Source organism: Streptomyces sp. SX-6 (assembly GCF_059089585.1).
Window position 1 is genome coordinate 1 of the sequence record NZ_JBTHHU010000015.1, and the last position, 57,340, is coordinate 57,340.

53 protein-coding genes (1 of these 53 cut by a window edge) are annotated in these 57,340 nt (G+C 70.7%); 35 read left to right on the forward strand and 18 right to left on the reverse strand.

Features of this window, described 5'->3' with window-relative positions:
* Positions 1–108: 108 nt before the first annotated feature.
* From ACV530_RS19430 to ACV530_RS19450, 5 genes are all read right to left on the reverse strand, one after another.
* Entirely contained in the window at positions 109–2,106 is a 1,998-nt protein-coding gene (locus tag ACV530_RS19430; RefSeq protein ID WP_494333804.1) for a TPM domain-containing protein, read from the reverse strand.
* Between the two features lie 54 nt (positions 2,107–2,160).
* On the reverse strand, positions 2,161–2,940 hold the full coding sequence (locus ACV530_RS19435; RefSeq protein WP_494333805.1) for a succinate dehydrogenase/fumarate reductase iron-sulfur subunit: 780 nt from the start codon (positions 2,938–2,940) through the stop codon (positions 2,161–2,163).
* A complete protein-coding gene (locus tag ACV530_RS19440; RefSeq protein WP_494333806.1) occupies positions 2,937–4,877 on the reverse strand; it encodes a fumarate reductase/succinate dehydrogenase flavoprotein subunit in 1,941 nt (646 codons plus the stop codon). Before ACV530_RS19440 ends, ACV530_RS19435 begins: the two co-directional genes overlap by 4 nt.
* The gene (gene sdhC, locus ACV530_RS19445) at positions 4,877–5,719 is read right to left on the reverse strand and encodes a succinate dehydrogenase subunit SdhC (RefSeq protein WP_494333807.1); all 843 of its coding nucleotides are present in this window, start codon (positions 5,717–5,719) and stop codon (positions 4,877–4,879) included. The genes ACV530_RS19440 and sdhC overlap by 1 nt, the downstream gene beginning before the upstream one ends.
* A gap of 62 nt (positions 5,720–5,781) precedes the next feature.
* Complete coding sequence (locus ACV530_RS19450) at positions 5,782–6,066, reverse strand: Rv0250c family protein (RefSeq protein WP_494333808.1); 285 nt, start codon at positions 6,064–6,066, stop codon at positions 5,782–5,784.
* A gap of 293 nt (positions 6,067–6,359) precedes the next feature.
* Between ACV530_RS19450 and ACV530_RS19455 the strand changes: the two genes are divergently transcribed.
* The 15 genes from ACV530_RS19455 (at position 6,360) to ACV530_RS19525 (ending at position 24,679) form a co-directional block, all read left to right on the forward strand.
* Positions 6,360–8,297, forward strand: a complete 1,938-nt coding sequence (locus ACV530_RS19455) for an ABC transporter family substrate-binding protein (RefSeq protein ID WP_494333809.1) — start codon at positions 6,360–6,362, stop codon at positions 8,295–8,297.
* A gap of 152 nt (positions 8,298–8,449) precedes the next feature.
* A complete protein-coding gene (gene typA / locus ACV530_RS19460) occupies positions 8,450–10,357 on the forward strand; it encodes a translational GTPase TypA (RefSeq protein WP_494333810.1) in 1,908 nt (635 codons plus the stop codon).
* A 391-nt stretch (positions 10,358–10,748) separates the two neighbouring features.
* Complete coding sequence (locus ACV530_RS19465; protein ID WP_494333811.1) at positions 10,749–12,374, forward strand: peptide ABC transporter substrate-binding protein; 1,626 nt, start codon at positions 10,749–10,751, stop codon at positions 12,372–12,374.
* 86 nt (positions 12,375–12,460) lie between these two features.
* Complete coding sequence (locus tag ACV530_RS19470; protein ID WP_494333812.1) at positions 12,461–13,387, forward strand: ABC transporter permease; 927 nt, start codon at positions 12,461–12,463, stop codon at positions 13,385–13,387.
* Positions 13,380–14,387, forward strand: a complete 1,008-nt coding sequence (locus tag ACV530_RS19475; RefSeq protein WP_494333813.1) for an ABC transporter permease — start codon at positions 13,380–13,382, stop codon at positions 14,385–14,387. Before ACV530_RS19470 ends, ACV530_RS19475 begins: the two co-directional genes overlap by 8 nt.
* Positions 14,388–14,398: 11 nt before the next feature.
* On the forward strand, positions 14,399–15,451 hold the full coding sequence (locus ACV530_RS19480; RefSeq protein ID WP_494333814.1) for an ABC transporter ATP-binding protein: 1,053 nt from the start codon (positions 14,399–14,401) through the stop codon (positions 15,449–15,451).
* Positions 15,444–16,577, forward strand: a complete 1,134-nt coding sequence (locus ACV530_RS19485) for an ABC transporter ATP-binding protein (protein ID WP_494333815.1) — start codon at positions 15,444–15,446, stop codon at positions 16,575–16,577. Before ACV530_RS19480 ends, ACV530_RS19485 begins: the two co-directional genes overlap by 8 nt.
* Positions 16,578–16,764: 187 nt before the next feature.
* A complete protein-coding gene (locus tag ACV530_RS19490; RefSeq protein WP_494333816.1) occupies positions 16,765–18,384 on the forward strand; it encodes a peptide ABC transporter substrate-binding protein in 1,620 nt (539 codons plus the stop codon).
* Positions 18,381–19,304 carry an ABC transporter permease gene (locus ACV530_RS19495; RefSeq protein ID WP_494333817.1) on the forward strand — a complete coding sequence of 308 codons (924 nt, stop codon included), beginning with the start codon at positions 18,381–18,383 and terminating at the stop codon, positions 19,302–19,304. The genes ACV530_RS19490 and ACV530_RS19495 overlap by 4 nt, the downstream gene beginning before the upstream one ends.
* On the forward strand, positions 19,297–20,280 hold the full coding sequence (locus ACV530_RS19500; RefSeq protein ID WP_494333818.1) for an ABC transporter permease: 984 nt from the start codon (positions 19,297–19,299) through the stop codon (positions 20,278–20,280). Before ACV530_RS19495 ends, ACV530_RS19500 begins: the two co-directional genes overlap by 8 nt.
* A gap of 11 nt (positions 20,281–20,291) precedes the next feature.
* Complete coding sequence (locus ACV530_RS19505) at positions 20,292–21,293, forward strand: ABC transporter ATP-binding protein (protein WP_494333819.1); 1,002 nt, start codon at positions 20,292–20,294, stop codon at positions 21,291–21,293.
* Positions 21,283–22,320 (forward strand): ABC transporter ATP-binding protein, encoded by a 1,038-nt coding sequence (locus ACV530_RS19510; protein WP_494333820.1) that lies wholly within the window; start codon positions 21,283–21,285, stop codon positions 22,318–22,320. Before ACV530_RS19505 ends, ACV530_RS19510 begins: the two co-directional genes overlap by 11 nt.
* Before the next feature lie 99 nt (positions 22,321–22,419).
* Complete coding sequence (locus ACV530_RS19515; protein ID WP_494333821.1) at positions 22,420–22,977, forward strand: RNA polymerase sigma factor; 558 nt, start codon at positions 22,420–22,422, stop codon at positions 22,975–22,977.
* Positions 22,974–24,005: a hypothetical protein gene (locus ACV530_RS19520; protein ID WP_494333822.1), complete on the forward strand. Its 1,032-nt coding sequence runs from the start codon at positions 22,974–22,976 to the stop codon at positions 24,003–24,005. The genes ACV530_RS19515 and ACV530_RS19520 overlap by 4 nt, the downstream gene beginning before the upstream one ends.
* 74 nt (positions 24,006–24,079) lie before the next feature.
* Positions 24,080–24,679, forward strand: a complete 600-nt coding sequence (locus ACV530_RS19525; protein ID WP_494333823.1) for a hypothetical protein — start codon at positions 24,080–24,082, stop codon at positions 24,677–24,679.
* A gap of 445 nt (positions 24,680–25,124) precedes the next feature.
* On the opposite strand, the gene ACV530_RS19530 is transcribed toward ACV530_RS19525, so the two are convergent.
* From ACV530_RS19530 to ACV530_RS19555, 6 genes are all read right to left on the reverse strand, one after another.
* A complete protein-coding gene (locus ACV530_RS19530; protein WP_494333824.1) occupies positions 25,125–26,165 on the reverse strand; it encodes an ABC transporter ATP-binding protein in 1,041 nt (346 codons plus the stop codon).
* Positions 26,162–27,196: an ABC transporter ATP-binding protein gene (locus tag ACV530_RS19535; RefSeq protein WP_494333825.1), complete on the reverse strand. Its 1,035-nt coding sequence runs from the start codon at positions 27,194–27,196 to the stop codon at positions 26,162–26,164. Before ACV530_RS19535 ends, ACV530_RS19530 begins: the two co-directional genes overlap by 4 nt.
* Positions 27,197–27,208: 12 nt before the next feature.
* Positions 27,209–28,186, reverse strand: a complete 978-nt coding sequence (locus ACV530_RS19540; protein WP_494333826.1) for an ABC transporter permease — start codon at positions 28,184–28,186, stop codon at positions 27,209–27,211.
* Positions 28,187–28,255: 69 nt separating this feature from the next.
* Positions 28,256–30,052, reverse strand: a complete 1,797-nt coding sequence (locus ACV530_RS19545; RefSeq protein WP_494333827.1) for an ABC transporter substrate-binding protein — start codon at positions 30,050–30,052, stop codon at positions 28,256–28,258.
* A gap of 67 nt (positions 30,053–30,119) precedes the next feature.
* A complete protein-coding gene (locus ACV530_RS19550) occupies positions 30,120–31,124 on the reverse strand; it encodes an ABC transporter permease (RefSeq protein ID WP_494333828.1) in 1,005 nt (334 codons plus the stop codon).
* A gap of 216 nt (positions 31,125–31,340) precedes the next feature.
* Positions 31,341–33,461, reverse strand: coding sequence for a S9 family peptidase (locus ACV530_RS19555; RefSeq protein ID WP_494333829.1), 2,121 nt, complete (start codon positions 33,459–33,461; stop codon positions 31,341–31,343).
* A 239-nt stretch (positions 33,462–33,700) separates the two neighbouring features.
* Between ACV530_RS19555 and ACV530_RS19560 the strand changes: the two genes are divergently transcribed.
* From ACV530_RS19560 to ACV530_RS19595, 8 genes are all read left to right on the forward strand, one after another.
* Positions 33,701–33,895 (forward strand): hypothetical protein, encoded by a 195-nt coding sequence (locus ACV530_RS19560; protein WP_494333830.1) that lies wholly within the window; start codon positions 33,701–33,703, stop codon positions 33,893–33,895.
* Positions 33,896–33,923: 28 nt separating this feature from the next.
* A complete protein-coding gene (mshB, locus tag ACV530_RS19565) occupies positions 33,924–34,817 on the forward strand; it encodes an N-acetyl-1-D-myo-inositol-2-amino-2-deoxy-alpha-D-glucopyranoside deacetylase (protein WP_494333831.1) in 894 nt (297 codons plus the stop codon).
* Entirely contained in the window at positions 34,814–35,203 is a 390-nt protein-coding gene (locus tag ACV530_RS19570) for a DUF6113 family protein (RefSeq protein ID WP_494333832.1), read from the forward strand. The genes mshB and ACV530_RS19570 overlap by 4 nt, the downstream gene beginning before the upstream one ends.
* 218 nt (positions 35,204–35,421) lie before the next feature.
* Positions 35,422–37,776, forward strand: coding sequence for a hypothetical protein (locus tag ACV530_RS19575; protein ID WP_494333833.1), 2,355 nt, complete (start codon positions 35,422–35,424; stop codon positions 37,774–37,776).
* Positions 37,777–37,870: 94 nt separating this feature from the next.
* On the forward strand, positions 37,871–38,827 hold the full coding sequence (locus ACV530_RS19580; RefSeq protein ID WP_494333834.1) for an ABC transporter ATP-binding protein: 957 nt from the start codon (positions 37,871–37,873) through the stop codon (positions 38,825–38,827).
* Complete coding sequence (locus ACV530_RS19585; protein WP_494333835.1) at positions 38,824–39,561, forward strand: ABC transporter permease; 738 nt, start codon at positions 38,824–38,826, stop codon at positions 39,559–39,561. Before ACV530_RS19580 ends, ACV530_RS19585 begins: the two co-directional genes overlap by 4 nt.
* Positions 39,562–39,589: 28 nt before the next feature.
* Complete coding sequence (locus tag ACV530_RS19590; protein ID WP_494333836.1) at positions 39,590–40,795, forward strand: sensor histidine kinase; 1,206 nt, start codon at positions 39,590–39,592, stop codon at positions 40,793–40,795.
* Between the two features lie 17 nt (positions 40,796–40,812).
* Positions 40,813–41,454, forward strand: coding sequence for a response regulator transcription factor (locus tag ACV530_RS19595; RefSeq protein WP_494333837.1), 642 nt, complete (start codon positions 40,813–40,815; stop codon positions 41,452–41,454).
* 156 nt (positions 41,455–41,610) lie between these two features.
* Here the strand turns inward: ACV530_RS19595 and ACV530_RS19600 are convergent, their stop codons facing one another.
* Together ACV530_RS19600 and ACV530_RS19605 are read right to left on the reverse strand one after the other, a co-directional pair.
* Positions 41,611–42,444, reverse strand: a complete 834-nt coding sequence (locus ACV530_RS19600; RefSeq protein ID WP_494333838.1) for a transglutaminase-like and tetratricopeptide repeat-containing protein — start codon at positions 42,442–42,444, stop codon at positions 41,611–41,613.
* A complete protein-coding gene (locus ACV530_RS19605; RefSeq protein WP_494333839.1) occupies positions 42,441–43,451 on the reverse strand; it encodes a GNAT family N-acetyltransferase in 1,011 nt (336 codons plus the stop codon). Before ACV530_RS19605 ends, ACV530_RS19600 begins: the two co-directional genes overlap by 4 nt.
* Before the next feature lie 115 nt (positions 43,452–43,566).
* Between ACV530_RS19605 and fdxA the strand changes: the two genes are divergently transcribed.
* Positions 43,567–43,887, forward strand: a complete 321-nt coding sequence (gene fdxA / locus ACV530_RS19610) for a ferredoxin (protein WP_494333840.1) — start codon at positions 43,567–43,569, stop codon at positions 43,885–43,887.
* Between the two features lie 93 nt (positions 43,888–43,980).
* Positions 43,981–45,102 carry a succinyldiaminopimelate transaminase gene (gene dapC / locus ACV530_RS19615; protein ID WP_494333841.1) on the forward strand — a complete coding sequence of 374 codons (1,122 nt, stop codon included), beginning with the start codon at positions 43,981–43,983 and terminating at the stop codon, positions 45,100–45,102.
* 102 nt (positions 45,103–45,204) lie between these two features.
* On the opposite strand, the gene ACV530_RS19620 is transcribed toward dapC, so the two are convergent.
* Both ACV530_RS19620 and ACV530_RS19625 read right to left on the reverse strand, forming a co-directional pair.
* The gene (locus ACV530_RS19620) at positions 45,205–45,633 is read right to left on the reverse strand and encodes an ATP-binding protein (protein WP_494333842.1); all 429 of its coding nucleotides are present in this window, start codon (positions 45,631–45,633) and stop codon (positions 45,205–45,207) included.
* Between the two features lie 300 nt (positions 45,634–45,933).
* Complete coding sequence (locus tag ACV530_RS19625; protein WP_494333843.1) at positions 45,934–46,857, reverse strand: VldE C-terminal domain-containing protein; 924 nt, start codon at positions 46,855–46,857, stop codon at positions 45,934–45,936.
* 79 nt (positions 46,858–46,936) lie between these two features.
* On the opposite strand from ACV530_RS19625, the gene dapE reads away from it, so the two are divergent.
* Both dapE and ACV530_RS19635 read left to right on the forward strand, forming a co-directional pair.
* Positions 46,937–48,040 (forward strand): succinyl-diaminopimelate desuccinylase, encoded by a 1,104-nt coding sequence (gene dapE / locus ACV530_RS19630; RefSeq protein ID WP_494333844.1) that lies wholly within the window; start codon positions 46,937–46,939, stop codon positions 48,038–48,040.
* Positions 48,041–48,101: 61 nt separating this feature from the next.
* The gene (locus tag ACV530_RS19635) at positions 48,102–48,857 is read left to right on the forward strand and encodes an LOG family protein (RefSeq protein WP_494333845.1); all 756 of its coding nucleotides are present in this window, start codon (positions 48,102–48,104) and stop codon (positions 48,855–48,857) included.
* A 128-nt stretch (positions 48,858–48,985) separates the two neighbouring features.
* On the opposite strand, the gene folP is transcribed toward ACV530_RS19635, so the two are convergent.
* Complete coding sequence (folP, locus tag ACV530_RS19640; protein ID WP_494333951.1) at positions 48,986–49,846, reverse strand: dihydropteroate synthase; 861 nt, start codon at positions 49,844–49,846, stop codon at positions 48,986–48,988.
* Between the two features lie 119 nt (positions 49,847–49,965).
* On the opposite strand from folP, the gene ACV530_RS19645 reads away from it, so the two are divergent.
* Complete coding sequence (locus ACV530_RS19645; RefSeq protein ID WP_494333846.1) at positions 49,966–50,325, forward strand: hypothetical protein; 360 nt, start codon at positions 49,966–49,968, stop codon at positions 50,323–50,325.
* Positions 50,322–50,918, forward strand: coding sequence for a DNA-3-methyladenine glycosylase I (locus ACV530_RS19650; protein ID WP_494333847.1), 597 nt, complete (start codon positions 50,322–50,324; stop codon positions 50,916–50,918). Before ACV530_RS19645 ends, ACV530_RS19650 begins: the two co-directional genes overlap by 4 nt.
* On the opposite strand, the gene chcB is transcribed toward ACV530_RS19650, so the two are convergent.
* Positions 50,905–51,693, reverse strand: coding sequence for a 2-cyclohexenylcarbonyl CoA isomerase (gene chcB / locus ACV530_RS19655; protein WP_494333848.1), 789 nt, complete (start codon positions 51,691–51,693; stop codon positions 50,905–50,907). The genes ACV530_RS19650 and chcB overlap by 14 nt on opposite strands.
* A gap of 307 nt (positions 51,694–52,000) precedes the next feature.
* Between chcB and ACV530_RS19660 the strand changes: the two genes are divergently transcribed.
* Positions 52,001–52,168 carry a DUF3117 domain-containing protein gene (locus tag ACV530_RS19660; RefSeq protein ID WP_424211953.1) on the forward strand — a complete coding sequence of 56 codons (168 nt, stop codon included), beginning with the start codon at positions 52,001–52,003 and terminating at the stop codon, positions 52,166–52,168.
* A gap of 86 nt (positions 52,169–52,254) precedes the next feature.
* On the opposite strand, the gene ACV530_RS19665 is transcribed toward ACV530_RS19660, so the two are convergent.
* A complete protein-coding gene (locus tag ACV530_RS19665) occupies positions 52,255–52,899 on the reverse strand; it encodes an O-methyltransferase (protein WP_494333952.1) in 645 nt (214 codons plus the stop codon).
* 171 nt (positions 52,900–53,070) lie between these two features.
* On the opposite strand from ACV530_RS19665, the gene sigE reads away from it, so the two are divergent.
* From sigE to ACV530_RS19690, 5 genes are all read left to right on the forward strand, one after another.
* Entirely contained in the window at positions 53,071–53,844 is a 774-nt protein-coding gene (gene sigE / locus ACV530_RS19670) for an RNA polymerase sigma factor SigE (protein ID WP_494333849.1), read from the forward strand.
* On the forward strand, positions 53,841–54,533 hold the full coding sequence (locus ACV530_RS19675; protein WP_494333850.1) for a zf-HC2 domain-containing protein: 693 nt from the start codon (positions 53,841–53,843) through the stop codon (positions 54,531–54,533). The genes sigE and ACV530_RS19675 overlap by 4 nt, the downstream gene beginning before the upstream one ends.
* Positions 54,534–54,621: 88 nt before the next feature.
* Complete coding sequence (locus ACV530_RS19680; RefSeq protein WP_494333851.1) at positions 54,622–56,562, forward strand: S1C family serine protease; 1,941 nt, start codon at positions 54,622–54,624, stop codon at positions 56,560–56,562.
* Positions 56,563–56,679: 117 nt separating this feature from the next.
* Positions 56,680–57,141 (forward strand): sec-independent translocase, encoded by a 462-nt coding sequence (locus ACV530_RS19685; protein ID WP_494333852.1) that lies wholly within the window; start codon positions 56,680–56,682, stop codon positions 57,139–57,141.
* A 114-nt stretch (positions 57,142–57,255) separates the two neighbouring features.
* Positions 57,256–57,340: the start of a hypothetical protein gene (locus ACV530_RS19690; protein WP_494333853.1), read on the forward strand. The gene runs 593 nt beyond the window's last position; 85 of the gene's 678 nt are visible here — the first part of the coding sequence; its start codon is at positions 57,256–57,258; the stop codon falls past the right edge of the window.

Here is a 57,340-nt window from a genome sequence, read left to right on the forward strand (position 1 = left end):
CCCCTCCCCCCCCCCCCCTCCCCCCCCCCCCCCCCCCCCCCCCCCCCCCCCCGGGCCCCCGAAACCGCGCTTCGCGCGGTTGTCCTCAAACGCCGGACGGGCTGAGTTCTACAACCCCGCCAGCCGCCCGCGTGTCGCCCCGCCGCCGAACGTTGCCGGTAGCAGCCCCGCCAGGATGATGCCGCCCAGCAGCGCACCGCCCAGCGCGGGCGGTGCGGAACCCGGCGCGGCGGGGGTGCCGTCCGCGAAGGCCGATACGTCGTGCTCGGCCAGTGCTCTCGCCTGCCGGGCCAGCGAGTCCGCCTGGCCGATCGAGGACGAGGCCACGCCCGGCGAGTCCGCGCCGGCCAGGGAGCGGCCGAGGGCCAGGTGCCGCTCGGCCTCGGCCAGCCGGGTGCGGGCCCGGCTGCCGATCGCCCCGCGGTGCGTGGCGATGTAGTCCCGCGCCCCGGCCACCTCGCCGCGGGCGGCGAGCAGCTCCCGCGAGACCCGGGCGCGGGCCCGGGCCTCGTCGGTCCCGCCGGGGGCCGCGCGGTCGAACGCGGCGGCCGCCGCGTCGACGCGGCGCAGCACCGCCAGGGGGTCGTACGGCTCGTCCGCCGCCTCCTTGCGCGCGGTGGCGAGAGCCTCCGAGCTCCCCGCCGGCGCGTCGGGGCAGGCCGCCTCCGCGGCCTCGGCGTCGGCCAGCGCGGCCCGCAACGCGCCTTCCGCGCCGGCGAGTTCGCGGGCCCGCCGCAGCACCGAGGCGGTGAGCGTGCGGGCCTGCGACAGCGCGGCCTCGGCGGCCCGCAGCGAGGCCAGCGCGCGCGCCACCTCGGCGCCGCGCGGCCGGTCCAGGGCGCGGCGCGCCTCCGCGAGCGCGGCCCGCGCGAAGCCGAGCCGGTCACGGGCCTCGCCCGGGTACGGGGCGACGGGCTCGAGCGCCGCGGGCGCGCAGCCGACGGCGAGCGACGCCAGCGCGGCCTCGGCCGCGCCGACGCGCGGTTCTATCGCGCGCATGGTGTCCAGGGCGGTGCCGAGGGCGGCGTCGGTGCCGGTGTCCAGCCCGCGCAGCCGGTCGAACGCCGCGGACTCGGCGTCCAGCCGCCTGTTCGCGCTGGTGCAGCGGGAGCAGATCTCGTCGAGGGTGTGCCGCCGGATCTCGTCGTCCTCGTACGGGGTGTCGTCGAGCTGCTGCCCCAGGCGGAAGGCGTCGGCGAGCTCGCCCTTGGCGTAGGCGACGGCCTCGGCGAAGGGCAGCGTCGCCTCCTCGCTCAACTGGGCCACGGCGAAGCCGAGTTCCTCGGCGCTGGTGCGGACGGCGTCGTCCGTGTCGACGAGGTTCCGGGCGGCCTCCGCGGCCAGCTCGGGCAGGGGGGTGAGCGGCCGGGCCATGCGGGCGAGGCCGGGCGGGGTGGTCGTGCCGACGACCGGGCGTCCCTGCTCCTCGCGCCGCAGACGGCCGGCGCGCCGGGAGCCGAGGTACAGGCCGAACACGCACACCGCGGCCCCGCCGGCCACCGGCAGCCACAGCCGGCGGTCGCCCGGCACCAGTCCGCTGCTGCCGGGGTCGGGATTGCCGGGGAAGATGGCGGGCGCCCGCACGGGCTGCCCCAGGAGCAGGGCGCGGTAGCCGTCGGCGGCGCCGATGGCGGCGCCCGCCCAGTCGTGCTGTTCGAGGGCGGGCGCGATGGCCAGCGCGGCGACCTGCTGGATCTGGTCGGGGCGGAAGCCGGAGTCCGGGGCGACGGAGACGGCGAACCGGCTCTGGGAGGTGGCGATGGCGAGCAGTACGTCGTGGGGGCCGAGGCCGTTGCGGTCGGCGGTGGCGTCGGCCCAGTCGTTCGCGGCACGGCCGGAGAAGTCCCGGACGTAGGTGACGTACAGCTGGAGGCGGTGGGTGGAGTGCAGCCGGTTGATCGCCGTCTCGACCTGGAACCGGCGCCGCCCGAGCGCGCCGACCGTGTCGGTGATCCGGCCGGTGGCGTCGAGGTCGAGGGGGGCGTCGAGCGGCGTGTCGGCGCGGGCGGGCGTGGCCGGGAGCAACAGGGCGACCAGCGCGAAGAGGGCGCTGATCAAGGACAGGCCGACTGCTCCCGGCCCGTACCGCCTCGAAAGCCGCGTCACACTTTGGAGCCTATGACCGGATTGTCGAAGCCGCTACTGGGAGCGTGTGTGGTATTACGCTCCGTGCTCGCGCCCCCGGCGCCGGATTGTGCGACCGAGCCAGACCAGTGGGTCGTACGCGCGGTCCACCACCCGTTCCTTGAGAGGAATCAGGGCATTGTCGGTGATCTTGATGTGTTCGGGGCAGACCTCGGTGCAGCACTTGGTGATGTTGCAGTAGCCGAGCCCGTGGTCCTCGCGCGCGGCGCGCTTGCGGTCGGTGCCGGACTCGGCGGCGGCGTCCAGCGGGTGCATGTCGAGTTCGGCGACGCGCATCAGGAAACGGGGGCCCGCGAACGCGGGCTTGTTCTCCTCGTGATCACGGACCACATGACAGGTGTCCTGGCACAGGAAGCACTCGATGCACTTGCGGAACTCCTGGACGCGGTCGACGTCCTCCTGCCGCATCCGGTACTCGCCGGGCCCCAGACCGGGCGGCGGGACGAACGCGGCCACCTCGCGTGCCTTGGCGTAGTTGTAGCCGACGTCCGTCACCAGGTCCCGTACGACGGGGAAGGCGCGCAGCGGCGTGACGGTCACCGTCTCCCCGGGGTCGAAGACCGACATGCGCGTCATGCACATCAGCCGGGGCCGGCCGTTGATCTCCGCACTGCACGAACCGCACTTGCCCGCCTTGCAGTTCCAGCGGACCGCCAGGTCCGGTGCGTCGGTGGCCTGGATCCGGTGGATGATGTCGAGGACGACCTCACCCTCGTTGACGGTGACCTCGTGATCGGCGAGGCCGCCGCCGTCCGCGTCACCCCGCCACACCTTGAAGTGGGCCTGATGGCTCATGAAGTGAGCTCCTCGTCGGTCAGGTACTTCTGGAGCTCTTCCTTCTCGAAGAGGTCCAGCAGATCGCTCCGCATCGGCACCGCGCCGCGCCGCTCCAGCCGGATGCGGCCCAACGCCGGGTCCTCCGCGGCGGGTTCGGTGCTGTCCTCGGCCAGCCGGCACACCAACCCGATCCGCCGCCACTGCCGGTCCATCGCCGGGTGATCGTCCCGGGTGTGCCCGCCCCGGCTCTCCTCGCGCTCCAGGGCGGCGCGGGCCACGCACTCGCTGACGAGCAGCATGTTGCGCAGGTCCAGGGCCAGGTGCCAGCCGGGGTTGAACTGCCGGTGGCCCTCGACCCCGGCCCGCCGGGCCCGGGTCCGCAGGCCGGCCAGCCGGCGCAGCGCCTCCTCCATCTCGGGCGCCCTGCGGATGATGCCCACCAGGTCGTTCATCGACTGCTGGAGCTCCTGGTGCAGGGTGTACGGGTTCTCCATGGAACCCTCCGGCGCGTCCTCCCTCGCCTCCTCCGCGCCGAACGGGCGCAGCGCCTCCGCCTCCGCCACGGCGATGTCCGCGTCGGAGACGACGGGCCGGGCGGAGCCGAGCTCCGTCACGTACCGCGCCGCGTACAGCCCGGCGCGCCGGCCGAACACCAGCAGGTCGGAAAGGGAGTTGCCGCCCAGCCGGTTGGAGCCGTGCAGCCCGCCCGCGACCTCGCCGGCGGCGAACAGGCCCGGCACCCCGGCCGCGGCGGCCGTGTCCGGCTCGACCTCGATGCCGCCCATCACATAGTGGCAGGTGGGGCCGACCTCCATGGGCTCGGCGGTGATGTCCACATCGGCCAGTTCCTTGAACTGGTGGTGCATGGACGGCAGTTTGCGCTTGATCGCCTCGGCGGGCATCCGGGTGGAGACGTCCAGGAAGACACCGCCGTGCGGGGAGCCGCGCCCGGCCTTGACCTCGGCGTTGATGGCACGGGCGACCTCGTCGCGGGGGAGCAGCTCGGGCGGGCGGCGGTTGTTGTCGGGGTCGGTGTACCAGCGGTCGCCCTCGGCCTCGGACTCGGCGTACTTCTCCCGGAAGACGTCCGGGATGTAGTCGAACATGAACCGCTTGCCGTCGCTGTTGCGCAGCACCCCGCCGTCGCCGCGCACGGACTCGGTGACGAGGATGCCCTTGACGGACGGCGGCCAGACCATGCCCGTCGGATGGAACTGGACGAACTCCATGTTGACCAGCCGGGCCCCGGCGAGCAGCGCGAGGGCGTGCCCGTCGCCGGTGTACTCCCAGGAGTTCGAGGTGACCTTGAAGGACTTGCCGATGCCGCCGGTGGCCAGCACCACGGCCGGGGCCTCGAGGACGAAGAACCGTCCGGACTCGCGCTCATAGCCGAAGACGCCCGAGACCCGGCCGTCCTCCCGCAGCACCCGGGTGACGGTGCACTCCTGGAAGACCTTCAACCGGGCCTCGTAGTCCCCGAGTTCACGGTGGTCCTCCTGCTGGAGGGAGACGATCTTCTGCTGGAGCGTACGGATCAGCTCCAGGCCCGTACGGTCGCCGACATGTGCCAGGCGCGGGTACTCGTGCCCGCCGAAGTTGCGCTGGGAGATCTTCCCGTCGGGCGTACGGTCGAAGACCGCGCCCCAGGTCTCCAGCTCCCAGACCCGGTCCGGGGCCTCCTGGGCGTGCAGCTCGGCCATCCGCCAGCTGTTGAGGAACTTGCCGCCGCGCATCGTGTCGCGGAAGTGCACCTGCCAGTTGTCGTGCGCGTTGACGTTGCCCATGCAGGCGGCGATGCCGCCCTCCGCCATGACCGTATGGGCCTTGCCGAACAGCGACTTGCACACCACCGCGCAGCGCAGCCCCTGCTCGCGCGCCTCGATGGCGGCGCGCAGCCCCGCGCCGCCGGCGCCGACCACGACCACGTCCCAGGGCTGCCGGTCCACCCTCGTCATCAGAAGAACCTCGGATCGTCGAAGACGCCACTGGCGACCAGGTAGACGTAGAAGTCGGCCGCCGCCACGCTCACCAGGGAGGCCCAGGCGAGTTGCATGTGACGGGCGTTGAGCTTGCTGACCATGCCCCACATGCGGTAGCGCACCGGGTGCTTGGAGAAGGTGCGCAGCCGCCCGCCGACGATGTGCCGGCACGAGTGGCAGGAGAGCGTGTACGCCCAGATCAGCGCGATGTTGGCGAGGAGGACGAGCGTACCGAGGCCCATGTGGCCCCAGTTGCCCTTCTCGTCACGGAAGCCGAGAGCGGTGTCGTAGGTGAGGATGCCCGCGACGATCAGCGCGAAGTAGAAGAAGTAGCGGTGCACGTTCTGCAGGATCAGCGGGAAGCGGGTCTCGCCGGTGTACTTCGCGTGCGGCTCGGCGACCGCGCAGGCCGGTGGCGAGGCCCAGAAGCCCCGGTAGTAGGCCTTGCGGTAGTAGTAGCAGGTCAGCCGGAAGCCCAGCGGGAAGATCAGGATCAGCAGCGCGGGCGACAGGCTCCACCAGGAGCCGACGATGTTCCAGTCGGCGCCGCCCTTCATCGGCACGCAGTTGTCCGCGACGCAGGGGGAGTAGAAGGGCGAGACGTAGGGGGCCGCGTAGTAGTCGCCGTTCGCGAAGGCGCGCCAGGTGGAGTAGACGACGAACGCGAGCAGTCCGGCCGCCGTGCCGGCGGGCGCCAGCCACCAGCGGTCGCTCCGCAGATGACGGGCCGGGATCGCCGCGCGCGAGGAGTGGTGGACGCCGCCGCTCGCGGGAGCGGGAACGGGAGCGGCGGCCTGGGGATCGGTGCCAGTGGCCAAGGGGGACTCCGGGAGGAGCGGGATCGTAGGGGGACGGCTGGCTGCTCGGTGCCCGGGGAGAGCTAAGGAGCGTGCCGGTCGCGGTGCCCGAGGCCCTCGTCGTCGACGTCCTTCCAGAGCGAGGAGTCGTACGGGGTGTCGGGGACCGGCACCACCGGGGTGCGCTGCCGTTCGGGCGGCGCGCCGTTCCGCAGCCGGGAGACGCTTTCGCGCAGATGACCGGTGTCGGAGCGCATCCGCTGCAACTCCACGTCGTCGCGGCTCAGATCCTTCTCGAGCCGGCCGAGCGAGCGGTCCAGGTTGTCCAGACAGCGCTGAACTTCCGTCAAGTCGTCTTTCAGGGACACGAATTGCCCTCACTTCCGCGGATCGGCGGTTGCGGGTGGCGACGGTGATGCAACAGAGAGTGTCGCGCGTCACACCCCTTCAGGGGAAGATAGCCGTCGCGATCGCGCCTCAGCCGACCCATTCACCCGCTTGCCGCACACCCGCGGAAACCTTCGTCCACGTGGGTGGCGTGCGCGGCGGCGGCGCCGTGTCGGCGCCCCCTTCGCACGGACGTCGCTTTCAGTGGGCGGCAGGAGAAATGCGATCAGCGGCGGAATACGCCGACTGGGAACGTCCGGCGGAGGTATCGTCCATGTCCAGCCGCACGCGGATCCGTACGCGCCGCACCGCCGCTCTGCTCGCCGCGGGTGCGCTGCTCCCGTTGCCCGTCCTGGCGGGCTGCGGGGCCGACGGCCGGGACGATGCCGCGGGCGCCCCCCAGGACATCGCGGCGGCCCCGCGGGCGAAGATCGCCGACAAGGGCACGCTGACCTGGGCGGTGGACGACCTGCCCGCCACCTTCAACACCTTCCAGGCCGACGCGGACAGGGTGACCCAGCAGGTGGCCGGTGCGGTGCTGCCCACCCTGTTCACCCTGGACGCGCGCGGCCGCCCGCAGCGTGACGCCGACTACCTCGCCTCCGCCGAGGTCGTCCGGCACGAGTCGGGGCAGGTGGTGGTCTACAAGCTCAACCCCCGTGCCGTGTGGAGCGACGGCAGTCCGCTCACCGCCGCGGACTTCGAGGCGCAGTGGAAGGCGCTGCGGGGCAAGGACAGCGCGTACTGGACGGCCCGCAACGCCGGTTACGAGCGGATCGAGCAGGTCGAGCGGGGCGCGGACGCCCACGAGGTCAAGGTCACGTTCGCCAGGCCGTACGCGGACTGGCGCGCGCTCTTCACCCCTCTGTACCCGAAGGCCGTCATGGGCAGCGGGAACTCCTTCAACGACTCCGCGCGCAAGGAACTCGAGCTCGCGGCCGGGCCGTTCAAGGTCGGCGAGCGCGACAACGACAAGGGCACGCTCGCGCTGGAGCGCAATCCCCGGTGGTGGGGCGAGAGGGCCAAGCTCGACCGGCTCGTCCTGCGGGTCGTGCCGCGCGACCGGGTGGCCGACGAACTGGCGGCCGGGCGGGCCGACCTCGCCGAGGTCGGCCCGGCGGTGGCCGACCGGATCACGCGGGCGAACCCGCCGGTGCGGGGGGAGAAGGCCGACGACGCGAACAAGCCCGTCCAGGCCCCGTCCCTGAACGGTGTGACCGTCCGCAAATCCCTCGAGCCCGACTGCACCCAGCTCGCGCTCAACGGCGCCTCCGGGCCGCTCGCCGACGAGCGGGTGCGCCGCGCGATCGCGCGGGCCGTCGACCGCAAGGCGCTCGCCTCGTACGTCCTCAAGCCCCTCGGCCTGCCCGACGCCCCGCTCGGCAGCCATGTCCTGGTGGCCGGGCAGGAGGGGTACGAGGACAACAGCGACGCCATCGGCTCCCCCGACCCCCAGGCCGCCCGGGCCATGCTCACCGACGCGGGCTGGAAGGAGGTGAGCGGGCAGGAGGCCCCCGCGCACGGTCCGCAGGGGACGGGTCCGCAGGGGACGGCGCACCGGCCCGACGACAAGGCGGGCGGCGCCGGACGGAACGCGCCGATGGACTCCGTCTTCGCGGGGGACGGTGCGGGCGGGCCCGACGACAAGGCGGGCGACGGCTCCTCCTCTTCCTCCCCGCCTCGGTTCAAGAACAACAAGAAGCTGGTCCTCCGGTTCGTGCTGCCGAAGGAGGCGGAGGCGGAACCGCTGCGGGGAGTCGGCGAGCAGATCGCCCGGCAGCTGAACGCGATCGGCGTCCGGACGGAGGTCACCAGGGTCGACAACGCCGGGTACTTCAAGGACCACATCGCGGCCGGTGACTTCGACCTCGCTCTGTACTCCTGGCCCGCCGGTGCCTTCCCGGCGACGGACGCGCGGCCGGTGTACGCCAAGCCGCGGCCCGCCGCAGACGGCTCGCTCCAGGTGGAGCAGAACTACACACGGGTCGGTACGGACCAGATCGACCAGCTCTTCGACCAGGCCTCGAGCGAGCTGGACGCGGACGCGGCGCGCGATCTCGTGGTGCGGGCGGACGCGCGGATCTGGGCGGTGGCCGGTTCCATCCCCCTGTACCAGCGGCCGCAGCTGGTGGCGGTGCGGCGGGGGGTGGCGAACGCCGGGGCGTTCGGGCTGGCGACCCCCCGCTACCAGGATGTGGGCTTCTTGCAGTAACCGCAGGTCAGAGGGGGTTCGAGCGGCCTGGGGCGGCCGAATGCGGCGCGGCCCCGTACCATGGAGTGAGGCCGTGGCGTGATGTGCCCGGCAGGCACGCGTACCGGACCGTACGCGCCGCCATCCACGATTCCGGGAGAAGCGCCGCAAGTATGCCCACGCGCCATGACATTCGTAACGTCGCCATCGTCGCCCACGTCGACCACGGCAAGACGACCATCGTCGACGCCATGCTCAAGCAGGCCGGCGCCTTCGCCGCTCACCAGCTCGAGTCCGTTGACGACCGCGTCATGGACTCCAACGACCTGGAGCGTGAGAAGGGCATCACGATCCTCGCCAAGAACACGGCGGTGAAGTATCACCCCAAGGACGGCGGGGCCCCGATCACCATCAACATCATCGACACCCCCGGCCACGCCGACTTCGGTGGCGAGGTCGAGCGCGGTCTGTCGATGGTGGACGCGGTTGTGCTGCTGGTGGACGCCTCCGAGGGCCCGCTGCCGCAGACCCGCTTCGTGCTCCGCAAGGCTCTCCAGCAGCGGAAGCCGGTCATCCTCTGCATCAACAAGACGGACCGCCCGGACTCCCGGATCGACGAGGTCGTCAACGAGACGTACGACCTGTTCCTGGACCTGGACGCGGACGAGGACCAGATCGAGTTCCCGATCGTCTACGCCTGCGGCCGCGACGGCATCGCCTCGCTGACCAAGCCGGAGGACGGCACCGTCCCGGCGGACAGCACCAACCTGGAGCCGTTCTTCTCCACCATCCTGGCGCACGTCCCGGCCCCGACGTTCGAGGACGACGCGCCGCTCCAGGCCCACGTCACCAACCTCGACGCCGACAACTTCCTCGGCCGTATCGCGCTGCTCCGCGTCGAGCAGGGCGAGCTGCGCAAGGGCCAGACCGTGGCCTGGATCAAGCGCGACGGCTCGGTCTCCAACGTCCGCATCACCGAGCTGATGATGACCGAGGCCCTCACCCGCAAGCCCGCCGAGGTGGCCGGCCCGGGTGACATCTGCGCCGTCGCCGGTATCCCCGACATCATGATCGGCGAGACCCTGGCCGACCCGGAGAACCCGGTCGCGCTGCCGCTGATCACGGTCGACGAGCCCGCGATCTCCATGACCATCGGTACCAACACCTCGCCGCTGGTCGGCCGTGGCGGCACCGGCAAGGGCGCGGACGCCAAGGCCGCGGTCAAGGACCGCAAGGTCACCGCCCGCCAGGTCAAGGACCGTCTGGACCGTGAGCTGGTCGGTAACGTCTCGCTCCGCGTCCTGGACACCGAGCGCCCCGACGCCTGGGAGGTCCAGGGCCGTGGCGAGCTGGCGCTGGCCATCCTGGTCGAGCAGATGCGCCGCGAGGGCTTCGAGATGACCATCGGCAAGCCGCAGGTCGTCACCAAGGACGTCGACGGCAAGACCCACGAGCCCGTCGAGCGCCTCACGGTCGACGTGCCCGAGGAGCACATGGGCGCCGTCACCCAGCTCATGGGCACCCGCAAGGGCCGGATGGACAACATGTCCAACCACGGCTCCGGCTGGGTCCGCATGGAGTTCGTCGTCCCGTCCCGTGGCCTGATCGGCTTCCGGACCGAGTTCCTCACCAACACCCGTGGTACGGGCATCGCCCACTCCATCCACGAGGGCCACGAGCCGTGGTTCGGCGAGCTGAAGACCCGCAACAACGGCTCCCTGGTCGCCGACCGCGCCGGTGCCGTCACCGCCTTCGCGATGACGAACCTCCAGGAGCGCGGCGTGCTCTTCACCGACCCGGGCACCGAGGTGTACGAGGGCATGATCGTCGGCGAGAACTCGCGCGCCGACGACATGGACGTCAACATCACCAAGGAGAAGAAGCTCACCAACATGCGCTCCTCCTCCGCCGACTCCTTCGAGGCGATCGTCCCGCCGCGCAAGCTGTCGCTGGAGCAGTCCCTGGAGTTCTGCCGCGACGACGAGTGCGTCGAGGTGACCCCGGAGGCGGTCCGCATCCGCAAGGTCGTCCTGGACCAGAAGGAGCGCGGCCGCTCCGCGTCGCGCGCCAAGCACGGCTGAACCGGCTGATACCACAAAGGCCCGGTGCCTCCGCAACACGGCGGAGGCACCGGGCCTTTGCCATGTCTGTCCGGATAACGGACCGTCAGATCCGGTTTCCTGTCCCAACGACCCGTTTCGTTGCTGTCTGTCTGGATGGCGTTTGTCCGGATTTCGGGCGCGTGTCGGCGATCGATGTGACCAAAGCGAAACCCTTTAAGTGTGGTTTACAGCGCGACGGTGCTCAATAGTGGGGCCATTAGCTCGGGTCAATGGGTCACGCGCTGTGGGGAGCGCGCCGACTCACGAGCACACTCGGAGGTACCGGTCCCAACTCGCTGTCAGGGGTGTCAGCGTGCTAGGGGGCCGGTGCCTCTCTTTAGAGACAGTGGACTCCTGAGGAGGGATACCCATGCGCGGTGCCAAGAGCGCCAAGTGGGTTGTGGGTGCGATCGTCGTGGCGTTGTCTGCGACGGCCTGCGGCGGTGGCAGCAGCAGCAGCGACAGCGGTGCTGTCGACCCGAACGGCGTGTACAGCTACTACAACATCGAGCCGCAGCACCCGCTCATCCCGAGCAACACCAACGAGGTCGCCGGCCACTACATGATGGCCAACATGTTCCGCGGCCTCGTCGGCTTCGACGAGAAGAACAAGCTGGTGCTGCAGGCCGCGCAGAGCGTGGAGAGCGCCGACAACCAGCACTTCACCGTCAAGCTGAAGCCGGGCTGGACGTTCCAGAACGGCGAGCCGATGACGTCCGCCTCCTTCGTGGACGCCTGGAACTGGGCCGCGAACGCCAAGAACGCCCAGCTGAACTCGTCCTGGTTCGAGCCCATCAAGGGTTACGAGGACGTTCACCCGGAGAAGGGCGACCCGAAGGCCGACAAGATGTCGGGTCTGAAGGTCACCAACGACAACGAGTTCACCATCGAACTCAGCCGCCCCGTCTCCTCCTTCAAGGAGCGGCTGTTCTACGACGCCTTCTTCCCGCTGCCCAAGTCCTTCTACAAGGACACCAAGGCGTTCGGTGAGCACCCGATCGGCAACGGTCCCTACAAGATGGACGGGGACTGGCAGCACAAGGTCGGCCTGAACGTCCGCAAGTGGGACGCTTACAAGGGCGATGACAAGCCGAAGAACGGCGGCATCGACTTCAAGTTCTACAACACGGACACCTCCGCCTATAACGACCTGGTTTCCGACAAGCTCGACATCATGTACCAGGTCCCCAACTCCATGGCGACCCAGTACAAGAGCGACCTGGGCGACCGCGCCATCAGCCAGATGTACGGCGGCAACACCGAGATCGCCTTCCCGATGTACCAGGCCGACTGGAGCAAGCCGGAGAAGCTCAAGGTCCGCCAGGGCCTGTCGATGGCCGTCGACCGCGACACCATCGCCAAGACCGCGCTCAAGGGCAGCAAGGAAGCCGCGGACGGCATCACCGCCAAGGTCGTCGAGGGCTACGAGCCGGGTGCCTGTGGTGAGTTCTGCAAGTTCGACCCGGCGAAGGCCAAGCAGCTCATCAAGGAGGGCGGCGGCGTTCCGGGCAACAAGCTCACCATCACCTACAACGCCGACGGTGCCAACAAGGAGTGGGTGGACGCGGTCTGCAACGACATCCGGCAGAACGCCGGTGTCGAGTGCGTCTCCGACCCCAAGCCGACCTTCCAGGAAGTCCGTAACGCGATCACGGACAAGAAGATGACCAGCGCCTTCCGCATGGCCTGGGTCGAGGACTTCCCGAACATCTCCAACTTCATCTCGGAGCAGTTCCGTACCGGTGCCGGGGCCAACGACATGAGCTTCAGCAACAAGGACGTCGACGATCTGATGAACAAGGCCGACGCGGCCAAGACGATCGAAGATGCCAACAAGCTCTACGCGCAGGCCGAGAAGAAGATCATCCAGGAGAACATGCCCTCCATCCCGCTCTTCTACGACCACACCCTCGCCGGCTACTCGAAGAAGGTGAAGAACGTCAAGTTCGACTCCTTCCGCCAGGCGATCTGGACCGAGGTCGAGGTCAAGAAGTAACCGGGACGCGTCAGTGACGGAGGCCCAGTAGTCCACCCCCACAAGGGAGTTGTGGACACTGGGCCCCGTCGGCTACAGGAGGTATCATGGGGCGCTTTGTCGCGAGGCGACTGCTCCAGATGATCCCGGTGTTCATCGGGACCACTTTGCTCATTTTCCTGATGGTGTATTCGCTGCCGGGCGACCCCGTGAAGGCGCTCTTCGGCACCAAGGCGGCTGATCCCGCCACGGTTGCGAGACTGCGCCATGAGTACGGGCTGGACAAGCCCCTGCTCACCCAGTACTGGAACTACATCACCGGCCTGTTCAAGGGTGACTTCGGCCAGAGCTTCACCGGCCGGCCCGTCGCCGACCTGATGGCCGAGGCCTTCCCGGTGACGATCCGGCTGGCGCTGCTGGCCTTCGCGTTCGAAGCCGTCATGGGCATCGCCCTGGGCATGCTCACCGGCCTCAAGCGCGGCAAGTTCGTGGACCAGTTCGTGCTGGTGATCACCCTGATCGTGGTGTCCATCCCGGTCTTCGTCATCGGCTTCCTCACCCAGTTCCTGCTGGGCATGAAGTGGAAGGTCATCACACCGACGGTCCAGGACTCCCAGAACCTGGGGCAGTTGATGATCCCGGCGATCGTGCTCGCCGCGCTGTCGCTGGCGTACGTGACCCGGCTGACCCGTACCACCGTCGCCGAGAACCTGCGCGCCGACTACATCCGGACCGCCGTGGCCAAGGGCCTGCCCCGGCGCCGGGTGATCGGGGTGCACCTGATGCGCAACTCCCTCATCCCGGTGGTGACGTTCCTCGGCACCGACCTCGGTGCGCTGATGGGTGGCGCGATCGTGACCGAGGGCATCTTCAACGTCCAGGGCGTGGGCAACACCCTCTACCACGCCATCCAGACCGGCGAAGGCCCCACCATCGTCGGCATGGTCACGGTGCTGGTGCTCGTCTACCTCGTGAGCAGCCTGGTCGTCGACCTGCTCTACGCCGTCCTGGACCCGAGGATCCGCTATGCCTGACAAGACTCCTGATGTGTCCCCGAGCAGCGTCACGGGTATCGGGCCGAGCGTGACCGGCGCCACGGACGTCGCTCCCGCCAGCCTCGCGGCCGCCGACCAACTGTCCACCATGGCAAACGAGTCGGCGAACCAGAACAAGCCCCGCAGCCTCGGCCAGGACGCCTGGCGCGAGCTGCGCGGCAGCTGGCTGTTCTGGACCTCGAGCGTGCTGCTGGTGTTCCTCATCCTCATGGCGGCGTTCCCGTCGCTGTACACCGATGTGGACCCCCGCCATGCCGACCTGCGCGGCCACTACCTCGCACCGCCCAACTGGTCCCACTTCTTCCAGGGGGACTGGTTCGGCTACAACGGACAGGGCCAGAGTGTCTACGCGCGTACCGTTCACGGTGCCCGCGCCTCGATCATCGTCGGCACCTGTGTGACCCTCGCGGTCACCGTGGTCGGCGGTCTGGTCGGCATGATCGCCGGATACTTCGGCGGCTGGCTGGACACGTTGCTGTCCCGCATCACCGACATCTTCTTCGGCATTCCGCTGCTCCTCGGCGCTCTGGTGCTGCTCCAGGCGTTCTCCCACCGCACGGTGTGGACCGTCACCCTGGGCCTGACCACCTTCGGCTGGATGCAGATCGCCCGTGTGATGCGCGGCCAGGTCATCATCCAGAAGCAGGCCGACTTCGTGACGGCGGCCCGTGCCCTGGGCGCCGGCACCGGGCGGATCCTCTTCCGGCACATCCTGCCGAACGTCATCGGCCCGGTGATCGTGGTCGCCACCATCGCGCTCGGCGGTTACATCTCCACCGAGGCGACCCTGTCCTACCTGGGCATCGGTCTTCAGGACCCGATCGTCTCCTGGGGTGTGGACATCTCCGGCGGCCAGACCCAGCTTCGGGACGCCCCGCACGTGCTGCTGGTCCCCGCGGCCTTCCTGAGCATCACCGTGCTCGCGTTCATCCTGCTCGGCGACGCGGTGCGCGACGCCCTCGACCCCAAGATGCGCTGAGGGAGGCGTACGTGACCACCACCGAGAAGACCGCGAACGCCCCCGAGCGGGCGACCGAGAAGGGCACGCCCCTCCTCGAAGTGCGCGACCTGCACGTGGAGTTCCACACCCGCGACGGCGTCGCCAAGGCCGTCAACGGCGTCAACTACTCCGTGAACGCCGGTGAGACGCTCGCCGTGCTCGGCGAGTCCGGCTCCGGCAAGTCCGTGACCGCGCAGGCCATCATGGGCATCCTCGACATGCCGCCGGGGAAGATCCCGCAGGGCGAGATCCTCTTCCGCGGCGAGGACATGCTGAAGATGTCCGCCGACGAGCGCCGGAAGATCCGCGGCAGCAAGATCGCCATGATCTTCCAGGACGCGCTGTCCTCGCTGAACCCGGTGCTCTCCGTGGGCTACCAGCTCGGCGAGATGTTCCGGGTACACCAGGGCCTGTCCAAGAAGGACGCCAAGGCCAAGGCCATCGAGCTGATGGACCGGGTGCGCATCCCCGCCGCCAAGGAGCGGGTGAACGACTACCCGCACCAGTTCTCCGGCGGTATGCGCCAGCGCATCATGATCGCCATGGCGCTGGCCCTGGAGCCGGACCTGATCATCGCGGACGAGCCGACCACCGCGCTGGACGTCACCGTCCAGGCCCAGGTGATGGATCTGCTCGCCGAGCTCCAGCGCGAGTTCAACATGGGGCTCATCCTCATCACCCACGACCTGGGTGTTGTCGCGGACGTCGCCGACAAGATCGCGGTGATGTACGCGGGCCGGATCGTGGAGACCGCGCCGGTGCGCGAGCTCTACCAGCGCCCGGCCCACCCCTACACCCGGGGTCTGCTGGACTCCATCCCGCGCCTGGACCAGAAGGGCCAGGAGCTCTTCGCCATCAAGGGTCTGCCGCCCAACCTGCTGCAGATTCCGGCCGGTTGTGCGTTCAACCCGCGCTGCACCAAGGCGCAGGACCTCTGCCGCACCGAGATCCCCGAGCTGCAGGAGGTCACGGAGCAGGACGGCGCGGCGCTGCCCGGCCGGCGGAGCGCCTGCCACTTCTGGAAGGAGACGATTCATGGCTGAGAAGGCCGAACAGCAGGAGCCGAACGTCTCCGAAGTCCAGGTCAGCGACGCCAGCACCACCGCCGAGGTGGAGGCGGTGCTGGACGCTCCCGTGGAGCGGGGCGAGCCGATCCTCCAGGTCCGCAACCTGGTCAAGCACTTCCCGCTGACCCAGGGCATCCTGTTCAAGAAGCAGGTCGGCGCGGTCAAGGCGGTGGACGGGGTCTCCTTCGACCTCTACCAGGGCGAGACCCTGGGCATCGTCGGCGAGTCCGGCTGTGGCAAGTCCACCGTCGCCAAGCTGCTGATGACCCTGGAGACGGCCACCTCGGGCGAGGTCTTCTACAAGGGCCAGGACATCACCAAGCTGTCCGGGCGCGCGCTGAAGGCCGTCCGCCGCAACATCCAGATGGTCTTCCAGGACCCGTACACCTCGCTCAACCCCCGGATGACGGTGGGCGACATCATCGGCGAGCCCTTCGAGATCCACCCCGAGGTGGCTCCCAAGGGCGACCGCCGCAAGCGGGTCCAGGAACTGCTGGACGTGGTCGGCCTCAACCCGGAGTACATCAACCGCTACCCGCACCAGTTCTCCGGCGGTCAGCGCCAGCGCATCGGCATCGCGCGCGGCCTGGCGCTCAACCCGGAGATCATCATCTGCGACGAGCCCGTCTCGGCGCTGGACGTCTCGGTGCAGGCGCAGGTCGTCAACCTGATGGAGAAGCTCCAGGACGAGTTCAACCTCTCCTACGTCTTCATCGCGCACGACCTGTCCATCGTCCGGCACATCTCCGACCGCGTCGGTGTGATGTACCTGGGCAAGATGGCGGAGATCGGCACCGACGCGCAGATCTACGAGCACCCGACCCACCCGTACACCCAGGCGCTGCTCTCCGCCGTCCCGGTCCCGGACCCGGAGGCGCGCGAGGGCCGCGAGCGGATCATCCTCACCGGCGACGTGCCGTCCCCGGCCAACCCGCCGTCGGGCTGCCGCTTCCGTACGCGGTGCTGGAAGGCGCAGGACAAGTGCGCCGAGGAGGTGCCGCTGCTGGCGGTGCCGGAGGTGTTCGCGGGCAAGAAGACGCCTGCGGCCCATGAGTCGGCCTGCCACTTCGCGGAGGAGAAGGACGTGGTGCACGCGGCGTAGCCGCAGTCCGCCGAGAAAGCGCCCGGGCCGTTGGCCCGGGCGCTTTCGTCATGTCGGGACGCTCCCTCATATGGGCGGTTTCGCCCACCCATCCCGCACGGACGGGGGTTATGAAAGTGCGCAGAGCCGCTCAACCACTGATATTTGGCTCTACGCGACACATGGGCAGCTTTGAGGGAGGCACTCCATGCGGGGAGGCATGCGCACCAGGGCCGGGCTGGTCCTGTGCGGCCTTGTGTTCGCCCTGGCCGCGGCGGGGTGCGGCGGGGGCGGGGTCGGGAAGGGGTGGGTGCGGGCCTCGTGGGGGGATCCGCAGAACCCGCTGGAACCGGCCAACACCAACGAGGTGCAGGGCGGCAAGGTGCTGGACATGGTCTTCCGGGGGCTCAAGCGCTACAACCCCAGGACCGGCGCGGCCGAGAACATGCTCGCCGAGAAGATCGACACGTCGGACTCGCAGAACTTCACCATCACCCTCAAGGGCGGCTGGAGTTTCAGCAACGGCGAGCCCGTCACCGCCAAGTCCTTTGTGAACGCCTGGAATTACGGTGCGCTCATCGACAACAAGCAGAAGAACGCGTCCTTTTTCGAGTACATCGACGGCTACGACAAAGTCCATCCGGCCAGTGGCGACGCGACCGCGAAGACGCTCTCCGGGCTCGATGTGAAGGACGACCGGACCTTCACCGTCAAACTCCGTACGAAGTTCTCCACGTGGCCGGACACCCTCGGCTACTCCGCCTATGACCCGCTGCCCAAGTCCTTCTACGACGACCACGCGGGGTGGCTCAAGAAGCCGGTGGGCAACGGGCCTTACCTCATCGACTCCTATGCGAGAGGCTCCTCGATGAGGCTGTCCCGGCGGGAGAACTACCCCGGCCCCGACAAGGCCGCGAACAACGGGATCGAGCTGCGGGTCTACACCGACAGCAACACGGCGTACACCGATCTCCAGGCCGGGAATCTCGACCTCGTCGACGACATTCCCGCCCAGCAGCTCAAGAACGTCAAGGGCGACCTCGACGACCGGTACATCAACCAGCCCGCCGGCATCATCCAGACCCTCGACTTCCCCATGTACGACGCTACTTGGAAGAAGAGCGGCATGGAGAAGGTCCGCAAGGGCCTCGCGATGGCGATCAACCGGGACCAGATCACCACCCAGATCTACCGGAAGACCCGTACGCCCGCGACGGACTGGACGTCACCCGTCCTCGGGGCCAAGGGCGGCTACGAGGAAGGACTGTGCGGGGACGCCTGCACGTACAACCCCAAGGAGGCGAAGAAGCTGATCGAGGAGGGTGGGGGCCTGCCGGGCGGCCGGGTCACCATCACCTCGAACGTGGACACCGGCTCGCACCGGGTGTGGATGGACGCGGTGTGCAACAGCATCAACAACGCGCTGGGCAACGACAGGGCGTGCACCGTCAACCCGGTCGGGACGTTCGCGGACTTCCGCAATCAGGTCTCGCAGGAGCGGCTGACGGGCATGTTCCGCTCCGGCTGGCAGATGGACTATCCGCTGATCCAGAACTTCCTCCAGCCGCTGTACTACACCGACGCTTCCTCCAATTACGGGAAGTTCAGCAACGCCGGTTTCGACCGGCTGGTCGACCAGGCGAATGCCGAGCCCGAACCGGCAAGAGCCGTCGGCGACTTCAGGGACGCGGAGAAGATCCTCGCCCAGGAAATGCCGGCCATCCCCTTGTGGTACCAGAACGGCAGCGCGGGCTACTCGGAGGGAATCTCGAACGTGATGCTCAATCCGTTCAGCGTGCCCGTGTACGAACGGATCACGGTCAAATGATCCGCTATGTGATGCGGCGACTGCTGCAAATGGTGCCGGTGTTCATCGGGAGCACCTTCCTGATCTTCTTCATGGTCTTCGCCCTGGGCGACCCCGTCGCCGCGCTCTTCGGGGACAAGGCGCCGGACCCCGCCACCGCCGCGCGCATCCGCAAGGATCTTCTGCTCGACCAGCCCTTGTGGAAGCAGTACCTGCACTACATGGGGCAGGTGTTCACCGGCGACTTCGGCACCGCCTTCACCGGGCAGCCCGTCACCGAACTCATGGGCAGCGCCTTCCCCGTCACCCTGCGCCTGACGATCGTCGCCGTCCTCTTCGAGATCGTCCTCGGCATCGCGCTCGGCGTCCTCAGCGGCCTGCGCCGCGGACGCCCGGTGGACTCAACGGTGCTGTTGCTCACCCTCGTTGTGGTTTCCGTGCCGACCTTCGTCAGCGGCTATGTCCTCCAGTACCTGGTCGGCGTGAAGTGGGGCGCGGCCACGCCGTCCGTCTCGCCGTACGCGACGTTCGACGAACTGCTCCTGCCGGGCGTGGTGCTCGGGCTGACCTCGCTCGCGTACGTGACCCGGCTGACCCGCACCTCGCTCACCGAGAACGCCCGCGCGGACTACGTCCGTACGGCGGTCGCCAAGGGGCTGCCGCGGCACCGGGTCGTCGTCCGGCACCTGCTGCGCAACTCGCTCATCCCGGTGGTGACGTTCGTCGGCGCCGACATCGGAGCGCTGATGGGCGGTGCCATCGTCACCGAGCGGATCTTCAACATCCACGGGGTCGGCTACCAGCTCTACCAGGGCATCCTGCGGCAGAACTCGCCGACCGTCGTGGGCTTCGTGACCATCCTCGTCATCGTGTTCCTGGTGGCCAACCTGCTCGTCGACCTCCTCTACGCCGTGCTCGACCCGAGGATCCGCTATGCCTGAGCCGCCTGTGCCCGATCCGCATGATGCGCAGGAGGCCGTCCGGCCCGGCTCGGGCGGGGCGATGAGCCTGGCCGCCGACGAGGCCGCGACGCTCGAGGGCGGACCGGTCCCCGGCACCGCGGCCAGTGCCAAGGCCCGCAGCCTGTGGTCGGACGCCTGGCACGACCTGCGGTGCAACCCCATCTTCGTGATCTCCGGGCTGGTGATCGTCTTCCTGCTGCTGATCGCGGTCTGGCCGGGTCTGATCGCGAGCGGCAACCCGCTGCAGTGCGACCTGGCCAAGGCGCAGGAGGGCTCCCAGTCCGGCCACCCCTTCGGCTTCGACGCGCAGGGCTGCGACGTCTACACCCGCACCGTGTACGGGGCACGGGCCTCGATCACCGTGGGCGTGTGCGCGACCGCCGGGGCAGCGCTGCTGGGCAGCGTGCTGGGCGGGCTCGCCGGGTACTACGGGGGCTGGTGGGACGGGCTGTTGTCCCGGCTCGCCGATGTGTTCTTCGGCATCCCGATCATCCTCGGCGGCCTGGTCTTCCTGTCGGTGGTGACGAGCGGCTCCGTCTGGCCGGTGGTGGGCTTCATCGTGCTGCTGGGCTGGCCGCAGATCTCGCGCATCGCCCGCGGTGCGGTGGTCACCGCCAAGCAGCACGACTACGTCCAGGCGGCCCGGGCGCTCGGGGCGGGCGACGGCCGGCTGCTGCTGCGGCACATCGCCCCCAACGCGGTGGCGCCGGTCATCGTCGTGGCGACGATCGCGCTCGGTACGTACATCGCGCTGGAGGCGACGCTCTCCTTCATCGGCGTGGGGCTGAAGCCGCCCACGGTGTCCTGGGGGATCGACATCTCCAACGCCTCGACCCTGATCCGCAATTCGCCGCACATGCTGCTGTGGCCCGCGGGGGCGCTGAGCATCACGGTGCTGGCGTTCATCATGCTCGGCGACGCGGTGCGCGACGCCCTCGACCCCAAGCTGCGCTGAGGAGCCGGGACATGGAGACGCTGCTGGACGTGCGGGACCTCCAGGTGGAGTTCCGCACCCGGGACGGGGTGGCCAAGGCCGTCAACGGGGTCAGCTACACCCTGCACGCCGGGGAGACCCTCGCCGTCCTCGGCGAGTCGGGCTCCGGGAAGTCGGTGACCGCGCAGGCGGTGATGGGCATCCTCGACTCGCCGCCCGGCTTCGTCACCGGCGGCGAGGTCCTCTTCCGCGGCCGGGACCTGCTGACGATGCCCGAGGACCAGCGGCGCCGGCTGCGCGGCGCCAAGCTGGCCATGATCTTCCAGGACGCCCTGTCCGCCCTCAACCCGGTGCATACCGTGGGCGCACAGCTGGGGGAGATGTTCGAGGTCCACCAGGGGATGACCCGCAAGGACGCCCGGGCGCGGGCGGTCGGGCTGATGGAACGGGTCCGTATCCCGGCCGCGAAGGAACGGGCGGGGGACTATCCGCACCAGTTCTCCGGCGGCATGCGCCAGCGCATCATGATCGCGATGGCGCTCGCCCTGGAGCCCGACGTGATCATCGCGGACGAGCCGACGACCGCGCTGGATGTCACCGTCCAGGCCCAGGTCATGGATCTGCTCGCGGAGTTGCAGCGCGAGTTCGGTATGGGGCTGATCCTGATCACCCATGACCTGGGCGTGGTCGCGGACGTCGCCGACAGGATCGCGGTGATGTACGCGGGGCGGATCGTGGAGACCGCGCCGGTGCGGGAGTTGTACGCGGCACCCGCGCATCCGTACACGCGGGGACTGCTGGATTCCATTCCGCGCCTGGACCGCAAGGGCCAACAGCTGTACGCGATCAAGGGGTTGCCGCCCAGCCTCACCGACATCCCGGCCGGATGTCCGTTCAACCCCCGCTGCCCCCGGGCCCAGGCCGTCTGCCGCACTGACCGGCCGCCGCTCTTCGCCGTCACACCTGGTCGTGCCAGCGCGTGTCACTTCTGGAAGGCGACGCTTGAAGACAAAAGGGGTCTCGATGACGTCTGAGGCGATCCTCGAGGTGCGCGATCTCGTCAAGCACTACCCGCTGACCCGCGGCGTCCTCTTCAAGAAGCAGGTCGGTGCCGTCCGGGCCGTCGACGGTGTCTCCTTCGACCTGCGGCGCGGCGAGACGCTGGGCGTCGTGGGGGAGTCCGGCTGCGGCAAGTCCACGGTCGCCAAGCTCCTCGTCAGCCTCGAGCGGCCGACCGCCGGGCACATCCGCTACAAGGGCGAGGACATCACCGGCCTGTCCGGGCGCGCGCTGAAGGCTGTGCGCCGCAACATCCAGATGGTCTTCCAGGACCCGTACACCTCGCTCAACCCCCGGATGACGGTCGGTGACATCATCGGCGAACCGTACGAGATCCACCCGGACGTGGCACCAAAGGGCGCCCGCCGCACGCGGGTTCAGGAACTGCTCGAGGTCGTCGGCCTCAACCCCGAGCACATCAACCGCTACCCGCACCAGTTCTCCGGCGGCCAGCGCCAGCGCATCGGCATCGCGCGGGGGCTCGCGCTGCGTCCCGAGGTGATCGTCGCCGATGAGCCGGTCTCGGCGCTGGACGTCTCGGTACAGGCGCAGGTCGTCAACCTGATGGAGCGGCTGCAGGACGAGTTCAGCCTGTCGTACGTCTTCATCGCCCACGACCTGTCCGTGGTGCGGCACATCTCCGACCGCGTCGCGGTGATGTACCTGGGCCGCTTCGCGGAGACCGGCACGGACGCGCAGATCTACGAGCACCCGACCCACCCCTACACCCAGGCCCTGCTGTCCGCCGTCCCGGTGCCGGATCCCGCTGCGCGGGAGCGGCGCGAGAGGATTCTGCTCACGGGTGACGTACCGTCCCCGGCCAACCCGCCCTCGGGCTGCCGCTTCCGTACGCGCTGCTGGAAGGCGCAGGAGAAGTGCGCGCTGGTCGTGCCGCCGCTGGAGGTCCCGGAATGGTTCCGGGAGGACGGGGGCCCGGCGGCACACGAGTCGGCGTGCCACTTCGCGGAGGAGCGGGAGGCGGCGCCCGGCGCGGAGGAGTAGCGCCGGGCGGAGCGGAGAGGGGGGTGCGAACGCTTCCGGCGCTCGTGCACAAGAAAGGGGAGGGGGCCGCGGTACGTGCGGTCCGGAAGAGGAGGGTCCGTGACGACGGACGAGGAACTGCTGGCGCGCTCCGCAACGGACGCGTCGGCCTTCGAACCGCTCGTGGAGCGCCATTCGACGGCGCTGCACGGCTACTTCGCACGCCGGGCGCCCGGTGCCGCGGACGACCTGCTGGCCGAGGCGTGGCTGCGGGCCTACGCGGGGCGGGGCACCTACGACGCGGCCCGCGGGCCGGTCAGGGCGTGGCTCTTCGGGGTGGCCCGCAATGTGCTCGCCGCGCACTGGCGCGGCCAGGACCGGCAGGGCCCCGACGCCCTCGCCGACGAGCCGAGCAGCGACCCGTGGCATGCCGTCGACCGGCGACTGGACGCGGCGGCGGTCGCCCCGCTGATGCGCCGGACCCTGGCAGGACTGCCGGACGTCGAACGGGAGTTGCTGCTCCTCGTCGCATGGGAGCAGCTCAGTCCGACGGAGGCCGCGGCCGTGGCCGGCATCCCCGCGGGCACGGCGCGCTCCCGGTTGCACCGGGCGCGCACCCGGCTGCGTGCGGCGCTCGGTCCCTCCGCCCCGCTTCCCCTGACAGGAGACCTCGCATGACCGGGCAGGACAGGAACGACAAGGACGTCCTCGACTTCCCCGGCGCGGCGCGGCTGCGCGCCGCGGGCAAGGTCGCGCCGCCGTCGCCGGACGTCGTCGCCGCGGCGCTGGCCGCCGTGCGGGCGGCGGCGCGCGGGCCGGAGGAGGACAAGGAGGACGCGGGCGTGGTGGCGGACATCGAGCTCGTCCGGGAGCCGGCGGCGGCCGGGGTCGTCCCGGTCCGGACGTGGCGGCGGCGCCTGCCGGTGCTCGTCTCGGCGGCCGCGGTCGTGGCGGTCGCGCTGGGCGTGGCGTTCCAGCCGTGGGCGGGCTCCGGGGGCGGCTCCCCGGCGGCGGTGCAGGAGCAGACGGTGACGGCGCCGTACTGGGAGGTGCGGACCCTGTTGTGGGAGCGGGCATTCGAGGAGGGTCGGGCTCCGATCAAGGTGGACCAGACGGCCTGGTTCAGTCGGAACAGCGCGCGTGAGCAGGACGGTCACGGGAACGTCTACGAGAGCGGGAACTACTCGACGGAGACCGAGCACATGGCGTACAACGTCTTCGGTCAGCCGGTCACCTGGGACGACGTCCCGAAGCTGCCCACCGATCCGGCGGCACTCCGGGCTCGGCTCCTCACCCCGGGCACGGATGGGGATACGGCCCGGGATAACCTCTTCGACGGCATCGAGGGGTTGCTCGCCCGGTCGCCCGCCGAACCCCGGCTCCGTGCAGCGCTGTTCAAGGTCCTCACCGGGATCTCCGGAGTGCGGGTGACGGAGCGGGTCAAGGACAGCACCGGGCGCGCCGGTACCGCCGTCGAGATCGACCGGAACTACTGGCGCCACCGGCTGCTCGTCGACACCGGGACGGGCCGCGTGCTGGAGTCCGCAGACATCGCGCGGGTCGATTACGGCACACCGGGGACGAGGAAGCTCCGGCCCGGGGACCTCATCAACCGCACGACCTACCTCTCCACCGGGCCCGCCTGGTCGGCGCCGAAGGCGTCCGACCCGCCTTTCCCGCCCGGGCTCAAGCCGGGAAAGGAGTGAACTCCCGGCCAGCCCGGTTGATTTGGCGGTGACTTGCTCTACTCACCGGGACGAGTGACTCGTACTGTACTGAGGTGGACACAGGTCAGTTCTTGGTGCAGGCGCCCTGGGGGCAGCAACGGGGCAGGTTCATCCTCGCGGGCGTCGCCGGGCTGGTGCTCGCGGGCGCCTACATCGGCTGGGACGTCGACGCCATGCGGCAGGTGGGGACCGGCGACTACTTCCGCGCGGTGGTCGACGCCAGTCGTGGCAGCCGGTCGATGGCGTATGTGGCGATCGCCTATCAACTCTCCCTGGATCTCATCCTGTTGCTGTTCTCGCTCGTCGCGCTGGCCGGGCGCCGGGTGGCCAGGGGCGGGCTGATCGCGATGTCGCTCTTCTACCTCTACCAGTCGTCCCGTGAGCTGATCGGGCTGCACGACGAGGTCTACCGGGAGTGGTTCCACCACGGCACCCGGGGCGAGCTGACCCTCGCGACCTATGTGCTGGGCGTCTGCGCCGGGTTGCTGATGCTGGTGGCGATGCTGTCGGCCACGGGGCGGGTGCGGTACGTGGCGCCTCCGCCGGCGGGGTATGGATATCCAGGGCCGCCGCCTGGGTACGGCCCTGGATATCCACCGGCCGAAGCGTATCCTCCGCCGCCACCGAGCGGGCCGCCGCCGGGGTATGAGTGATGCGTGGGCAAGTTGTCAACGAGAGGCTCGAGTTACCGCTCAGATGAGTGCGATCGACCTCTTTGATTGTGAACAACTACCCATGGACATATAGGTTTTGTGGTGGCGCACCGAGTGCGCCCCCCTTCAAGAGGAGTGCTTTGTTCGGGCCACGCGGTCAGGGTGACCCGCCCAGGGCACCCTCCGGCGCAGTCACCGGTGCATGGCTGCAACCCGATGAAGGGGGGCGCCAATGGGGCGTCACCGGAAGATCCAGCCCTCGATCTGGAAGCGTTGCAAGCTGAAGGTGAAGGGGTGGTTCAAGCGCCGGTGACCAGCGGTTCTCACACCTGCTGAGAACCCCTGGTCAAGCCGGGCATCCGGTTTGGTCCTCGCCGTGGGCACCTCCGCGGCGGGGGCCGCTTTGCTTAAGCGCCACCACCGTACCGGTTCCGCACCCCCGCCGTCACGTGCCTCCGAGTGCCGGGTCGAGGACAACCTCCGTGTCCCGCTCCACCGTCGGCGGCTCCGGGAAGTGGCAGGCCGAGAGGTGGCCTTCGCCGCTGCCGTCCGCGCGTGCGAGCGGTGGTTCCTGCGAGGCGCACAGGTCCTGCGCCTTCCAGCAGCGCGTACGGAAGCGGCAGCCCGAGGGCGGGTGGATGGGGGAGGGGACGTCGCCGGCGAGGCGGATGCGTTCGCGGGCGGGGGCGTCCGCGACGGCGTCCTCCGGGACGGCGGACAGCAGGGCGTGGGTGTACGGGTGCCGGGGGCGGCGGTAGATGTCGTTGCGGGACCCGACCTCCACGATCTTGCCGAGGTACATCACGGCGACGCGCTGCGAGAAGTGCCGTACGACGGCGAGGTCGTGGGCGATGAAGAGGAACGCGATGCCCAGCTCGCGCTGCAACTGCTGGAGCAGATTGACCACTTGGGCCTGGATGGACACGTCGAGCGCGGACACCGGTTCGTCCGCGATGATCACCTTGGGCTCGAGGGCCAGCGCCCGGGCGACGCCGATGCGCTGGCGCTGGCCGCCGGAGAACTCGTGCGGGAAGCGGTTGTAGTGCTCGGGGTTGAGGCCGACCGTCTCGAGGAGCTCGCGGACCCGCGCCTCGCGGCCGCCGGGCGGGTCGATGCGGTTGATCTCCATGGGGCCGGAGACGATCCGCCCGACGGTCTGCCGGGGGTTCAGGGACGAGTACGGGTCCTGGAAGATCATCTGGATCTGGGCGCGGACGGGGGCGAGTCGTCTGCGGTCCGCGTGGGTGATGTCCTCGCCCTGGTAGGTGATGCGGCCCGCCGTCGGTTCCAGGAGGCGGGTGAGCAGCCGGCCCGTGGTGGACTTGCCGCAGCCGGACTCGCCGACCAGGCCGAAGCTCTCGCCCGCGCGGACGGCCAGGTCGATGCCGTCGACGGCCTGCACCGCGCCGACCGTCCGCTTGACGGGAAAGCCGCCCCTGACGGGGAAGTGCTTGGTCAGCCCCTCGGCGACCAGGATGTCGGTCATGGTCGTGCGTCCCTCCGGCCCAGGCGGGGCCTGATCTGATCGGTGAAGACGGTGCGTTGCTGCTCCGCGGTCAGATGGCAGGCCGCGCCCCGGCCGGGCGGCAGCTCGGGGCGCTCGGTCCCGCACCGGTCGCCGCCCACGGCGGCGACATGGTCGCAGCGGGGGTGGAAGGGGCAGCCCGGCGGCGGGGCGAGCAGGCTCGGCGGCGCGCCGGGGATGGGGGTCAGCGGCTCGTCGACGTCGGCGGTGAGGCGGGGCATGGAGCCGAGCAGGCCCCAGGTGTACGGATGCCGGGGCTCCCGGAGCACGTCGCGCACCGGGCCGCGCTCGACCGCCCGGCCCGCGTACATCACCAGCAGGTCGTCCACCGTGTGGGAGACCACGCCCAGGTCGTGGGTGATCAGGACGATCGCCGAACCGGTCTGCTGCTGGAGCTCCTTGAGCAAATCGAGGATCTGGGCCTGGACGGTGACGTCCAGCGCGGTCGTCGGCTCGTCGGCGATCAGCAGCTCGGGGTCGCAGACCAGCGCCATGGCGATCATCGCGCGCTGTCGCATGCCGCCGGAGAACTCGTGCGGGTAATCGTCCACGCGCAGCGAGGCGTTGGGGATGCCGACCTTCGTCAGCATCTCGATCGCGCGCAGCCGCGCGTCGCGCTTGGACGCCCCGGTGTGCTTGCGGAAGGGCTCGGCGATCTGGCGGCCGACGGTGTAGTAGGGGGAGAGCGCGGTGAGCGAGTCCTGGAAGATCATCGCCATCTTGTTGCCGCGCAGCTTCTCCAGGGTGGACTCGGCGGCGCCGGTCAACTCCTGTCCGTCCAGCAGGATTTCCCCGTCCACCACGGTGCTGCCCGGATCGTGCAGACCGAGCACCGCGAGGTTGGTGACCGACTTGCCGGAGCCGGACTCGCCGACGATGCCGAGCGTACGTCCGCGCTCCAGGTCGAAGGAGAGGCCGTCCACGGCCTTGACGACGCCGTCCTCGGTGGAGAAGCGCACATGGAGGTCGCGTACGGAAAGAAAGGCGGTCACGTCGTTGGTCTCCTAGGCCAGCCGCACGCGCGGATCGATGAACGCGTAGGCCGCGTCGACGATGATGTTGGCGATGACGATCGCGGTGCAGCCGACCAGCATCACGGCCATCAGGGTCGGCAGATCGGTCTGGTTGACCGATTCCACCGCGAGCCTGCCCAACCCGTGCAGGCTGAAGGTGAATTCGGTGATGATGGCGCCGCCGAACAGCGAGCCCAGGTCGATGCCGAAGATGGTGACGATGGGGGCCAGCGCCCCGCGCCAGGCGTAGCGGAAGAAGACCGTACGGCGGCCCAGGCCCTTGGCGCGGGCGGTGCGCACATGGTCCTCGGAGAGCTGCTCGATCATCTGGGAGCGGGTCATCCGGCTGTAGTTGGCGATGAAGATGATGGAGAGCACCAGCCAGGGGATGATCAGGCCGGTGAACCACTTCCAGGGGTTGTCGGTGATCGGGTAGTAGGTGGGGTTGTCCAGCCAGTGCAGCTGGGTGACGAGGACGGCCAGGGCGACGATGCCGACGAAGTAGATCTGCAGCGAGTTGCCGATCAGCGACAGCGAGCTGAAGAACTTGTCGATCCACGTGCCCCGGAACGCCGCGGCGATCATTCCGATGCCCACGCCCACGATCAGGAAGACCACCGCGCCGCCGATGGTGAGGGACAGGGTGGTGGGGAAGCGGTCGGTGATGGTGCCCCAGACCGGCTGCTGGTTGGAGAAGGAGTAGCCGAAGCAGGGGACCGGGCAGTTGCCGACGGAGAGGTCCCGGCCCGCGAAGATGCCCACCATGTAGTGCCAGTACTGGACCGGGATCGGCTGGTCCAGGCCCAGGTTCTTGTGGATCACGGCCATGGCGTCGGCGGTGCAGTTCTTGCCGCAGGACAGCCGGGCCGGATCGGAGGGCAGCGCGAAGAACAGGAAGAAGGTGATGGCACTGATCAACAGGATGATGACCAGCGCGCCCAGGGTGCGGCGGAGCAGGAATCTCAGCATGGCTGCGCGGCCCTTACGGATCGGGGGCGGGCGGCCGGGCCCGGTCAAGGGCCCGGCCGACTGCGGACGTCACTTCACGAAGACCGAGGTCGGGTCGGGATATCCGTACACCGTGTGGTACTTGACGCCGCCCAGGCCCGAACCCCAGATGGCGAACTGGAGGTTGGCATAGGTGGGCACCGCCGGTACGTCTTCGGTGAGGATCTTGTCGGCCAGCTTCATCCACTCCGGACCGGCCTTCTTCACATCCGGGACGGTGTTGATCCGGTCGATCTCGGTGTTGACCGAGGAGTCGTTGAGGTGCGAGTAGTTCTGCGCGCCGTCGGCGATCACCCGGCCGTCGTACAGCGGCGGGACCACGGTGGTGGCCACCGGCCAGTCCGCGCCCCAGCCGGTGCGGAAGATGTCGAACTTGTTCTTCACCTCGGCGATGGAGTTCTCCCAGATGTTGGCGTCGATCTCCTTCTTCTGCACCTTGAACCCGGCCCGTTCCAGGCCCTGGGTGACCACGACCGAGACCTTCTGCTGGACATCGGTGTTGGCGTAGGCGTAGACGATCTCCTGACCCTCCTTGCCGGCCTCCTTCAGCAGCGCCCTCGCCTTGTCCGGATCGCCGTTGGGCTTGGCCTTCTTGTCGAACGGGTCACTGTCCTTGTAGCCGTCGACGGACGGGGAGACCAGGTTGGTGGCCAGCTTGCCGGCGGTCGCCCCGCCGATCTGCTGGATGATCTGGCCGCTCGGCATGGCGTAGGCGAGTGCCTTGCGGACCCTGATGTCCTTGATGCGGTCCATGTTGATGTTGATGACATCGAGGTAGGGCTGGAGCTCGATGAAGCGGCGGGACTTGGTGCCCGCGTCGTCCAGCACCTTCTGCACCATCTCGGGGGCCACCGCGTTGGTCCACGAGATGCCGTTCTTGTCGGGGCCCTCGGATGCCAGCAGCCGCCGGGTGGAGTCGGTGGCCTGGTGGCCGAAGCTGATGTCGAACTTGTCGACGAACTGGTTGCGGATGGGGTCCGTCTTCGGGTCCCAGTTCTCGTTGCGCACGAAGGTGAGGGACTTGCCCACCTTGTAGTCGCCGACCTTGTAAGGCCCGCTGGAGAACGGCGCGTTGTCGTACTTCTGCTTGGTGTCCTTATCCGCTTTGACCGCGGCGACGTTGGGCATGGCGGTGGCGAACGGGGCGTCCGCGTGCGCCTTCTGGAAATGGAAGACGACGGTCTTGGCATCGGGGGTGTCCAGGACCGAGGACGGCAGGTGCTTGCCGTTGTACGGGCCGTCCGGCAGCGCCTTGCGGTAGCTGGTGCCGTCGCCGGAGAGCCACTGCTGGATGTACTGCGGACCGTCGGTCTCGAAGGAGGCGTAGAGCCGCTCGATGCCCCAGCGGACGTCCTGGGAGGTGATCGGCGAGCCGTCCTCCCACTTGAGCCCGTCCTTGAGGGTGAACTTCCAGGTCTTGCCGCCGTCCGAGGAGGTGCCGGTGTCGGTGGCCAGGTCGCCGACGACCTTGGCGTGCCCCTTCTCGTCGATCTTGTAGCCGGTCAGCGAGCGGTTGTAGAGCAGCTGGTTGATCAGCATGTCGCCGTAGTAGATCTGTCCCGGGTCGAGGTGGTGGAAGGCGTCCCGCTGCAGGACGGTGACCGTGCCGCCCTTCTTGGCGCCGGCCGGCTGCGCGGCCGGACCCGCGGAGTCCTCCTTGGTGCCCAGCGAGTAGTTGGAGGAGACGTTCTTGTCCTCGCCCGGCCCCGCGCTCTTCTTGTCGCCCCCGTCACCTCCGCCGCCGCTGCTGCACGCGGAGAGCACCAGGGCTCCGGCCGCCAGGGCCACGGCCGTGGCCCTGGCTCTGCGGTTGACTGACGTCCTCATGGGTTCTAGCACCTGCCTGCCTGGGTGACGGGAAGTCGGTACGTGCGGTAGGGACTTCAGGGCGCGGTCAGCGTTTGGTGCGAGGGTCGAACGCGTCCCGGACGGAGTCCCCGAGCAGGTTGAAGGCGACCACGAAAATGATCATCGCGAGCCCGGGGAAGAAGATGTAGGTGATGTCGCTCTCGTAGTACTTGGCGCCGCCGGCGAACATCCGGCCCCAGTCGGGGGTGGGTTCCACGATGCCGACGCCGATGTAGGAGAGTCCCGCCTCCGCGGTCACCATGGCGGGGAGCATCAGGGTGGACTGCACCAGGATCGGGGTCCAGAGGTTGGGCAGCAGCTCCCTGATGATGATCCGCCACGGAGAGGCCCCGGTGACCTTGGCGGCCTCCACGAACTCCCGTTCCCGCAGGCTGAGTACCTGGCCCCGGACCAGCCGGGCGATCCCCATCCAGCCCAGGATCCACAGCACCAGGATCAGGGTGAGGACCCTGAGGTAGGTCGGGGTCTCCTTCTCCGGGCTGACGAACAGCGAGTAGACGACCGGGGTGAAGGCGATGAAGGCCAGCTGCTGGGGAAAGGCCAGCAGCAGGTCGATGAACCGGCCCAGGAAGTAGTCGGTCCGGCCGCCGGTGTAGCCCGCCGTCATCCCGATCAGCACGCCCGTGACCACACAGAGCAGCGTGGCGGCGGCGGCGATCAGCAGCGAGGTGCGGATGCCGTAGACGAGCTGGGTCAGTACGTCCCGGCCCAGGGTCGGCTCCAGGCCGAACCAGAAGCGCCCGGAAATGCCGCCGTTGGCGGCGACCGGATAGCCGTACGGGTTGAGCAGGCCCGGCTCGTTGAGCCCGTAGGTCGTCGTGGGGTCCTTGCCGTAGACCTTGGAGATCAGCGGGGCCCCGAGCGCGACGAGGAAGAAGAAGATGACGACGCAGGCCGAGACGACCCCCGCGCGGTCGCGTTTGAAGCGCCGCCACATCAGCTGGCCGGGCGACCGGCCGGTCAACTCGGCTGCGGTCGCGGCGGGTTGTGCATCGGCCGTACCGAGCGCGGCCGTGGTAGGACTCGTCATCGGCGCACATCCCCCGAGTCGTCTGGAACCCCACGTGTGACGTATCGAACACGTTGGGTTGAGCGGACTCTGGCAATGGAGTTCCCACGCAGTCAAGGGGGCTGCAATGGATGGTGCGGGGCTCCTTCGCATCTTGAGCGAAGGTTGTGCAGATCGAGGTGGTGGCGTGCTTGACAGCAGGTCAAGCACGCCACCACCAAGGTCACCCCGACGACGTTATCGGACGGTCAACGCGCGCTTGAGAAAGTCGACTTGGAGCAGCAGGAGGTTCTCCGCCACCTGTTCCTGCGGCGTCATGTGCGTCACCCCCGACAGCGGCAGCACCTCGTGCGGGCGGCCCGCCGCGAGCAGCGCCGAGGAGAGCCGCAGCGTGTGCGCCGCGACGACGTTGTCGTCCGCGAGCCCGTGGATGATCATCAGGGGCCGGTGCGGCTCGGCCGCCCCCGACAGGCCGGCGTCCGTGATGAGGGAGTTGCGGTCGTACACCTCAGGCTGCTCGCCGGGGTGGCCGAGGTAGCGCTCGGTGTAGTGCGTGTCGTACAGCCGCCAGTCGGTGACCGGCGCACCGGCGATGCCCGCGTGGAAGACGTCGGGGCGGCGCAGTACGGCCAGGGCGGCGAGGTAGCCGCCGTACGACCAGCCGCGGATGCCCACCCTGTCCAGGTCCAGCGGGAAATCCTTGGCCAGTGCCTGCACCGCCTCGACCTGGTCGTCCAGGGTCGCACCCGCGAAGTCGTCCCGGATGGCCTTCTCCCAGGCGGGGGAGGTGTGCGGGGTGCCCCGGCCGTCCGCGACGACCACGGCGAAGCCCTGGTCGGCGAACCACTGCGAGGTGAGGTGGGCGTTGTGCACCGCGGCCACGCGGGGGCCGTGCGGCCCGCCGTAGGGGTCCATCAGGACGGGCAGCGGCCCGTCGCCGTCGCGGTACCCGGTCGGCAGGAGCACCGTGCACGGGATGCGGCGCGCACCGGCCGCGGTGAAGTGCGGGCGCGCGGTCAGCACCGGCGTGTCGGCGAACGACACCACGGTGGTGACCTCCTCGCCGTCGCGCATGACAGCGACCCGGGCGCCGCTGCGCTCCGCCGAGGCGGACGCCAGGACCATGACCGCGCCGCCGCGCACCGCCGAGTGCCGGCCCGCGCCCCGCGAGATCCGCTCCGCGCCGCGGGCGCCGACGCGGTAGACGTGCTCCTCGCCGATCTCCGCGTCGGCGGCCCCGGGCCCGGCGGTGGCGGAGATCAGCACATCGTCCTCGCCGATGTCGAGCACCTGCTTGACGTGCAATTCCGGCCCGGTCAGCCGCTGTTCGCCGGCCATCAGCACCCGCGCCCCGGCCTCGTCGGCGATGCGGACGAGCCTGCCGTCCGGCGCCCACGCGGGCACCCCGGGGAACAGGTCGAGCCACACCGGGTCCGCCTCGGTGTGCGCCACGCGCGTGGCACCGGTGGCGGTGTCGACCTCGAGGTACTGCTGCGAGCGCTGGTCGCGCGCCTGGACGAGGAACAGCGGGGGCCGGCCCGCGGACCAGTGGACGCGGGCGAGGTACGGGTGGCGCTCGCGGTCCCAGGTGATGTCCGTACGGGAGCCGTCCAGGCCCAGCAGGGCCAGGGTCACCTCGGCGTTGGCGGTGCCGGCGGCCGGGTAGGCGGTCTCGGCGGGGGCGCTCGCGGGGTTAGCCGGATCGGAGATCCACCACCGGCTCACGGGTGATTCGTCCACTCGGGCGGTCAGCAGAGCATCACTTTCGGGTGACCACCAGAAGCCGCGCGAACGGTCCATTTCCTCGGCGGCGATGAACTCGGCGAGCCCCCAGGTGACCCCCTCGCGCTCCGGCTCGGCCAGGGCGCGGTCGCTGCCGCCGTCCGCCGTGACGACGCGCAGGGCGCCGCCCGCGACGTAGGCGACGTGGCGGCCGTCCGGTGCCGGACGGGGGTCAACGACCGGGCCGGGAGCGGGCAGTTCGCGCGTCGCGCCGTCGCGCAGGCCGGCGGTGAAGAGCCGCCCGGACAGGGCGAACGCCGCCAACTCGGCGGCGTCGTCCACCGCGTAGCCGACGATGCCCGCCGCTCCCTCACGGCTGCGCTCGCGTCTGGCCCGCTCCTCGGCGGACAGTTCCTCGCCCGCTCCGCCGAGCAGGGTGTACGGGTCCGCCGCGGCGAACTCCCGTCCTGTGCCCGGCTCCAGGACCCACAGGGCGTTGGCGCGGTCGGTGCCCGAGCCGGACCGCAGGAAGACGACGCGCGATCCGTCCGGCGCCACGGTGAACGCGCGCGGGGCGCCGAGAGTGAAGCGTTGGGTGCGGGCGTACTGGCGGGGAAACGAGAGCTGTTCGGTCATGCCGGCGAGCCTACGGGCAGCCACCGCGCGGGCGGCGGGATGCCTTCATGCGCCCCGCTTTCACTCCCGTGCACCGAGTTCATACGTGCACGCGGAAAGTTATGATCGCTCACGCATAGTGGGCGTCCTGTGCGGCACTTGCCGGTCGCCTTGTCGTTCGTCCTGTGCTGTTCGTCCGTGCTGTTCGTTCTGTCGTTCGTCTTGCTGTTCGTCGACCGCGTACCTGGAGGTGAACCGCTGTGGCACTCTCGATTTCCGCGGTGGTGCTGCTGGCGATCGTTGTTTTCCTGCTGGTCCGGAAGTCCGGGCTGAAGGCGGGGCACGCCGCGGTCTGTGTGCTGCTGGGCTTCTATCTCGCGAGTTCGTCGATCGCCCCGACCATGCACCAGCTGACGAACAGCATCTCCACCATGGTCGGCAACCTGAAGTTCTGACCGGGCGCGCGGCTCGTAGGCTGGTCCCATGACCGACCTTCCCGGCCGCCGGCTGCTCCTGGTGCACGCGCACCCGGACGACGAATCGATCAACAACGGCGCGACCATGGCCAAGTACACCGCCGAGGGTGCCCATGTCACGCTCGTGACCTGCACACTCGGCGAGGAGGGCGAGGTGATCCCGCCGGAGCTCGGCCGCCTCGCCGCCGACCGGGAGGACGCCCTCGGCCCGTACCGCGCCGGTGAGCTCGCCGCCGCGATGCGGGAGCTCGGCGTCACCGACCACCGCTTCCTGGGCGGCCCCGGGCGCTACCGGGACTCCGGGATGACGGGCTCCGAGCAGAACGAGCGCCCCGGCTGCTTCTGGCAGGCCGATGTCGACGAGGCCGCCGCGTACCTCGTTGAGGTGATTCGCGAGGTGCGGCCGCAGGTCCTGGTCACCTACGATCCGCACGGCGGCTACGGCCACCCGGACCACATCCAGGCGCACCGCGTCGCCATGCGCGCCGTGGACCTGGCGGCGGAGCCGGTGTTCCGGCGCGACCTCGGCGACCCGTACGCAGTTGCCAAGGTCTATTGGAACTGCGTGCCCCTGTCCGTCGTCGAGGAGGGCTTCGCACGGCTGCGTGAGAAGGGGGAGGCCTCTCCCTTCCCCGGCGTCGCCTCGGCCGCCGATGTGCCGGGCGTCGTGCCCGACGCGGAAGTGACGGCGGCGCTCGACACCACCGCCCACGCCGCGGCGAAGGCCGCCGCGATGCGGGCCCACGCCACCCAGGTCTCCGTGGACGGCCCCTTCTTCGCTCTCTCGAACGCGCTGGGCCAGCCGCTGTTCGCCACCGAGTACTACAAGCTCGTGCGCGGCGAGGCCGGTGCACGGGCTTCCGGGCTCGAGGACGACCTCTTCGCGGGGGTGGACGCGTGAACGGGCTCCTCACCCCGATCAGTCCGGGACGCCTGCTCGGCAGTCTCGGCATGCTCGCCGTCGGCGTCGTGGTCGGCCTCGCGGGTTCGCTGGTGCAAGCGGGCTGGTTCCCCGGCGGGTTGCTGCTCGCGCTGCTCGCCGTCGGGGGCGTCTGCTACGGCGGCGTACTGGCGACGGGCACCAGGGTCGGCGGGGCCGCGGCCGGCACCGGATGGCTGCTCGCCGTGCTCATGGCCTCGCCCACGCGTCCGGAAGGCGACTTCCTCTTCGAGGCCGGACTGGGCTCCTATGTCTACATGCTGGGCGGTATGGCCGTTGCTGTGATGTGCGCCACGCTCGCGAAGCCGGTGCAACCAGGCGGGGCGGCAGACCGACTTGGCAAGTGAAGTGACGATTTTTGCCTGACGTTTCCACAACTCCGAACCGTTGGCTTTGAGACACAATGGCGCGCGCCGCGCTGTCGGCCGCAGGATGACCCGGCGGTCGTCAAGTGCGCGCCCGCGGTGCCCAGTATGGTGGTGCCGCCGCCGAGCCCCCCTGACCTTGGGCATGGGCGACCCCTGGGAGGTCAGAGGGCGGTGGAGAGCAACCGGGAGAACCTGCTTTGAGCCGTGAATCTGACAGTTCGTCCTCCGGGCCCCAGGGGCGCGGAGGTGCCGCGTACCCGTCGGGCACTCCGCCGTACGGAACCGACGGCCCGGCCGAGGGACAGAAGCCGGGCGCCAAGCCGGAGACGCCCAAGACCGAGACCACGCTGACGACGCGGATCCGCATCAACATCCCGGGGTCGCGCCCCATTCCGCCGGTCGTCATGCGCACGCCGGTCGGTGACGACACGTCGGACGCGGCGCCTGCCGAGCCCGAGCAGTCCGCGGCGCCGGTGAGCCGCCCCGAGCCGTCCGCGGCTCCGGCCGCGCCGGAACCCGAGCGGCCGGCCGAGAAGACGAGCGACTGGTTCGCACCCCGCAAGCCGGCCGCTTCTTCCGCCCCCACGCCGCCGAGCCTGCCGCGGCGTACACCGGGCGGCACGCAGCCGATGGGGACGCCTCCCATGGGTGCGCCGCCGATGGGTGCGCCGCCGATGGGTGCGTCTCCCATGGGCGCGTCCTCTATGGGTGCGTCTCCCATGGGTGCGTCTCCCATGGGCGGGGGCGCGCAGCAGCATCCGCCGGTGCCGGGCGACCCGTTCACGGGCGCGCCGATGCAGGGTGCGCCCCTGCAGGGCGGTGCGCCGTGGCCGGGCGACCAGTCGACGACGGGCGCGATGCCCGTGCCGGGCGACCCCTTCGCGGGGATGCCCGGGCAGGGCGGCGGTGCGCCGTACGCGGGCGACCCCTCGACGACCGGTGCGATGCCGATGCCGGGTGACCCGTTCGCCGGCGATCCGTCGACGACGGGCGCGATGCCGATGCCGGGTGACCCGTTCGCGGGTGACCTGTCGACGACCGGTGCGATGCCCGTGCCCGGCGGCCCCTTCGCGGGTGCTCCGGTGCAGGGCGGTGCGCCGTGGCCGGGTGACCCGTCGACGACGGGTGCGATGCCCGTGCCGGGCGACCCCTTCGCGCAGCCGCCCGTACCGCAGGCGGCCATGGAGACCACCCAGCAGTTCCCCGCGCCCGGTACCGGGCAGGGGCCGCGGCTGCCGTTCCCCGTGGGCGGGCCCCGTACGGACACGCCGCACCAGGGCGTCCCGGCCGTACCCCCGCCGCCGCCCGCCCCGGGCGTCCCCGCACCGCAGGGCAAGGGCAAGGGCGGCAGGAAGGGTGGACCGAATACACCGAAGACACAGCCGCCCGCCGCCCAGGCCGCCGCGGAGACGCTCGTCAGCGGCATCCCCCCGGTGACCCCGGCCGGTGCTCCCCGGACGCCCGTCGACAGTGGTGCGCCCCGGGTGCCGGTGCCCAAGCCCAAGGCGGGCACGGCCGTGCCCAAGCCGCCCGTGCCGAGCGCGCCCGCGGCGGGTGCGCCCGCGCCCGCGGCCAAGAAGGCGGCCAAGAAGGCGGCCAAGAAGAAGGGCCGTTCCAAACTCGTGCTGCTGGGCGGCGGCGTGGTGGCACTGGTCGGTGCCGCCTACGCAGCCGGGCTGCTGATGGACCACGCCGATGTGCCGCAGGGCACCACCGTGCTCGGCGTCGACATCGGCGGCAGCTCCAAGGACCAGGCGGTGCAGAAGCTCGACGCCAAGCTCGGCGACCGTGCGACCGCGCCGCTCAAGGTGTCGGTCAGCGGCAAGGAGACGCTGCTCAAGCCGTCCGTGGCCGGTCTGTCCATCGACACCCAGGAGACCGTGCGCTCCGTGTCCGGGCGGGACTACAACCCCGTCACCGTGCTCGGTTCGCTCGTCGGCAACAGCCGCAAGGCCGAGCCCACGGTGATCACGGACGAGGAGAAGATCACGGCCGCGCTCAGGGCGCTCGCGGGCGAGTCCGGCGGGAGCAAGGACGGCACGATCAAGTTCGAGCCGGGCAAGGCCGTTCCGGTCTACGGCAAGCCGTACCAGGGACTGGACATCGACAAGGCGGTCAAGGCCGTCTCGGACGCGTACCGCGAGCGTGCCGACACCGGCCGGGACACGGCCGTGGAGCTGCCCAGCTCCCATGTGCAGCCCACGGTGAGCAACGCCGAGGTCGACCAGAAGCTGAAGTCCTTCGCCCAGCCCGCCATGTCGGGCCTGGTGACGATCCAGACCTCCGACGGGGCCCACAGCATCCAGTTCGGCCCGGAGCTCTCGCTGCCGAAGATCCTTTCCATGAAGGCGGTCGACGGCAAGCTCGTGCCGGTCTACAACCTCGAGGTGCTCAAGGAGCTGTACGGCCAGAAGTTCGCCGGGGTCATGGTCCAGCGGGCGACCGGCAAGACGCCCGTCACCCCGCAGGACGTCGCGGGGGCGCTCGGCAAGGCGCTGAGCGGCAGGACGCCGGCCGAGCGGATCGGAACCATCCAGCTCAACCCGAGCTGAGTCCGTCCTCGTGCGTCGGCCATGACATCTGTCATGACCGACGCACGACGAAGGACACTGCACACGGTCACGCCGCTCCCGGATAGTGGAGGTCATGACCATCTCAACATCCACGTTCACGGGGGGCGGCCGTCGCACGGGTCTGGGGCCCGTCGTCAGCTTCGCGAACGTCAACAAGAGCTACGGCGACGTGCGGGCCGTCGCCGATCTGAACCTCGAGCTCTTCCCGGGCGAGACCGTCGCCCTGCTCGGCCCCAACGGGGCGGGCAAGTCCTCCACGCTCGACCTGCTGCTGGGGCTGCGCAACCCCGACTCCGGCACCGTCGAGCTCTTCGGCACCACTCCCCAGCGCGCCATCGAACAGGGCAAGATCGGGGCGATGCTGCAGAGCGGCGGCCTCATGGAGGACGTCAAGGTCCGCGAGCTGGTGAAGCTCGCCTGCGATCTGCACCCGCACGCCTACCCGGTCGACCGGGTCATGGAGCAGGCAGGCATCACCGAGATCGCCGACCGGATGGTCAACAAGCTCTCGGGCGGCCAGGAACAGCGTGTGCGATTCGCACTCGCGACGGCCGGTGCGAATGAGCTGATCGTGCTGGACGAGCCGACGACCGGCATGGACGTCACGGCCCGTCAGGCGTTCTGGGGCGTCATGCGCCGCCAGGCGGACGAGGGCCGCGCGGTCCTCTTCGCCACCCACTACCTCGAAGAGGCCGACGCGATCGCGGACCGTGTGATCGTCCTGCACCGCGGCCGGATCCTCGAGGACGGCTCGGCCGCGGAGATCAAGGCGAAGGCCGGGGCCCGGCGGATCGTCTTCGACCTGGACGGCGCCATCGACGAGACCGTGCTGCGCGGGCTGCCGTTCCTCTCCACGCTGGAGATATCCGGCCGTACGGTCCGTATGCAGTCGCACGACGCGGACGCGACCGTGCACGCGCTCTACGGGCTCGGCTGCTACCCCCGCAACCTCGAGGTCGCGGGCCTCGGCCTGGAGCAGGCCTTCATCGCCATCACCGACGCTGCGACCGCCGGGGAGGCGGCCCGATGAACACGCTGATCAAGCTTGAGATCTCGCGCAACCTGAGGAACAAGAAGTACATGTTCTTCTCGGTGCTCTACCCGGCGGTGCTCTACCTGCTCTTCTCGGCGAGCACGAAGAGCACGGACAAGATCGGCGACACCGGGCTGACCTTCACGCTGCTGTACATGGTCTCCATGGCCTCGTTCGGCGCGATCACCTCCGTGCTCGTGGGCAATGCCGAACGCATCGCCAAGGAGCGGGAGAAGGGCTGGGTGCGCCAGCTGCGGCTCACCGCGCTCCCGGGCCACGGCTACCTGCTGTCGAAGGTCGCGTCGGCCTCCGTGGTGTCGCTGCCGGCGATCGTGGCCGTCTTCATCGCCGGTGCGGCGAAGGGCGTCCACCTGGACGCATGGCAGTGGGCCGCCCTGCTGGGCGTGATCTGGGCGGGCAGCTGTGTCTTCGCGGCGCTCGGTGTGGCCATCGGCTACATGGCCACGGGCGACGCCGTACGGCCCATCGCCATGATCGTCTACTTCGGTCTGTCGATCCTCGGCGGCCTGTGGATGCCCTCCACCGTGTTCCCCAAGTGGCTGCAGAACATAGCGGAGTACGTCCCCACCCACGCCTATGCCGGGCTCGGCCAGGCCATCGAGCGCGGTGACGCCCCCGGGACGAAGGACGTGGTCATCCTCGTCGCCTACATGGTGCTGTTCGCGGGCGCCGCGGCCTGGCTGTACCGCAAGGACACGCACAAGGCGTGACGTCATGAGCGACGGCGAGGACGGGGCGATGGCAGACAGGCCTTTCAGCAGTGTGGGCGCCAGGCCCGAGAACAAGCGGCAGTTGCTGGTCAAGTCCTCATGGGCCGTCCTCTACCTGACGTACCTCGTCTACACGGTCGAGGACCTGGTCCACGGTCACCACGGCACCGGTGCAAGGGTGTTCGGCTGGCTCGGGCTGGGCCTCTTCCTCGTCGGGTACTTCTACCTGCTCTTCGGCCCCCGCCCGCCCGTCGGGCAGGGCCGGGGACGGCTCGCCCTCCTCGGCGGGCTGTACGTGCTGTCGGTGGTGCTGGTGGTGACGCTCGGCGGGCCGTTCCTGTCGCTGCTGGTCTACGTCGCCATCTCCTGCGGGGTGATGCTCCCGCTGAAATGGGCGGGCCGTGTCATCCCGCTGATCACCGTCACCGCCGTCGGCTTCGGAGCGGTGTACGGCGCGGACGGCGCCACGCTGCTCCTGGTGGGCACCGCCTCGCTGCTGGGCGGCCTCGCGATGGCGGCCCTCATGCAGATGGGCCGCACCATGCGCGAGCTGCGCGAGGCGCGCAACACGGTCGCCCATCTCGCCGCGAACGAGGAGCGGTTGCGGCTCGCCCGGGACCTGCACGACCTCCTCGGCCACTCGCTCTCGCTCATCACGCTCAAGAGCGAGCTCGCCGGGCGGATGCTGCCCGACAAGCCCGAGCAGGCCGCCCAGCAGGTCGCGGACATCGAGCGCGTCAGCAGGCAGGCGCTGAAGGACGTACGGGAGGCGGTGAGCGGATTTCGCCGCCCCACCCTCGAGTCCGAGCTCGCCGGGGCCCGTACCGCCCTGGCGGCCGCCGGGATCGTCGCGGACCTGAGCCGCGCCTCCGGCCTCCCCCGGAGCCTGGACGGCCCGGGAGGTGCCCCCATCCCGGACCTGCCGCCGGACGCCGAGGGCGCGCTCGCCTGGGCGCTGCGCGAGGCGGTGACGAACGTGGTGCGGCACAGCGCGGCCCGCCGGTGCGAGGTCGTGCTGGCCGAGTCGGGCGACGAGTTGTGCCTGACCGTCACCGACGACGGCCGCGGGCCGGCCCGCCCGCACGGCAACGGCCTGACGGGCCTGACCGAGCGGCTCGCCCTCACCGACGGCCGGCTCGAGACCGGCCCCGCATCGCGCGGAGGCTTCCGGCTGCGGGCCAGCGTGCCGCTCTCCCGCCGGGTCGCCCCGGAGGTGCTCGAGCCCCGGGGCTGACCCCCTACCCTGTCGCTGTGACAGCACGACCCGGCAGCACCGATCCCCGACCGGCCATACGCGTACTCCTCGCCGAGGACCAGTCGATGGTCCGTGAGGCACTGGCGGCGCTGCTGGGGCTGGAGGGCGACATCGAGGTCGTGGTCCAGGTGGCCCGGGGCGACGAGGTGCTCGCGGCGGCCCGGTCGACGCCGGTCGACGTGGCGCTGCTGGACATCGAGATGCCGGGCGCGACCGGGCTCGAGGCCGCCGAGGTGCTGCGGCGCGAGCTGCCGGAGCTCAAGGTCGTGATCCTGACGACCTTCGGGCGGCCCGGCTACCTGCGCCGGGCCATGGAGGCCGGTGCCGTCGGCTTCCTGGTCAAGGACGCGCCCGCCGCCCAACTCGCGGACGCGCTGCGCAAGGTGCTGCGCGGGGAGCGGGTCATCGACCCGACGCTCGCCGTGGCCGCCCTGGCGGAGGGCCCGAACCCGCTGACCGAGCGCGAGCGCGCGGTGCTGTGCGCGTCCGCGGACTGCTCCACGAACGCGGAAGTCGCCGCCAGGCTCCACCTGTCCCACGGGACGGTGCGCAACTATCTGTCGACGGCCATCCAGAAGACGGGCGCCCGCAACCGCGCGGATGCGGTGCGCATCGCGCGCGACAAGGGCTGGCTGTAGGCCGGTTCGGCACCGCCGGGCGGGCAGCCACTGCGCCGCGCGGCGAAAATTCGTGGGGCAAGCCCCGGAGAGGCCCGCCGCAACGGTGCGATGCCGCAACGGCGAGGGTCCGGCGGAATGCACGGTCACCGCAACCCGCATCCCCCGCCCACCGGCTCAGTTCAGCATCGCCCGCGCGGCCAGCGCCTGGCGGCGTACGGTTTCGGCGGCGGTCGGCTCGACCGCGGCGATCACGTCCGCGTACGCCTCCAGCTCCCGCGCCCCGCGCGCGAACTCGCCGCGTTCGACGAGCAGTTCGGCGTGCTCGTAGCGCAGCCGGGCCGGGTGGCTCGGCAGCAGCAGGGAGAGCTCGACGGCCCACAGCTGGATGCCGCTGCGCTCCGGGCGGGCCGCCGCCCAGGCGCGGATGTTGTTCAGGATGCGCAGGACGATCTCCAGCGGCTCGGCCGGGGAGAACGCGGAGGGCGGCAGTGCGGTGCCGGTCGCACCGGCGACCAGCATGCCCGCCTCGTCCTCGGTCAGCGTCCGGCCGCCGTCGAAGGGGTCGATCAGCACATGGTCCCCGTACGGGTCGCCGAAGCCGACGACGAAGTGGCCCGGCAGCGCCACCCCGTACACCGGCGCACCGGCCCGGCGCGCGACCTCCATCCACACCACGGACAGCAGGATCGGCAGGCCGCGCCTGCGCCGGAGCACCTGGTCGAGGAGCGAGGACTCCAGCCGACGGTAGTCGGCGGGGGAGCCGCGGAAGTCGCAGTGGCCGCCGAGCAGCCGCTCGAGCGCGGCGGCCCACTGCGCGGGCTCCGCGTGCCGTCCCAACGCGGGCAGCTGCCCCGCGAGCTCGTCGAGCTCGATCTGCACGGCGTCGAACCCGGCCTCGTCCAGCTCCGTGTCCGCCTCGGTGGCGATCAGGAGGCACAGCAGTGCCAGGTCGGGCCGTTCCTCGCGGGCGGCCTCGGCGAACCGCCGCCGGTCGTCGGTGTCAGTCATGCCTTTCCGTCCGTACCCGGGGTCTCCAGTGTCCGGTAGTGGTAGGCGTGATGCGTGGTGAAGCCGAGCCGGTCGTAGAGCGCGGCGGCACCGCCGTTGTCCGCCTCCACTTGGAGATACGCCGCCGAGGCGCCCTCGTCGAGCGCCTTACGGGCCAGTGCGGCCATGGCCAGGGTGCCGAGCCCCTCCCGGCGGCGGCCGGTGTCCACGTGCAGCGCGGCGAAGCCCGCCCAGCGGCCGTCGGTCACGCAGCGCGCCACGGCCGCCGGGCCCTCGGCGCCCGGCACGGTCGCGAACCACACCGACGGGCCGCCGGTGAGCACCGCCCGCGCGGCGTCCCCGGTACCCCGGCCGTACGCCGCGAGCCAGGCCTCGTCCGGCTCGCGGGACAGCACGACGCCGCCGAGGTCGGCGTCGGTGTCGGCGAGGGGCGCGAGTGCGGCCGTACGCATGAGCGCGTGGCGCTCGGCGGCCCAGCCGCGCCGCGCCAGCTCCGCGTCCAGCCCCTCGTCCCGCGCGGGGTCGCCGGTGGTGACCTGGATGCGCGGGGGCAGGCCGCGGCGGGCGTACCACTCGGCGACCCGGTCCACGGCCTGCGGTACCGGCAGCCCGCAATCGCCCAGCGGCAGGGCCGAATTGGCGCGGGCGGTGAAGCCCCCGGCGGCGCGCAGCGTCCACGCGCCCAGGTGCCCCGTCTCCGTCGCGGGCCAGCCGCGGGTGGCGGTCTCCTGGAGCTCGCGGACCGTCGTCGCGGGTCCCCGCCGCCGGGGCGGGGTCGGGGGGACCACCTTGCCCGCGACGAGCGCGGACTCCGCGATCTCGGCCGTCTCGCCGTTCCGCCGTGTGATGCGCAGCACGCCGTTCGACCAGGATTCGAGCACGCCGACGGTGTCGGTGTACTTCTCAGGTGATCCTGACCGGTCGTTCAATGAGCGGACAGATACCCTTTTTCCGGCATCGGCCGCATTAATGCGCACTTCAAGCCGTCCGCCCGTGGTGAATTCCACAGCTCTCTCCGCCCCTCTTGTTCGTCAAGCGCCCGGGAACGGAGATACTAGGTGCGGGCATCGACGACGCCGCGCTCCCGCGCGAGATGACCCCTAGCCGAGGAGGAACGACAGCGTGACCTACGTCATCGCGCAGCCTTGTGTCGACGTGAAGGACAAGGCGTGCATCGAGGAGTGCCCCGTCGACTGCATCTACGAGGGCTCCCGGTCCTTGTACATCCACCCGGACGAATGTGTCGACTGCGGTGCCTGTGAGCCGGTGTGCCCGGTGGAAGCGATCTTCTACGAGGACGACACCCCGGACGAGTGGAAGGACTACTACAAGGCGAACGTCGAGTTCTTCGACGAGCTCGGTTCGCCCGGTGGAGCCTCGAAGCTCGGCCTGATCGAGCGCGATCACCCCTTCATCGCCGCGCTGCCGCCGCAGAACGCGTGATCCGCCCCTAGCACCACCCGGCCCCGTACAGCCCCGCCGCCGTACGGGGCCGCGGCATTCATCCCTAGCGCAAGAGAGCGAGCAGCCAGCACCGTGAGCGCAGTCTCGTCCCGCCTCCCCGTCTTTCCCTGGGACCGCCTCGAGCCCTACAAGGCCACCGCCGCCGCACACCCGGACGGCATCGTGGACCTGTCGGTCGGCACCCCCGTGGACCCCGTTCCGGCGCTCGTCCAGCGGGCGCTCGCCGATGCCGCCGACAGCCACGGCTATCCCACGGTGTGGGGCACGCCGGCGCTGCGCGACGCGCTCACCGGCTGGACGGAGCGGCGGCTGGGCGCGCGCGGGATGACGCATGCCAACGTACTGCCGGTCGTCGGCTCCAAGGAGCTGGTGGCCTGGCTGCCCACCCAGCTGGGCCTCGGCGCGGGCGACAAGGTCGCCTACCCGCGGCTCGCCTACCCGACGTACGAGGTGGGCGCGCGGCTCGCGGGCGCCGAGCCGGTCGTCTACGACGCTGAGACATTTGCGTCTGGCGACGCGGGCACGGAGCTCGACCCGGCCGGGCTGAAGCTGCTGTGGCTCAACTCGCCGTCCAACCCCACCGGCCGGGTCATGCCGCTCGAGGAGCTGCGGCGCACGGTCGCCTGGGCGCGGTCGCACGGCGTGCTGGTCTTCAGCGACGAGTGCTACGTGGAGCTGGGCTGGGAGGCCGACCCGGTCTCCGTGCTGCACCCGGACGTCTGCGGCGGGTCGTACGAGGGCATCGTGGCCGTGCACTCGCTGTCCAAGCGCTCCAACCTCGCCGGGTACCGCGCCGCGTTCCTCGCCGGTGACGAGGCGGTGCTGGGCGAGCTGCTCCAGATCCGCAAGCACGGCGGCATGATGGTCGCCGCCCCGGTGCAGGCCGCCACCGTCGCGGCGCTGGGTGACACCGCGCACGTCGCCGAGCAGCGTGCCCGGTACGCCCGCCGCCGGGCCGCCCTGCGCGCCGCCTTCGAGGGCGCGGGCTTCCGGATCGAACACAGCGAGGCGTCGCTGTACCTGTGGGCGACCCGTGACGAGCCCTGCTGGGACACCGTCGCGGACCTGTCCAAGCGCGGCATCCTCGTCGCGCCGGGGGAGTTCTACGGCGTCGCGGGCGAGCGCTTCGTACGGATTGCCTTCACCGTGACCGACGAGCGCGTGGAGGCGGCGGTCCGCCGCCTGTCCGAGTAGCGGTACGCATCCGCGCCGGATGCGCGTACACCGCATACGCGAAGGGGCCCGGGAGTGGATCTCCCGGGCCCCTTCGCGCGTTGTGCGTGGTGTGCCGCCGGCTCAGCCGCCCAGGCCGGGGAGGGTCTTGACCGGCAGGTCGCCGCCGCCGAGGCCGTGCCCGGCCGCACCCTGCGCGGCGCCGCCCACGGCCTGGCCGGTGGCACCCGCCAGGTCGCCCGTGGCCTTCTGGCCGTGCTCGAGCGCGGCCTTGGTGGTCTTGCCGGCGGTGCCGAGGGTCTGGCCGGTGGCCGGCCCGGCGGTGTGGACAGCCTTGTTCGCCACGTCCGTCGTCGCGGCACCGGCCTGCTGCGTGCCCGATTCGACGGTGTTGCCCACGTGCGCACCGTCCACTGCGCTGAGGCCGCCCAGGTTCGGGGCCGCAGGGAGTTCCGCGGCGTTCGCGGCACCGGCCGCGGCGGCGACGGGAGCAGCGGCCGCGGCGACGAGCAGTGCGGCCCGGGCGATCCGACGCGTGAGGGGGAGGGACATGTTGCTCCTTTGACGGAACGGGTTAACGGGTTGCGGTCGATTGCTGTCCGGCGAGCGGACGCTGTGACTACCGCCCGAGCCCCATGAAGGTTGCGGTGCCCCTGGGTAAAGAGTTTGCAATGCGTCGCATTATCGGGTCTGTGAACAATCGGGCAAACGAGGCGCGGTCGTCGGAGACGTAAAAGCGTGACAACCCTTTGTTCTCAAGGGGTGCGCCGTGTGCGCCCGGGGTGTGCGCGGGTGTGACGCGCGCGGCAACCTCCCGCCCGGGGCCATACGCCGGGCGGGGGATGGTTCGCACTACTGGGCGGTTGTGATCCGTACCGCGGCCACGGGGTCGGCGCCGGATTCGTCCGTGCCCTTGGGTGCCTTGGACGCCTTGCCGTCGTTGGAGGCCTGCTGCCAGCCGTCGCGGGAGTTCTTGGACGTCCACACCCGGCCGTCGAAGGAGACGCGCTCGATGCGCAGTTCGGCCGCGTGCGCCACCGCCCAGGACGCCAGCTCCCAGCCGCGCCGCTGCGGCTCGTCGTCCGCCCGCACCGGCCGGACGGGGACGGTCACCGTGCTGCCGGACGGGGCGGAGGGCTCCACCGACTTCCCGAAGTCCCGCTTCAGCCCGGTCCGTACCGCCGACGGATCGCCCGGCTTGCCGTCGCTCGGGCTCGTCGAGCAGCTGAACGCGGTCGCCCGGCGGCCCGTCAGGGCCGAGGCGAGCAGGGACGCGTCCGGCTCGTGCTTGGCGTACGCCTGCGGGAAGGCGCTGTGCTGCACCTTCTGCGCGGCCACCGTCAGCGGCAGCCGCGAATAGCCCCGCACCTCGACCAGGCGGTCGTAGAACGCCCCCGCCGAGTACACCGGATCGGTGATCTGCTTCGCCGTGCCCCAGCCCTGCGTCGGGCGCTGCTGGAACAGGCCCAGCGAATCGCGGTCGCCGTGATGGATGTTGCGCAGCCCCGACTCCTGCATGGCCGTGGCCAGCGCGATCGTCACGGCCCGCTCCGGCAGTCCGCGCGTGGTGCCCACGGCCGTGATCGTCGCGGCGTTGCCGGCCTGCTCGGGGTCGAGCGAGTACGACTCGCCGTCGGCCTGGGCCACGCAGCGCGGGGCACCGGGGCCACCGGTCACGAAATGGGCCACGAGATACCCGATCAGCGCCAACAGCACGGCACAGGCGGCCACGATGCGCAGCAGTCGGCCGCGGCGGGTGACGGAGATCCGGGACATGCGGCCCACGTTACTTGACGGATTCGGTGATCCGCCGGGCCGGGCGGCGCTGTCGGTGCGGGGCGTTAGAGTCGCCCCTATGGACCACGCCGCACTCGACCTGTCCCTCGACGCCGCCGCCCTCACCGCGCGGCTCGTCGACTTCCCGTCGGTGAGCGGAAACGAGAAAGAGCTCGCCGACGCCGTCGAGCAGGCGCTGCGCGCGCTGCCGCATCTGACGGTGGACCGGTACGGCAACAACGTGGTCGCGCGCACGAACCTCGGCCGCGCCGAACGCGTCATCCTCGCAGGGCACATCGACACCGTCCCCATCGCGGACAACGTGCCCTCGCGCCTCACGGGTGACATCAGCGGCTCCGCCGCGGGGAACGGCGTGCTCTGGGGCTGCGGCACCAGCGACATGAAGTCCGGTGTCGCCGTGCAGCTGCGCATCGCCGCGACCGTCCCCGAGCCCAACCGCGACCTCACCTTCGTCTTCTACGACAACGAAGAGGTCGCCGCCCACCTCAACGGCCTCGGCCGCGTCTCCGAGGCCCATCCCGACTGGCTGGCGGGCGACTTCGCCGTGCTCCTCGAGCCCTCCGACACCCAGGTCGAGGGCGGCTGCCAGGGCACCCTGCGCGTCCTGCTGCACACCACGGGCGAGCGGGCCCACTCCGCCCGCAGCTGGATGGGGAGCAACGCGATCCACGCCGCGTCGCCGATCCTCGCCCGCCTCGCCGCGTACGAGCCCCGACGGCCCGTCATCGACGGTCTCGAGTACCGCGAGGGCCTCAACGCCGTGCGGATCGAGGGCGGTGTCGCCAACAACGTCATCCCCGACGCCTGCACGGTGACGGTGAACTTCCGCTACGCGCCGGACCGCACCCCGGAGGAAGCCCTCGCGCACGTCCGCGAGGTGTTCGCCGACTGCGGTGTCGACGAGCTGGTCGTCGACGACCACTCGGGCGGAGCGCTGCCGGGCCTCTCGCACCCGGCCGCGGCAGCCTTCATGGAGGCCGTGGGCGGCACCCCCCAGCCCAAGTTCGGCTGGACGGACGTCTCCCGCTTCAGCGCGCTCGGCGTACCCGCCGTCAACTACGGCCCGGGCGACGCCCTTTACGCGCACAAGCGGGACGAGCATGTGGCCACGGACCGGATCCGGCACTGCGAGGAGCGGCTGCGGGCCTGGTTGAGCGCCTGATCGGCGACGGCCCCGTGACCTAGGCTGAGCGGCACGATCCTTCTCGCGGAGGGAGCACGACATGGTCAATTCCGAGGGAATCCGCCCACGGAAGGAACAGCGGCGGGGGCCGGTGCTGCGCCGCCACGGCCAGATGCAGCAGGGCACCACCGACCAGCATCTGCTCGACACCCGGGGCACCGCGGACTGGGTGCACGAGGATCCCTTCCGGGTGATGCGCATCCAGTCCGAGTTCGTCGAGGGCTTCGGGGCGCTGGCCGAACTCCCGCCCGCGATCAGCGTGTTCGGCTCCGCGCGCACCAAGAGCGACGCCGCGGAGTACGCGTCGGGGGTGGCCCTCGGGCGCGGTCTGGTCGAGGCGGGCTTCGCGGTCATCACCGGCGGCGGGCCCGGCGCGATGGAGGCCGCGAACAAGGGCGCCATGGAGGCGGGCGGCGTCTCGGTCGGGCTGGGCATCGAGCTGCCCTTCGAGCAGGGGATGAACCCCTATGTGAACCTCGGCGTCGACTTCCGCTACTTCTTCGTCAGAAAGACCATGTTCGTGAAGTACGCGAGCGGGTTCGTCGTGCTGCCGGGCGGACTCGGCACGCTGGACGAGCTGTTCGAGGCCCTCACCCTGGTGCAGACGAAGAAGGTCACCCGCTTCCCCATCGTGCTGTTCGGCACCGCCTACTGGAAGGGCCTGGTCGACTGGATCGAGGGCACCCTCGTCGCCCAGGGCAAGGTGGGGCCGGGCGACCTCCACCTGTTCCACGTCACCGACGACGTGGAAGAGGCGATCGGGGTCGTCACCAAGGAAGCGGGCCTGATGCCGTAGGCCTGTCCGGCGGGTCTTCACCCCATGGGTGCGGCCGGTTCGGCACCGCCGGGCTCCGCTGTCCTGGCCGATCGCCGCTGCGGCGGGAGGTGACGCGGGGCGCCGCCCCGCGCCCCGGGGCCGTAGCGCTACGCGAGACCCCGGCGGGCGACCGCCGGGGGGCGGTGCCCGGCGATGGACGCCACCATGTCCAGCACCTGCCGGGTCTCCGCGACCTCGTGCACGCGGTACACCTGCGCCCCCAGCCACGCCGACACGGCGGTCGTCGCCAGCGTGCCCAGCAGCCGCTCCTTGACCGGCTTGTCGAGCGTCTCGCCGACGAAGTCCTTGTTGGACAGGGAGACCAGGACGGGCCAGCCCGTCTCCGTCATCTCGCCCAGCCGCCGGGTCGCCTCCAGCGAGTGCCGGGTGTTCTTCCCGAAGTCGTGCCCCGGGTCGATCATGATGCCGTCGCGCCGGACCCCCAGCGCGACCGCCCGCTCGGCCAGCCCGAGCGTCACGTGCAGGATGTCCTCCATCACGTCGTCGTACGTCGTCCGGTGCGGCCGGGTGCGCGGCTCGACCCCGCCGGCGTGCGTGCACACCAGCCCGGCCCCGTGGCGGGCCGCGACCTCGGCGAGCCGGGGGTCCACCCCGCCCCAGGCGTCGTTCAGCAGGTCCGCGCCCGCCTCGCAGACCGCCTCGCCGACCTCGTGCCGCCAGGTGTCCACGCTGATCACCATGTCCGGATGGCGTCTGCGCACCTCGGCCACGAAGCCGACCGTGCGCCGTGCCTCCTCCTCGGCGGTCACCTCCTCGCCGGGGCCCGCCTTCACCCCGCCGATGTCGATGATCGCGGCACCCTCCGCGACGGCCTGGTCCACCCGGGCGAGCGCGGGCTCGTCGCTGAAGGTGGCGCCCTGGTCGTAGAAGGAGTCGGGCGTTCGATTGACGATCGCCATGATCACCGGTTCGTGAGCGCCGAACTCGCGTCGTCCCAGCCGCAGCATTTCCTCGTGCTCCCTCTCCATGGTCCGGCAGCGACCTTAACTGTCAGTGCGGCATGGCACGATCGGGGAGGACGGACCGGTTCACGGATCCGTGCACCGGCATCCACGGGGAGATGGTCGTGTTCTGGTTCTTGCTCATCGCGCTGATCGTGGTGGTCGGTGCGGTCGCGCTCGCCGTGCTCGGCGGGCGTGGCGGAGTGCTGCCCGAGGCGCCGCCGGACCGGATCGCCTGGCCGCTGCCCGCCGACCGGCCGCTGGGCCGGGCCGACATCGACGCACTGCGCCTGCCGATGGCACCGCGCGGCTACCGCATGACCGAGACGGACGACGTGCTGGACCGGATCGGTGCCGAGCTGGCCGAGAAGGACGCCCGGATCGCCGAGCTCGAGGCGGCGCTCGCCGGGGCCCGGGCCGCCGCGGCCCGCCCGCCGGCGGCCGGTGACGAGCCGGAGGACGAGCCCGGGGAGGGGCGGGCATGAGCGGCGTTGTCCTGGGGCCGGACGGGCTGGCGCGGTGCCCTTGGGGCCTGGAGGCCGAGTCGATGGCCGACTACCGCGAGTATCACGACACCGAGTGGGGCCGCCCGGTGCACGGCGACGACGCCCTCTTCGAGCGGACCTGCCTGGAGGCGTTCCAGTCCGGGCTGTCCTGGCTGACGATCCTGCGCCGCCGCGAAGGGTTCCGCGCCGCCTTCGCCGGGTTCTCCATCGCCGAGGTGGCGGCCTTCACGGACGCCGACGCCGAGCGGCTGCTGGCCGACCCGGGCATCATCCGCAACCGGGCGAAGATCGCCGCGGCGATCAACAACGCCAGGGTCGCCGCCGAGTGGGCCCCGGGCGAGCTGACCGACCTGATCTGGTCGTACGCGCCCGGGGCGAAGCGCGCCCCGCGCACGACCGGCGAAGTGCCCGCGGTGACACCGGAGTCCACGGCGCTGGCGAAGGAGCTCAAGAAGCGCGGCTTCCGCTTCGTCGGTCCCACGACGGCGTATGCGCTGATGCAGGCGTGCGGATTGGTGAACGACCACCTGGCGGACTGTCATGTGCGGGGCGCGATGGTCAGCGCCCGGTGAAGCGCGGCTTCTCCTTCTTCAGGAACGCCTCCACGGCGATCCTGTGGTCCTCGGAGGCACCGGCCACGGCCTGGAGTTCCTCCTCCTTGGCCAGGGTGCCGGCCAGAGAGTGCTCCGCGCCGTACGCCACCGCCGTCTTGAGCGCGGCGTAGGCGCCGGTCGGGCCTTCGGCCAGCCGGCGTGCCACGGCCGCCGCCTCGGCGGCGAGGTCCGCGGCGGGCACGACCCGGTTGGCGATGCCGAGTTCGTGCGCCTCCTGTGCGCTGACGTTGCGGGGGAAGAGCAGCAGGTCCATCGCACGGCCGTGGCCGACGAGGCGGGGCAGGGTCCAAGAGACGCCCGAGTCGGCGGTGAGCGCGACCCCCGCGAACGAGGTGTTGAAGGACGCGGTGTCGGCGACCACCCGGTAGTCGGCGGCGAGGGCGAAGCCCGCGCCCGCGCCCGCGGCGACCCCGTTGACCCCGGCGACGACCGGCTTGGCCATCCCGGCGATGGCCAGGGTGATCGGGGTGTAGTGCTCCCGGACGGTGTCCATGGTGTGCTCGGGGTCCGCGGCCAGCAGTGAGGTGTGCTCCTTGAGGTCCTGGCCCACACAGAAGGCACGGCCGCTGCCGGTCAGCAGCACGGCCCGGACGGCCGGATCGTCCGCCGCGTCCCGGAGCGTGTCCCGCAGCGCGTTCTTGAGTTCCGTGTTGAGCGCGTTCATGGCGTCGGGCCGGTTCAGGGTGATCGTCGCGAGTCCGTCGGTCACCTCGTACAGCACGGTGTCGGCCATGTGCGGTCTCCTTCACGTTCGTGTGGGGTCGGCAACAGTCAGCGGCCAGCCTGCCGCAGATCCTCCGGAGCCGGTATGTGACGTGTGTCAAAAAATCGAGCTCCCGTGCGGTGACGGAGTTGGTGCGCAACTGCGGCTCAATCGCCGAATTGAGTGGTTTTGCCGGAGAGTGTTGCCGAAGGGATGCCCACCGATGTTGGTCATTGGGTCGCACGATGCGGGATAATGGCCTGGAAGCAATGTGTTCGATGCCGGTGACACCTGGGTTGTCGGCTGCGACGGGCTGGTTTCAGGAAGGGGAACGAGCATGGCGGCCATGAAGCCGCGGACGGGCGACGGCCCGCTCGAGGTGACCAAGGAGGGGCGGGGCATCGTCATGCGGGTTCCGCTCGAAGGCGGCGGTCGTCTCGTCGTCGAGCTGACCCCGGATGAGGCCGCGGCCCTCGGAGACGCCCTGAAGCAGGTCGTCGGCTGACGCGTCTGCTTTCCGCAGCGCTTTTCTCCCGTCTGCCCCGGCGCCGGATTCCGGCTCCGGGGCAGCGGTGTACCGGGCCCGTGCCGTCAGCCGCGCCGGACGGCGCACAGCAGCCCGTCGCCCACGGGCAGCAGGGACGGCAGCAGCACCGTCGACTCCCGTACGGTGCGCAGCAGTTCGCGCAGCCGCTGCACCTCGGCGGGCTGGGCGGCGGTGTCGACGGTGCGGCCGTCCGCGAAGAGGCCCTCGAAACAGACGAGTCCGCCGGGCCGCAGCAGGCGCAACGATTCCGCTAGATAGTCGAGGTACTCCAGCCGGTCGCCGTCGCAGAACACCAGGTCGTATCCGCCGTCGGCCAGGCGCGGCAGCACCTCCAGCGCGCGGCCCGGGATGAAGCGCGCCCTGTTGCCGGCGAAGCCGGCGGCGCGGAACGCCTGCCGGGCGAACTGCTGGCACTCCGGGTCGCTGTCGACCGTCGTCAGCACCCCGTCGGGCCGCATGCCGTGCAGGAGATGGATGCCCGAGACCCCGGTGCCCGTGCCGATCTCGGCGACGGCCTTGGCGTCGACGGACGCGGCGAGCAGGCGCAGCGCCGAGCCGGTGCCGGACGTCACGGAGCGCAGCCCGGTCTCGAGGGCCCGGTCGCGGGCCCACCGCAGTGCGGCGTCATCGATGTGCTCGACGCCGTAAGCCTCGGCGAACGCCCAGCTCGTCTGCCGGTTGCCGGTAATGGCCCTCTCCTGTCCCCATGTGTCGACGCAACCGTGACTGTATCCGCTGACCCCGGGAACCCGCAGATGGGACCGTGCGTTCAAGGGGAGGGAGGGTTGGACGGGAGGGTGGAGACCCAGACCAAAAAGCAGGTCAAAATTCCTTATCCGGAGCTAACGGGCGAGGTGGATATGGTAGGGGCTCCACTGGACACCACCAGAGCCGACAGGGGAGGTGCGGCTACGGCCGTCGACCGTCGGAGAGTGCTGAAGCGCTTTCGCAGGTCCGCCGTCGAGCCGAAATCCGTGACCAACACCGCTGACCACCCGCGCACTCCGGACTCCGCCACCGCGACTTTCGCCACCGACGCGGATGCGCAGGCGTGGACTCCTCCCACCTGGGAGGAGATCGTCAGCACGCACAGCGCACGGGTCTACCGCCTCGCCTACCGCCTCACCGGCAACCAGCACGACGCCGAGGACCTCACGCAGGAGGTCTTCGTCCGCGTCTTCCGCTCGCTGTCCACCTACACCCCGGGCACGTTCGAGGGGTGGCTGCACCGCATCACCACCAACCTCTTCCTCGACATGGTCCGGCGCCGTCAGCGCATCCGCTTCGACGCGCTGGCCGAGGACGCGGCGGAGCGGCTCCCCAGCCGTGAGCCGTCCCCCCAGCAGCACTTCAACGACACGCACTTCGAGGCGGACGTCCAGCAGGCGCTGGACACGCTCGCCCCGGAGTTCCGCGCCGCGGTCGTCCTGTGCGACATCGAGGGTCTGTCGTACGAGGAGATCGCCGCGACGCTCGGGGTGAAGCTCGGCACCGTCCGCAGCCGTATCCACCGTGGCCGCTCCCACCTGCGCAAGGCGCTCCGGCACCGCTCGCCCGCCGCCCGGGCCGAGCAGCGTGCCGTGACGGCGGTGGGCTCCGGCGTTCCTCTGGGAGGGGAGGTCGGGATCGCGTGACCGGTTCAGGCGGTCAGTCCCCCGCCGAGCAGCATCTCGGCGACCGCCTCGCGGCCCTGGTCGACGGGGAGTTGGGGCACGATCTGCGGGAGCGGGTGCTGGCGCACCTGGCGACCTGCTGGAAATGCAAAGCGGAAGCCGACGCGCAGCGTCGGCTCAAAAGCGTGTTCGCGGAAGCGGCGCCTCCGCCGCTGTCCGAGGGGCTGCTCGCCCGGCTGCAGGGTCTGCCCGGCGCCGGCGACGACCCACGGGAGGGCGGGCACGGCTCCGGTGGCCCGGGAAAAGGCGGTTTCGGCGTGCGGGCCGAGGCCTTCGCCCTGCTTCCGGCCACCGCCCCGAGGCCCCGTGAGCGCGGCTTCAGGACCCATGACGTCGGGCGCTCGCGCGGCCGGCGCCGTTTTGCCTTCGCGGCGGCGGGAGCGGTGTCGATAGCCGCCTTCGCGCTCGTCGGCGCGCAGCCGCTCGAGACGGCCGTCGAGACCCCCGGGGCCCGGGGCGAGGATCCTCGGGCGGCCGCCACCTCGCTGGTGCTGGGGCCGACCACGGTGCCGACGGCCGCGGGTTCGGCCGCGGCGGCGGCCGCGCTGTCGCTCCTGCGCACCGCGCCCGTGCTGCCCCCGCTGATGCGCGCGTCCCGCGTCGTTCCGCCGGCCCTTCCGACACCGGACAGGTTCGTCGCGGCTCGCTGACTTTCCGACAGGTCGGGGCGGCTGTGTGCGCCGGGCGGCACCTGGTTGAATCGCAGGTGGGTCGCGCCGACTTGTTGGGGGGAAAGCGATGGACGAGCGCAGCACTGCGGGCACCGGTCCCAAGCCGCACTGGTGGAACCGCCCGCGCCGGGAGCTGGACTGGACCGCGGAGGCGGATGCCTCGGTGACGCCTGCGGTGACGCCTGCCGACGGGGTACCGGCTGCCCCGGCTCACGCCCGGGATCCCTACGGCACGCCCCCGTACGGCCACCCCGGCCCCTGGGCCCCCGCGCCGCCGGTCCAGCGCCCGGAAGCGGGGGCGACCGTGCCGCCGGGGACGCCGGTGCCGCCCGCCCCGGCGGGCGGGCCCGCCACCCACGCCGCACTTCCCGCGCCACCGGTCCCGCGGAGCGCACCCGTCCCACCGGGCGCCCACGCCGCCCCTGGCGCACCCGGCATTTCCCTTGCGCACGGCGTGCCCGCCGCACCGGCACCGCAGGACGTACCTGCCCGGCAGGGCACCTCCGGCGCTCCGGCCCCGCAAGGCACCCCCGTCCCTCTGGACGCCCACGTCACCCACGGCGCACCCGGCGTACCGGGCACGCAGGGCGTACCCGCCCAGCAGGGCATTCCCGGCGCACCGGCACCCCAGGACGTACCTGCCCCGCAAGGCACCCCCGGCATCCCCGCCCCGCAGGGCGTACCCACCTCGCAAGGCGTACCCGCCCCCGGCGCCCCCGGCGCCCCCGGCGCGCCCTCCGTACCCCCCGCCCCCGGCGGGCCCTGGCGGTACGACCCCTGGGCCGTTGCCCGGCAGCAGCACACCCACGTGCCGCACCTGTCATACGCGCCGCAGACACCGCACGCGCTGTACGCATCGCCCCCGCCGGACGGCAGTCGCGGGCCCGTGAAGACGAAGACGCTGACGCGTGGGCGCATCGTCGCCGGGGCCGTGCTCATCGCGCTCGTGTCCGGTGTGGCCGGCGGGGCGATCGGGTCGTATCTGGAGCGGGACGGCAGCATCGGCGGGCACCGCGTGACGCTCCCGCAGGCCCCCGCCCAGCAGGGCGACCGCGAGTCGGGGAGCGTCGCCGGCATCGCGGCACGCGCCCTGCCCGGCGTGGTGACGATCCACGTGCGCGGCAGCAGCGCCCAGGGCACCGGCACCGGCTTCGTGCTGGACAAGCAGGGGCACATCCTCACCAACAACCACGTCGTCGAGCCGGCCGGCACGGACGGCACGATCACCGTGACGTTCAACGGCGGCCAGACCGCCAAGGCCACCGTCGTGGGCCGGGACGGCGGCTACGACCTGGCCGTGGTCAAGGTCTCGGGGGTCTCGGGGCTGACCCCGCTGCCCCTGGGGAACTCCGACTCCGTGCGCGTCGGGGACTCCGTGGTCGCCATCGGCGCCCCCTTCGATCTCGCGGGCACGGTCACCACCGGCATCATCAGCGCCAAGGAGCGTCCGATCACGGCCGGCGGGCACAAGCAGGACGGCAGCGACATCAGCTATGTCGACGCGCTGCAGACCGACGCCCCGATCAACCCCGGCAACTCCGGCGGCCCGCTGGTGGACTCCCAGGCCCGGGTGATCGGCATCAACAGCGCCATCCGCTCCGCGGGCGACTCCACCTCCGGCGCCCAGGGCGGCAGCATAGGGCTGGGCTTCGCCATACCGATCAACCAGGCCAGGCGTGTGGCCGAGGAGCTCATCAACACCGGCCGGGCCACTCACCCGGTGATCGGGGTCTCGCTCGACATGGAGTACGCGGGCGACGGTGCCCGGGTGAATTCCAAGGGCTCCGGCGGCAGCGGGGCCGTCACCCCCGGCGGCCCCGCGGACAAGGCGGGCATCCGCCCCCAGGACGTCATCAAGAAGATCGACGACGTCCCCGTGCACAGCGGCCGGGAGCTGATCGTCAAGATCCGCAGCCACCGCCCGGGCGACCGGCTCGCCCTCACCGTGGAGCGGGACGGCAAGGAGCAGATCGTCCAGCTGACCCTTGGCAGCGCCGGTGCGAGCTGATCGTCGCGAGGGCGTTGGCCTGTTGTTGGCCCAGGTGTCTCCCGGACGGGCGGCCGGGCCAGGTACCGTGATAGACGGCCTGAACCGTGGCCACTCACGTATCAAGGAGCTTGCAAGGTGTTCTCCCTGGGACTCCCCGAGCTGTTGGCGCTCGTCGTCCTCGCTGTGCTCCTTTTCGGGCCGGACAAGCTGCCGAAGATGATCCAGGACGTGTCGCGCACCCTGCGCAAGATCCGGCAGTTCTCCGAGAACGCCAAGCAGGACATCCGCGCCGAGCTGGGCCCCGAGTTCAAGGACTTCGAGTTCGAGGACCTCCACCCCAAGACCTTTGTGCGCAAGCAGCTGCTGGAGCGCGAGGAGCTCGGGCTCCAGGAGATCCGCAACGGCTTCGACCTGAAGTCCGAGATGGCGGACATGGGCGAGGTCAGGGAAGCGATGCGGGACAGCGTCCACGGAACTTCCGGTACCTCGGACAGCTCCGCCGGGTCGTCCGCTCCCGCCCCGGGCCCCGACCTGCGCAAGAAGCCGGAGCGGCTGCAGCCGGGCGAGCGGCCTCCGTTCGACTCCGACGCCACCTGAGCCTCACCTGCCGGGCCCCATTGACGGGGGTGGCTATTCTCCCTTTGTTTGGGGGATGTCGCCCGCCGTGACGGGCTGGCCACGACCACGGGGCAACGAGGAGGCACCGCGCAGATGGAGACGACGGCACAGGAAGTGCCACAGGGCGGACCCGGCACCCGGCGGTCGGTCGACGGCTATCTGCTCGCCGCCTTCCCCT

Excerpts from the sequence above, each read along its gene's own strand:
- mshB (WP_494333831.1), top strand. The coding sequence starts at position 33,924 with ATGACCGACCTTCCCGGCCGCCGGCTGCTCCTGGTGCACGCGCACCCG.
- ACV530_RS19435 (WP_494333805.1), bottom strand. The coding sequence starts at position 2,940 with ATGAGCCATCAGGCCCACTTCAAGGTGTGGCGGGGTGACGCGGACGGC.
- ACV530_RS19540 (WP_494333826.1), bottom strand. The coding sequence starts at position 28,186 with ATGCTGAGATTCCTGCTCCGCCGCACCCTGGGCGCGCTGGTCATCATC.
- ACV530_RS19475 (WP_494333813.1), top strand. The coding sequence starts at position 13,380 with ATGCCTGACAAGACTCCTGATGTGTCCCCGAGCAGCGTCACGGGTATC.
- ACV530_RS19590 (WP_494333836.1), top strand. The coding sequence starts at position 39,590 with ATGGCAGACAGGCCTTTCAGCAGTGTGGGCGCCAGGCCCGAGAACAAG.
- ACV530_RS19495 (WP_494333817.1), top strand. The coding sequence starts at position 18,381 with ATGATCCGCTATGTGATGCGGCGACTGCTGCAAATGGTGCCGGTGTTC.
- ACV530_RS19485 (WP_494333815.1), top strand. The coding sequence starts at position 15,444 with ATGGCTGAGAAGGCCGAACAGCAGGAGCCGAACGTCTCCGAAGTCCAG.
- ACV530_RS19500 (WP_494333818.1), top strand. The coding sequence starts at position 19,297 with ATGCCTGAGCCGCCTGTGCCCGATCCGCATGATGCGCAGGAGGCCGTC.
- ACV530_RS19520 (WP_494333822.1), top strand. The coding sequence starts at position 22,974 with ATGACCGGGCAGGACAGGAACGACAAGGACGTCCTCGACTTCCCCGGC.
- ACV530_RS19585 (WP_494333835.1), top strand. The coding sequence starts at position 38,824 with ATGAACACGCTGATCAAGCTTGAGATCTCGCGCAACCTGAGGAACAAG.
- folP (WP_494333951.1), bottom strand. The coding sequence starts at position 49,846 with ATGCTGCGGCTGGGACGACGCGAGTTCGGCGCTCACGAACCGGTGATC.
- chcB (WP_494333848.1), bottom strand. The coding sequence starts at position 51,693 with ATGGCCGACACCGTGCTGTACGAGGTGACCGACGGACTCGCGACGATC.
- ACV530_RS19530 (WP_494333824.1), bottom strand. The coding sequence starts at position 26,165 with ATGACCGACATCCTGGTCGCCGAGGGGCTGACCAAGCACTTCCCCGTC.
- ACV530_RS19650 (WP_494333847.1), top strand. The coding sequence starts at position 50,322 with ATGAGCGGCGTTGTCCTGGGGCCGGACGGGCTGGCGCGGTGCCCTTGG.
- ACV530_RS19440 (WP_494333806.1), bottom strand. The coding sequence starts at position 4,877 with ATGACGAGGGTGGACCGGCAGCCCTGGGACGTGGTCGTGGTCGGCGCC.
- ACV530_RS19465 (WP_494333811.1), top strand. The coding sequence starts at position 10,749 with ATGCGCGGTGCCAAGAGCGCCAAGTGGGTTGTGGGTGCGATCGTCGTG.
- ACV530_RS19660 (WP_424211953.1), top strand. The coding sequence starts at position 52,001 with ATGGCGGCCATGAAGCCGCGGACGGGCGACGGCCCGCTCGAGGTGACC.
- ACV530_RS19580 (WP_494333834.1), top strand. The coding sequence starts at position 37,871 with ATGACCATCTCAACATCCACGTTCACGGGGGGCGGCCGTCGCACGGGT.
- ACV530_RS19600 (WP_494333838.1), bottom strand. The coding sequence starts at position 42,444 with ATGACTGACACCGACGACCGGCGGCGGTTCGCCGAGGCCGCCCGCGAG.
- ACV530_RS19505 (WP_494333819.1), top strand. The coding sequence starts at position 20,292 with ATGGAGACGCTGCTGGACGTGCGGGACCTCCAGGTGGAGTTCCGCACC.
- dapE (WP_494333844.1), top strand. The coding sequence starts at position 46,937 with ATGGACCACGCCGCACTCGACCTGTCCCTCGACGCCGCCGCCCTCACC.
- sigE (WP_494333849.1), top strand. The coding sequence starts at position 53,071 with ATGGTAGGGGCTCCACTGGACACCACCAGAGCCGACAGGGGAGGTGCG.
- ACV530_RS19620 (WP_494333842.1), bottom strand. The coding sequence starts at position 45,633 with ATGTCCCTCCCCCTCACGCGTCGGATCGCCCGGGCCGCACTGCTCGTC.
- ACV530_RS19470 (WP_494333812.1), top strand. The coding sequence starts at position 12,461 with ATGGGGCGCTTTGTCGCGAGGCGACTGCTCCAGATGATCCCGGTGTTC.
- ACV530_RS19510 (WP_494333820.1), top strand. The coding sequence starts at position 21,283 with ATGACGTCTGAGGCGATCCTCGAGGTGCGCGATCTCGTCAAGCACTAC.
- ACV530_RS19625 (WP_494333843.1), bottom strand. The coding sequence starts at position 46,857 with ATGTCCCGGATCTCCGTCACCCGCCGCGGCCGACTGCTGCGCATCGTG.
- ACV530_RS19545 (WP_494333827.1), bottom strand. The coding sequence starts at position 30,052 with ATGAGGACGTCAGTCAACCGCAGAGCCAGGGCCACGGCCGTGGCCCTG.
- ACV530_RS19635 (WP_494333845.1), top strand. The coding sequence starts at position 48,102 with ATGGTCAATTCCGAGGGAATCCGCCCACGGAAGGAACAGCGGCGGGGG.
- typA (WP_494333810.1), top strand. The coding sequence starts at position 8,450 with ATGCCCACGCGCCATGACATTCGTAACGTCGCCATCGTCGCCCACGTC.
- ACV530_RS19680 (WP_494333851.1), top strand. The coding sequence starts at position 54,622 with ATGGACGAGCGCAGCACTGCGGGCACCGGTCCCAAGCCGCACTGGTGG.
- ACV530_RS19455 (WP_494333809.1), top strand. The coding sequence starts at position 6,360 with ATGTCCAGCCGCACGCGGATCCGTACGCGCCGCACCGCCGCTCTGCTC.
- ACV530_RS19550 (WP_494333828.1), bottom strand. The coding sequence starts at position 31,124 with ATGACGAGTCCTACCACGGCCGCGCTCGGTACGGCCGATGCACAACCC.
- ACV530_RS19555 (WP_494333829.1), bottom strand. The coding sequence starts at position 33,461 with ATGACCGAACAGCTCTCGTTTCCCCGCCAGTACGCCCGCACCCAACGC.
- ACV530_RS19490 (WP_494333816.1), top strand. The coding sequence starts at position 16,765 with ATGCGGGGAGGCATGCGCACCAGGGCCGGGCTGGTCCTGTGCGGCCTT.